The sequence below is a fragment of the Desulfovibrio biadhensis genome (assembly GCF_055388615.1).
The window spans coordinates 2,581,815-2,639,485 of the sequence record NZ_AP042477.1 but is presented as its reverse complement, the minus strand read 5'-3'; the positions used below and the strand labels follow the sequence as shown (position 1 = coordinate 2,639,485).

The window sequence follows — 57,671 nt, the reverse complement described above, 5'->3', positions numbered from 1 at the left end:
CGTTTCTGCTAAAATGGAATCCACTGTTGTTCCAGTTACACAGATATCAGCCACGTCGACCTGCTCATAGAAGGGAGATAACGGCGGATTCTCTGCATAGACGAGGTAGGGCGTTCCTGTTTGCTCATCAGCTTCCAATCTGGATGCAAGCCACGGATTGGCTGACAGGATTTGCTGGGCTCGCTCCTTCAGAAAGTCGACTGGCGGTTTTCCTTGAAAAATTGTAGCGATGGTAACGGGAGAATCATATAAATTATTCGCAATTTCAGTCTCCTGAAGGGCAATGGTCGTGATTTTTTCTTGCATTGTTCTTCCTTGATTTGATTGTATAATGATCTGTAATTTTGCAGTATTACGACACCATTATTGCTGACAACAAAAGGGCACAGTGTATTCGTTTTAAAAGTGAATACAATATTCTTTTTTGAGCGTCAAGAGGGTGAATTCATGGTTCAGATTCGTAAAGAGATCGTCCGAGACAAGATTGTTACCGCAGCAGAAGTCTTGTTTGCACAGACCGGATTCAGGAAAACAACGGTAGAAGCTATCGCCAAGAAAGCCGGTATCGCTACCGGAAATATTTATACATATTACCCAAACAAGAAGGCCCTATTTAGGGCCGTTATAACACCTGAGTTCGTTGAAGAATTTTCTCGGTTGACCCGAAACAGGATTGCGGAATTTGATCAGCCTCAAGGTATTGATTCCAACCTCTCATACTCGGAAGGAGAGGCTGGAAAATTGCTGCATTTCTGGATCGAAAACCGACATAAGGTTATTATCCTGTTGGCACGGTCAGAGGGGACCGAGTATGAGAGTTTTGGAAAGCAGTATGTGCGGGACATGACGGCTCAGGCTATCGCCCAAATGCGTAAACAGTATCCTCAAGTGGAAATCACGGCGCTGTTGCAGGTTATGCTGGAGAATGCACTGACTGATTCCGTCAGAGGGGTTGTTTCCATTCTGGAGCACTTTGAAGACGAATCGGCCATAATGGAAGCGTTTGATGCCGGTACGGCCTATCAGCTTGGAGGAATAGCCGCTCTTATCGAATGGGCAAACAGACGAAAGCGCGTGATCTGAGGCTCTTCCGTTATACGCAGACATACAGTGGCATTTGCATTGGCATGGCGTTCCCTGCACCCGTAAAAGCCCTTTGGTTCATTCGTTATTTTCTTCGGGTAGCCGGTCAAATATGGGCACATTCTCCAGTTCGGCATCCCAATTGGCCTTATTTGCGTAAAAAATATGGCCATCCAGCCTGACCGGTATGTCGTTGTCGAGGCTGCCCGCAGGAACGACAAGAAGTGCTCCATCCATTTGAATATTCGGAAGGGCTAAACCACAATTGGTGCAAAAGCGCTTGATATGTCCCGTTGAGTTGAGATTGAATGTCCGCACGCCCCCTTCACCGGAGAGCATCTCAACGTGGCTGTGGAGGAAAACAGATTTGCAGCGTGGGAGGAGCCGGTGTCTTTACGGCATCGTTCGCAATGACAAAGAAAAAACGCTCAAAATTTCCTTCTACTTCAAACCCAACCTTGCCGCACAAACACCCCCTGCATATTTCATTCTAACTCATCCTTCATGCACAGTGTTTTTTTTTCGGATCATTTCAGCCGAATTGCCACAGAGCAGGTTTCACATGTTCTTCGTTTGCCTGAGATGCTGTGAACTCTCCATCACAAAGACTGTTATTCAACTGTAAAAGTGAGGTCGCTAAAATGGGTTCTCCCATCTATAAAGGAAGTCCAGTATTTCGCAACGCGCTAGCTCTGGACCTACAACAATGAACAGCGCCCATGGACATTGGCGGCATCTCAGAGGTCTAGAAACTGAGAGCTGCCGCATAGCCTCTACTTTTCAGATCTTCTAAAAAATGGGAGGAGTACCGCCCCACCTGCCATTGTTGCGCCAAGGTGTGTGAACATCCTACAAGTCACGCAACATATTGACTTCTTTCTTCTTGAAGTTTACTGGTCAATAAACTTACAGGAGGGAAAATGCTCAAGAGATCATGCTTGGTTACTGTCAGTATCGCGTTTGTTGGCGCCCTGTTTTTTAGTTCTGTTGCGCAGGCCTGGGACCTTCCAGATACAATACGCATCAACAATCATATTCCCCCACGGGCATGGCAAAAGACGGGCGCAGTCCAACAGCGAAAGAACATTAGCATACAGCGTTACCAATTGTTTCGCCCTGACGGCAGTCCGCAGGACTTCTTCCGCTTTGTCGCTGTCTGGCCCAAAGGGGATAATTTCTGTGTAGAAGTGTTTGGACTCAATGCCGAGCCCGGCAATATTCCATCCGATTGCAGAAAAGCCATTCCTGACCATGGCGTCAAGTACGCCGTCAGCGGTATTTTGGGCGCCCCTCGCTCCCTGAAGTAACAAACGCCTTGCAATTACACCGGCCAGGTCTGACCACTCGCTTCCGGCCTTTTCGGCCTCATCGGCATCAAAAATCGAAAACGCTTTCTGAAATAAACTGACGGTCTTTATACAATAAATCGGCACCTTGCACGCGGCGAGGTGCCTTTTTTTGTTGGCAAATGCCCAGGGCAAGAGCGATCTGGCGCGTATTTATACTCAAGCTATGAAACAGCTTTCTTCTCTCATAAGACTCAAAATACCCCCCCACGCCCCTTCACTCCAATCCAAAAAATCAAAAAATCAGGCAGTTATGGAAGAATGACAAAAATATTGACAATGAAAATCATTTTCAATAAACAATGGTCACAATCGCACTGCATGTGACGCAACCATGTAAAAAGGAGTTACCCGTGTTTTATCCAAAAGACATCCTCGGCATGGTCGAGACAGAAGGAATGAACGTTTTTTTCAATAATCGCAAGGCTTACCATGTAAAACTGCACATGGTGCAGTTTTCTCACGATGGCATGGTGAAAATCGGTCAGTTCATCCAGGACGCAGCTCAGCGCTTTGGCTTGCACCCCATGCGCATCAAGGAGTTGATGGCGGACAAAATGTACGTGGCGCCCCCGAATCAAAGTCTGTACTTTTTGTTCACCATTCCGGAACTGGAAGCTGACGTGCATGTTGAGATTCCCAAAACATTTTGGCAGTATACTGACTTTGTGCGCGAGACCCCGACAGTGCGGTCCAGCGATGAAAGTGCTGCTTTTGGCTGGGCGGTTTAGCCTGCAATTGCGAGGAAACTGCGCGAGCACCCTCATGGATTGTATCTTTTCACAAAGCGCCCTGGCGCGGCTGCCCCGCCCCAAATTGTTGTGCGATTCGCTGGCGACATTAGTATGGTGTTTTGCACTCTCTTTTCTCAATTCTGACCACCTGGTCCCTGCCCTTTTCCATACGAGGATCTTCGCTACTTATTTTCCTACCTTGTACCCAAATCCCTAAGCCGCGCCATGGCAACGCTTTTTGATGCAATGACACAGCATTTGTATGATAACGACTTTCAACCTCAAAATCATATGGCTTACAAATCACTGCATTGCCCTCCGCCCAAATAAGAGGGGGCAATGCAGAACTCCCTGGCAAAGGATACGCTATCTGTAAATAGAGTTACACAAACCGCCTATCGCAGGTATAATGAGGAGTATCATGAGCAAAGCCTTGATCGTTTACGGTTCAACAACAGGGAACACAGAAACCGTCGCAGACATGATCGAATCTGTCTTAAAAGCCGGGGGCATGGATGTGGACACCAAGAATGCTGCCGACGTCACCGCGGACAACCTTGCCGACGGGTACGACGCCGTACTGCTGGGGGCATCCACATGGGGAGATGATTCCATCGAACTGCAGGAAGATTTCATCCCTCTTTTCGACGATCTGGACAAAGCCGGGATTTCCGGAAAAAAGGTTGCGGTTTTTGGATGTGGTGATTCTTCCTACGAATATTTCTGTGGCGCTGTGGACGCCATTGAAGAGAAATCCCAGCAGCTTGGCGCTGTTATTGTGGGCACACCCCTGAAAATCGACGGAGACCCTGAGGATACGGAAGTCAAGGAGTGGGCGCAGCAAGTGTTGCAGGACCTGACGTAATTTTTCCCTTTAGCGGCATTGCGCCGCGTTTTATCGGCACCCTGCCAAACGCCTGGAGTTGCATGCACGCTGCATACAGCTCCAGGCGCTTTATTATATACTGTCCACGGCGCACTCAGATTATAATTTTTTTCTAATGTTTTTCCATCTTTCGACTGGACGCTCCCCCTTGAGGCGGATAAACAATATTCACCTTTTAAATGTACCGCTTTTTACGCTCCTCTTGGACATCCAGAAAATGTGTGGGCAAGCATCGCCCTGCAGCGGCAATACGTATTGAAAAGGCGTATGTTATGCGAACTGTATCAGGGGCAATTTTGGGGTGAAACGCTTTCTTCCTACTTCCGTCAGGTTCAACCTGGTGCTTGTGGTATTGTTCGGCATTTTGCCCATGTTTGCCCTTATCCTGGCATCCGGCTTGGAGCGGCGTCAGGATGAGCTTTATCATGCAGAAAGCACGACAATGCGGCTGGCGGAATTTTTCGCCTTCACCCAGGAGAATGAAATTCGTCGCATCAAGGAGGCGCTGACCAATCTGGCGGCATCGCCCCCTGTGCAAACCATGGATATTCCGGCCTGCAACGCACTATTAAAACACTATCTTGGCGCCAATCCCAACTATGTGAATTTTGCACTGATTGCGCCGGACGGCGAAGCCTTGGCCTCGGCATTGGCCTTCAAAAGGCAGAACTTATCTGAGCGCAAGGAAATCATAGGCGTTTTGCAGACTCGTGCCTTTTCTGTCGGCGAATACTCCATCGGCAAGGTGAGCGGGGTGCCTATCCTGCCTGTTGCGCAACCGGTAAAAAATGAACACGGAACTATTATCGGTATTGTCCTGGCATCGTTACGATTACAGGATTATTCCCGGATTTTCGAACAATCCAAGCTCCCGCCTGATTCGTTTGTAGGGCTAGCGGACCACAAGGGAATCCGTCTCTATTATTATCCGGCTAAAGAAACCAACCCCGTGGGCACCCACATTGCCCCTGCAGCGTGGAAAACTGTTCAAGATATTAAGCACGGCGGCCTTTTCACCTCCAAAGGATCAGATGGCATTTCACGTGTATTTGCTGTACGCCGGCTGTCTTCCATGCCGGGCAGCCCCCCGTACCTGAATATATTTGTGGGTTTTCCAAAACAAATTGTGACTTCCAAGGCGGCTGCCATCACCGTACGTTACATGGGGTGGCTGCTGTTTTCCCTTTTGCTGTCCTCCTTCTTTGCCTGGTATGTGGGCAAGTTCGGTATTGTGGACAGACTGACCCGGCTGGTGTCCCTGGCCCGCAGACTGGGCGAGGGAGACATGTCGGCCCGTTCCGGCCTCACAGACGGGGGCGGCTCCCTCGGCAAGCTGGAATCGTCACTCGACGCCATGGCGGAATCCCTGGAGCGCGACATTCACCTCCGCGAAATAATGGAGGAAAACCTGCGGCGCTCAAGAAACGAAGCCGAAGCTGCCAATGAGGCGAAAAGCACGTTTCTCGCAAACATGAGCCATGAAATCCGCACGCCAATCAATGGCGTAATGGGCATGATGGTGTTGATGCAAAGCACGGAAATGACTGCCGAGCAGACGGAATACACCGAGATGTCCATCCAGGCCTGCCGCCGTCTGGTGCAACTCATCAGCGATATTCTGGACCTCTCGCGCATAGAGGCCGGCATGATGGAACTCAGGGAGACATCGTTTTCCCTGGAAGATTCCCTGGGGGACGTGGAGCAGTTATTCGGGTTTGCGGCCAGACAAAAGGGATTGGAATTGCGTTTTGAGATCGGCCAGGGCATTCCCCACAGACTTATAGGAGATCAAGGCCGTCTACAGCAAATCCTCAACAATTTCGTGGGGAACGCCCTCAAATTCACCAGCGCTGGAGAAATCGTTCTGACGGCCCAGCTCGCCCGCTCAAAACGTGATGACGAACAGAGAATCCTCTTCTCTGTCAAGGATATGGGGGTTGGCATCCCGTATGAAAAGGTCGACAAGCTCTTTAAACCTTTCACCCAGCTCGACGGCAGCTACACCCGTCAATTTCAAGGGGCGGGTCTGGGGCTCTCCATTGTCAAACGCCTGGTGCAACTCATGGATGGCACCCTCTGCGTGGAGAGTGAAACCGGCGTTGGTTCCACCTTCAACGTATGCCTCCCTTTCAAGATAGATAAGAGTGACACCGGAGAAACATCCGCCGCTCCTGACGTCAGGGCGCACATCCCCAAAGGGCTGCGGGTGCTGGTTGCGGAAGACGACAAGACAAGCGCCCTTGTCATAACCAGAATACTTGAGAAAGCGGGGTGCGCCCCACAAACTGTGGAGAATGGAGAAAAAGCTCTGCAGGCAGTCAAGTATGACGATTTCGCCATTGTTTTCATGGATGTGCAAATGCCGGAAATGGACGGTGTGGAGGCCACACACCGCATTCGCGCTGGTGAGGCAGGCGCTGCCAAGGTGGATATTCCCATCATCGCCCTGACGGCGTACGCCATGACGGGCGAGCAGGAAAGCTTCCTTGCGGCCGGAATGGATGCCTATATTGCCAAGCCGGTGGAGAAGGACGCCCTCATGCGCACCATACACGAAATACTGAACCGCCCCCGAAGATAAGTTCTCCAGGCTGTTACGCCTTGTGTGTCAGATATTCTGCAACAGCGCGAAAAACAGACTTCCCCCCCATCAATGCGCCGTCATAACCGCCCCCGGGATTGCCCCATGCACTGGCCAGAAACAGCCCAGGCACTCCGGTGGCATTTGGCAATCGGCTCATGAAGGAGTTGTCCACGGTCTGATTATAGCCGTAAATGGCGCCCCCAGTATTCAGGGTATAGCGCAGGTTTGTCAGCGGCGTGGCGCTATCCTGCATCACAATCATTTTGGAAAGGCCCGGTAGCGCGCGTTCCTCTGCCCTGGCGATAAGCAGATCGGTGAGCCGTTTCTTTTCCTTATGATAGGCGCCCTTGCGCCCCTCCAGGTAGTCTTTTTCATAAGGCTTCCAGTGTTCATGGCCGCTGAGCGAAACAAGACAGATGCTCGAACACCCTGGCGGCGAGAACCCTGGCACCAGGTTGTCGTAGACCATCATGGAGAAGCCGGCATGCTCATAATTGCAGTCCATGGCAGCAGCGTAACCGGCATCCATATCCGTGCCGGCAAAATAACTGGTCTCGGGATCCGGATGCTCTTTGGTGATATCCTTGTCCAGCCCCAGCCAGACAATGAAGCTGCCCGGACTCAACGAGTAGCTTTCCACTCTGGCGCTATCTTTTTGGGGGAGCGCCCCTTGCGGCAGTAGCGTTTCAAACAACTGGGGCGCGCTGGCGTTGCAGACAACAGCCCCGGCTGTGTACTCGTTACCTTCCCTGGTTTTTACGCCCACGGCCTTGCCATTTTCTACCATGACGGAGGTGACGCGGCTGGCATAGAGAATCTCGCCTCCTGCATTGGTGACGGAAGCGGCCAGCGCCTCAGAAAGGGAGCGGGAAGTTCCTTTGAGATACGCGCCCCCCTGCTCCAGATACTCTCCCGTGGGGATAAGGTAGTAAAACGCCGCCAATCTGGAAGGGGGCAGTCCGTAGTACCCGCAGCTCTGGGTAAGTACGGCCTTTGCCTTGGGCTCCTGGATATGCTCGTCTACCAGCTGGCCCACGGTTTTATCATGGATGTACCAAAGGTTGGGGAAGACTTCGGGAAATTTCGACTCTTCCAGGCCAGGGAGATCCTTTTCCAGGCGCTGCATCTCCTCAAGGGTATCCTTCCAAAGCGTGAAATACGCCTCCAGCCCGTTGGCCTCCTGTGGAAAAAGCTCCACCATCTGGCGCTTGAATCCCAGCACACCGGCCTTGGCGGGAATATCCACGGCAAAATCCGGAAAACGCGACGACCACGCATGGGGGTGCGGCGCCAGGGAAAGCTTGTCCCAGACATCCAGCTCCTTGAGCATGGCGCGCATATCAGGACTATCCATACAGCTGGAGTGCAGAGAGATTTCGCAGGTGAATTCCCGCCCCTGGGTCAGTCGCTTGAATGAATTAGCATAGCCCCCAGGGGCTGCGTACTGCTCCAGCAGCAGGGTCTTGAATCCATTTTTGGCCAGGAAAGCAGCGCAACTGAGACCACCAAGACCGGCGCCCACCACAATCACATCATAGGCGCCACCGTGCGCGGCCGCATGGGCATTACCGGAAAAACGCCAGCCCACAAGGCTTGAAGCTGTCGCCATGGCGCATAATTGCAGGAAAAATCTACGATCCATGCTTTCCCCCAGTTGGTGCGATTCGGATAACCGTAAGCGCCCGCTGTACGTTGCATAGTTATGGCATCATTGCCGTGGTCCTACCCCCCTGCATCCGATCTGTCAAAAGAACCTGGCCCACAACCATGACAGCGGCATGACGATAATCAGCGCGGGAATCATGTTCGCCACGGGAAATTGCTTGATGCCGCAAATGCGAAAGCCCGTCGCAAGCATGATGAGCCCACCGCAGGCGGAAAAATCGGCCAACATATCAGGAGTGGTCAATGGCAGTATCAACGATGCAGCCAGATAAAGGGTGGACTGGACGCAAAGTTGCGGTACGACCAGAATCCCCACAGTCAAGCCCATGGTTGAAGCAAAAATAGGGGCGGTAAAGAAATCCAGAATCGCCTTGACGATCAGCAACGTGGGATCGCCTGTCATGCCTTCCGTCATGGAGCCATACACGCCAGTGCCGCTGACGCAGAACAACACCAAAAGCGCCACGAATTTATCCAGGAATTCCTCCTGGGGCATATCTCCGGATGGTTTGGTCAGCTTTTCCACCAGTTTGCGGCTTTTGCTGGCAGCTTTCTGAATGAGGGTTTCGAGCTGGATAAGCTCGCCAAGAATGGCCCCCACCACCAAAGCAAGTATGACCGGGGCAAGAAATTTGACTTTGACGATCATGGCCACGCCCAATCCCATGGAGGCGCAACCAAAAACCATTGGCATCCGGAGCCGCAGGTTTGCACTGAGTTTGGGGCCAAGAAGTGCGCCGGCAACACTGCCGGCGAGCAACGCCCCAGCGTTGACAAGAGGACCTATCATTATTGTTTCCTTACAAAGAGGGCGCGACTGCGCCATGCAGATAGTTTCGAAAAAAGCGAGTCTGACCGGCCTGCTTGGCAGCAGTGGCCAAAGCTGATGCCACAGGCTCAATCTTCCGATGTGAACCCGAATTCAATCTTCGATTTGGTGAAAAAAACGCGTAGACGGGCTTCCCTGATGCGGACCATCAACTTTTCACATTCGGCCTCTGTAAGCGCCATGCCGACTTGCACCGGAGGATCTTCGAGATCAAACAGGCTTTCCGAATGAAACCTGCCGTCGTGGCCGAAGCCTTCCTTGCCGGAAAAAAGCGTTGCCCCACGCACCCCAAGCCGCTTGGCTTCCTCTACAATCCAACTCGCGAGGGGGGTGCCGTCATGTTCCCGATTCTGTTGTGTAAAAAACGTTACGAAATATCCTTCCACTGTCTTCTCCTGATTCAGGGCTCACCCTTTTTTTGATTCGTAAAACAGATCGCTACCCCGAAAGACAGGTGCGAACAATGATCTGGATCACTAAAGGAGAAAATATGCGGCTTAGAGAACGAAAAACGGACTGGTGGACAACTCTTCAAGTTGTTCCAAATTCAATATTCTGATGGAGCCGCGGGATTTTTCGAGCAGGCCGCCTTCCTGCAGGCGAGAAATGACCCGCGCCGCTGTCTCGCGGGATACGCCGGTCATTTCGGCAACGTCGTTATTGGTCAGTGGCAGCTCCGTGCCGACTCTTGCGGAAAGCATGACCAGGGAGTTCAGCACGCGCTTTTCGGCGCTTTCGTCAATGATATCCAATATCCGCGTATAGGCGCCATCCAGCAAGTTACCCATGGTTGTCAGGATACCGGCAACCACATCAGGATTATCCAGGACCCAGGCCTTGAAAACGTGGCATGGAATGGCAATCAAGACCGCTTTTTCCGCAACACGGGCCGAAAAAAAACGGACTCCGGACTTGAAGCAGGTAATGGCGTTGAGCGGTCTGCCCCGCAAGGCAATCATGAAGGTGAAAACTTTTCCTGAGGGTGATTCCTTGGCCAGCACGACGCGACCGCTTTCCACCAGATAGTAGTAGTCGGCAGGATCCCCGGCATCAAAAACATAATCCCCTTTCTCATACGCCACCCGCCGGGCGTTCTGGGCCAGGCGGTCAAGCGCTTCAGGCGAAGCGTGCCGCAGGTTCACATCCTCCTGCAACGTGCGGAGCAGTATTTCGGTTTCGTGCATGCCCCCTCCCTGCTGCTAAGGGAATAAAATGTCTGGGTAGCGCCCCTGACTATAAAAACCACCGATTAGCCCAAAAGGCAAATATCCCGCCGCGGTTGTCCTGTCTTTGCAGCAATCTGGCGCCCATGGGCGGTATTTCTCCAGCACCCCCTTCTTGGTTGTTCCAACGGAAGCAATCCAGCAATCGGGGGCAAATATGTATTATTTGGAGAACCATTTTCCGGTAAATTACATTTTACTCCATAACATTAGCAAGTTGCCGTCTTTTTCAACAACAAGCAACTCATCCAGACACAGTGAGCAGGCGAACAGGCTGTATAATTAAAAATATTCCGTCATTTTTCGGGTAGCAACGTTGACCATGAATTAAAATTCGTGATAACAAACACAGCATGTCTTTTTATGCACAACACAGTAACTGGAATACATTGTCTTTACTTTTCTTAACAAACTGAAAGAACCCATGCGGCAGTAAAACCGCACAAAATGACACTGGAGGATTTGCATGAGCGAACACGACAAAAAATCATCCCCCCCAACCACCAATGATGCGGGCATCCCTGTAGCCAGTGACGAATACTCACTCACAGTCGGCCCGGACGGCCCCGTACTGTTGCAGGACCATTACCTCATCGAGCAGATGGCGAACTTCAACCGGGAGCGTATTCCCGAACGGCAACCCCATGCAAAGGGGTCGGGCGCCTTTGGGTACTTTGAGGTAACAAAGGATGTGAGCGCCTACACCAAAGCCGTATGCTTTCAGCCCGGGGTCAAGACAGACACCCTGATACGTTTTTCCACCGTTGCGGGCGAACGCGGCAGCCCGGATACCTGGCGCGACCCCCGTGGCTTTGCCCTGAAATTCTACACAACCCAGGGCAACTACGACATGGTGGGCAACAACACGCCAGTGTTTTTCATCCGCGATCCCATGAAATTTCAACATTTCATCCGCTCTCAGAAACGCCGCGCCGACAGCGGTCTGCGCGACCACGACATGCAGTGGGACTTCTGGACCCTTTCCCCTGAATCCGCCCACCAGGTCACATGGCTGATGGGCGACAGGGGCATCCCCAAAACCTGGCGCCACATGAACGGATACTCCAGCCACACTTACATGTGGGCCAACGCCAAAGGGGAGCGGTTCTGGGTGAAGTACCACTTCAAAACCGATCAGGGCATCGAGTTCCTTACCCAGGAAGAGGCTGACCGCATCGCAGGCGAAGACGGCGACTACCATCGCCGCGACCTGTTCAACTCCATCAAGAATGGCGACTACCCCACCTGGACGCTGATGGTGCAGATCATGCCGTTCGAAGAAGCCGAAACCTACCGTTTCAACCCCTTTGACCTGACCAAGGTATGGCCGCACAGCGACTACCCGCTGCACGAAGTGGGGCGGCTGACTCTGAATCGCAACCCTACTGATTTCCACACAGAAATCGAACAGGCCGCCTTCGAGCCCAACAGCCTCATTCCCGGCATCGGGCCCAGCCCGGACAAAATGTTGCTGGGGCGCCTCTTCTCCTATGCGGATGCGCACCGTGCGCGCCTGGGCGTGAACTACAAGCACATTCCCGTTAACCGCCCCATCGTGCCTGTACACAGCTACAGCAAGGATGGCGCCATGCGGGTGGAGAATGTCAGCGACCCGGTTTACGCACCCAACTCCAAGGGCGGGCCAAAGGCTGATCCGGAACAGTATCCGCAGGTTGAGGTCTGGAACGCAAGCGGTGATTTCATCCGCGCCGCCTACACGCCGCGCAAGGATGATGACGACTTCATCCAGGCGAACACCATGGTGAACAAGGTGCTGGACGACGCAGCGCGGGACCGTCTGGTCTCCAACGTTGTCGGTCACCTGAAAAAAGGCGTAAGCGAACCAGTACTGGAGCGCGCCTTTCAATACTGGCGCAATATCGATGAAAAAATCGGTGAGCGCATCGAAAAAGGAGTCAAGGGCATGTAAGCCCAAGACTCCATTTGCAAGCAAAGGTCCGGGCTATGCCCGGACCTTTCAGAATGCTGACAAACCCTCGCCAATTGGCGAGGGTTTTCTTATACTATCTTCATGCTAAAGCCGCCCAAAAATCAGCAGGTGAAAATGGAGTTTGTTTCGATCAACGAACTTGTCCCCATGAATCATCTGCTTCGCAAAATTGCCAAGGTTATTGATTTCTCCTTTATTCATGAGCTCACCAAGGATTTGTATTGCGAGGGCAATGGCCGTCCGGCCATTGAACCGGTGGTGCTCTTCAAAATGCTATTCATCGGTTATCTGTTTGGCATCCGCAGCGAGCGTCAGCTTGTCAAGGAAATCCAGGTCAATGTTGCCTATCGCTGGTTCCTTGGCCTGGGATTGCAGGACAAAGTGCCCGATGCCAGCACCATCAGCCAAAACCGGCGGCGCAGATTTAACGACACCAGCGTTGCCCAGGACATTTTTGACGGTATAGTGTTCCAGGCCATGAAAAAGAGGCTTGTCGGCGGACACACGCTTTACACCGATTCCACCCACCTGAAAGCCAACGCCAACAAGCATAAATTTACGGAAAAGCTCGTTGCCCAAAGCACGAAGTCATACTTGGGCGAACTTGAAGACGCCGTGGAGGAAGACAGGCGCAGGCATGGAAAGAAACCGCTGAAGCAGGACAACCGCGAAGCGGGGTCCAAGCGGATCAAGCAGAGCACAACCGATCCGGACAGCGGGTACATGGTACGCGAGGGCAAGCCTAAGGGCTTCTTTTACTTGGATCATCGCACTGTGGACAGCCGACACAACATTATCACCGACAGTTACGTAACTCCGGCCTCGGTGCATGACAGCATGCCCTATCTCGATCGGCTGGACCGACAAATCAACCGCTTCGGCTTTGCTGTGAAGCACGTCGGCCTCGATGCAGGATATTTCACCTCACACATTTGCAAGACGCTGGAAGAAAAGCATATTTATGGTGTCATTGGCTATCGTCGTCCCACTCGTCGCAAAGGGATGCTCCCCAAACGCGCCTTTGAATACCTGCCGGACAAGGACTGCTATCTTTGCCCCGAAGGCCAGGAGCTTCACTACTCCACCACCAACCGCGAAGGATATCGTCTCTATGACTCGTTACCAAAGGTTTGCCGCCGCTGTCCGTTACTGAAAGAGTGCACAACAAACCGGAATTGCAAGAAAACAGTGACACGCCATGTGTGGCGGGAATACGTGGATACGGTGGATGCGCACCGGCTCACGGAATTCGGAAAAAGAATCTATGCTCGCCGGAAAGAGACCGTAGAGCGCAGCTTTGCCGACGCCAAACAACTGCACGGGCATCGCTATGCTCGGTTCTGCGGCCTGGCTAAGGTCCAGGTTCAAAGCCTGCTTTCCGCCACATGTCAAAACATGAAGAAAATGGCCTTGCTGCTGGCCCCTTTGGGGCTGTCATACAAATATTTGCAGCCCAAATGCCTGTACTTTCTTCCTCAGTCTCTCTGTCTCGTTCGATTGGGGCCGATCGAGCCAACATCCCAGCTGGCAGCGGCCTGAAAAGAAATCGGTTCATAAAAACAAACCCCACTTTGCAAAAAGCGGGGTTTGTCAATGAGCTGAGGTCCGGGCATAGCCCGGACCCAGAATGCTGACAAATCCTCGCCAATCGGCGAGGGTTTTCTTATACTATCTTCATGCTAAAGCCGCCCAAAAATCAGCAGGTGAAAATGGAGTTTGTTTCGATCAACGAACTTGTCCCCATGAATCATCTGCTTCGCAAAATTGCCAAGGTTATTGATTTCTCCTTTATTCATGAGCTCACCAAGGATTTGTATTGCGAGGGCAATGGCCGTCCGGCCATTGAACCGGTGGTGCTCTTCAAAATGCTATTCATCGGCTATCTGTTTGGCATCCGCAGCGAGCGTCAGCTTGTCAAGGAAATCCAGGTCAATGTTGCCTATCGCTGGTTCCTTGGCCTGGGATTGCAGGACAAAGTGCCCGATGCCAGCACCATCAGCCAAAACCGGCGGCGCAGATTTAACGACACCAGCGTTGCCCAGGACATTTTTGACGGTATAGTGTTCCAGGCCATGAAAAAGAGGCTTGTCGGCGGACACACGCTTTACACCGATTCCACCCACCTGAAAGCCAACGCCAACAAGCATAAATTTACGGAAAAGCTCGTTGCCCAAAGCACGAAGTCATACTTGGGCGAACTTGAAGACGCCGTGGAGGAAGACAGGCGCAGGCATGGAAAGAAACCGCTGAAGCAGGACAACCGCGAAGCGGGGTCCAAGCGGATCAAGCAGAGCACAACCGATCCGGACAGCGGGTACATGGTACGCGAGGGCAAGCCTAAGGGCTTCTTTTACTTGGATCATCGCACTGTGGACAGCCGACACAACATTATCACCGACAGTTACGTAACTCCGGCCTCGGTGCATGACAGCATGCCCTATCTCGATCGGCTGGACCGACAAATCAACCGCTTCGGCTTTGCTGTGAAGCACGTCGGCCTCGATGCAGGATATTTCACCTCACACATTTGCAAGACGCTGGAAGAAAAGCATATTTATGGTGTCATTGGCTATCGTCGTCCCACTCGTCGCAAAGGGATGCTCCCCAAACGCGCCTTTGAATACCTGCCGGACAAGGACTGCTATCTTTGCCCCGAAGGCCAGGAGCTTCACTACTCCACCACCAACCGCGAAGGATATCGTCTCTATGACTCGTTACCAAAGGTTTGCCGCCGCTGTCCGTTACTGAAAGAGTGCACAACAAACCGGAATTGCAAGAAAACAGTGACACGCCATGTGTGGCGGGAATACGTGGATACGGTGGATGCGCACCGGCTCACGGAATTCGGAAAAAGAATCTATGCTCGCCGGAAAGAGACCGTAGAGCGCAGCTTTGCCGACGCCAAACAACTGCACGGGCATCGCTATGCTCGGTTCTGCGGCCTGGCTAAGGTCCAGGTTCAAAGCCTGCTTTCCGCCACATGTCAAAACATGAAGAAAATGGCCTTGCTGCTGGCCCCTTTGGGGCTGTCATACAAATATTTGCAGCCCAAATGCCTGTACTTTCTTCCTCAGTCTCTCTGTCTCGTTCGATTGGGGCCGATCGAGCCAACATCCCAGCTGGCAGCGGCCTGAAAAGAAATCGGTTCATAAAAACAAACCCCACTTTGCAAAAAGCGGGGTTTGTCAATGAGCTGGGTCCGGGCATAGCCCGGACCTTTTTTAACAAGCGACAAAAGTTATTGCGTGGGAATAGTCAATTGCAACGGCATTTCGTGTCGTTCCGTATCCAGCATGGTGAACGACAGCATTATGTAAGAAAAAACCTTTTTTGCCACTATGTTGTGATCATCCACCCAAAACCATCTCCCCTGCCATTTTATGGCAGCGAATGCGCCCAGAGGTTTCTTGACCGATGACTGCACCATGACCCGGTCCAGCAAGCGTTTACCGTCCAGACGTGGGTGCCCCGGCATGGCGCATTGCGTTTCCACATCCGCCTCAGGCACATCCACGCGTTGCGACACAGCGCCTAAAATCTGCCCCAGTGAGCAGGTCTGTATAGCTATCACATCAGTAGCACCCTCATTAAATCCAAACACAACAGCGTAGGTCTGCAGGTCTGCATCCAGGCCCAGCAACTCTTTCAGGGTGGCTACCCGCGCCATGGTTTCAGGTGTTGCATCAGCACTTCCCAATGATACAGTCAATTGTTGGTCTTCCGACTCTTGCAGCGTTGTTCTGCCCACATGCAGGGCGCCGTCCATCTGCAACTCGGAAAGCAACGCCACAGCCCGCACATAGTCAGGGTCGGCAGGCACATAGCCGCGTGAAGTCAACCGTTCATTGCGGAGTCCGTTTATGCTTCTGACTCCAAGACTGAATAGGAAATTGACAGACGCGCCAGACTCGACACCCAACATGACATTGCTCAGTGGCATGGGCAGCATCACCCCTTTCAGGAATGGCGCACCTGTCAAAGGCTTGTATGTGATTGTCGGCCGGTCGGTGTAGCGCCCGCTCCCGCCAAATTCCAATGAGCCGATCTTCTCATACAGGTTGTTGCTGCCCCCGAAACTGAGACTGCTCTCCATGGAGTATGAAGCCACTATTTCTCCCACATCTGTGAAAAAAAGCGGCTCTGCATAACGCATTTTTACTATGTTCATAAGAATCTGTCGCTTCCAGGAAGTAGCCAGGGAGTTGTTATACGCAACCCTGTCACGCTCCATGGTTCGGGGGCCGTAGGCGGAACATCCCGAAAGCAACATCACACCAACAAGAACAATCATCGACAGATGCTTGCCGCAGAACATTACTGCACCTCGCCTGCAAACACTGCATCAAGCCAGTCAAACACAACCTGCCCAACCAGGCTTCTATTCTCCATAAGACAATGGTTTGTCGCGCCCTCGTCAGAAGGCGTCACCACCATTTTGGATTCCGGCGACTGGAAGCCCGCCATGGCATCCTGCTGCATTTTCTTGACAATATCGCTGCGCATTTCCCCTTCGCCCAGGATGATCAGCGCTGGCACCGTAATCTTGGCAGGGTCAAAGGTATACCCCTTGTTGGCATCGGCCAGGGCGTCCGGAGCGTCCTGCGGCACCCCCCAGCGCCAGCAGATGGCCTCAACCACGTTTCTATGAAAACTGCTCCAGTTTGCAATATCCTCCGCCGTGGCCGTCACGGCCGGCATGGTGGAGAAAAGGGGGTACGCATCCACAACAGCGGAACTCATGATTATGGCCTTGAGACGCTGGTCGTGCATGGCCGCCTGGGGCACAAAACCGCCCCCACCGCTGTAGCCGAAGGCGGCCAGTCGCGTCGTGTCCACTTCCGGCCGGTTCACGGCGTAATCCACCACCGCTTTCATGGGCACATTCATGTCGGGGCGGAATATCCTCCCGGCGTAGGGCTCCACACCCTGGCCAGGCAAGTCCACGGTCATGAAATTATAGCCGCGCTCTAATGCTTCGGGGGCGATGTAAAAGAACAGATCCTCTGCAAAGGTCTCGCCACCGCCAATCATCAACAGCGTTTTGTGGGGGCCCTCTCCAGGAGCAGCTTGAAAATAGCCAGGCAACATTGCCCCATCAAAGGGAATCTCGATATACTCAAGCGGGGGCGCCATCATCGCTCCCGCCTTCTGCATCAACTTGCGGCAGGCTTCGGCGCGCGCCTTCAGTTGCGGGTCCTCTGGCAGCATGGAGATCAGCGAGATGCGGTAATAATAGGCCGCCCGCAAAAACTGGCGCACTGCGCTTATCTTATGCCCCCCTGCCAGGGATTTTTCTCCCCTGGCTTCCACGCGCAGCGCAAGCTCGTACCATTCGCGCTGCCAGCTGGCGGCATCGCCATCCTCAATATGCGAAGCTGCATAAAACGCTTCTCCGGTCTCAACACCGCCATTACCAATGGCCCCAAGGATCAGGTTCCCGAAATGGAAATCCATATCCCCGTCCTTGAAATAATAGTTGAACGTGGTGGCGTGTGCGTCAAAGGATTTTTCTTCGCCCCCCTTGTCACTCTCAGCGGCCCATATGGCTACAGGCAGGCACAAGAGCAAGGCCCCAGCAAACAATACCGTCTGGCAGATGGATTTCATGTTTTTACCCTTGCTTATGGTTTGGCCTGTTCGTCCAGCCAGTTGAGGATGCGCTCACCTGAGGCCAGGGGCGCGCCAAGTTGGCAATGAAACTGTGCGCCGTGGGTGTCATCAAACTCAAGGTAGGTCTTTGTACCGTCCAGAGCCGCATAGAATATCCTGGCCTGTTCGGCTGATCCGGCCACCTGATCTTCGGTGGAGCCGACGACAAGCATTTCCGTATCGATCTTGTCGATTTCTCCTTCCATGGAGAAACGTTGCAGCCTGGTCAGCAATTCGCAGGGGGTATCCACCTGGAATGTCCAGAACATCTGGCTGATAAACTGATCGAGGTCGGGTTGTTCGTCCATGACAGCCTGCACAAGGCTGTTCACCGTATCGCAATCGCCGGCTTCCAGCGCCGTGGCGACCTCGTCCGAAAACTTGGTCATGGTGCCGTCAAAAACGCTGAACACGCCACCGTCTACAATGCCCCATTTGATACGTTTCTCGTACGCCAGCGCACGCGGCACCAGGTACCCCCCCATGGAGTAGCCGATGATGGCGATTCGATCAGGATCAACATCCGGCAGCGTAAGCGCATAATCAACCACGGGTGTCACGACCTTTTCCCAATCATATCTGAAGGGGCGCTTTTGCTTTATGATCATCTCGCCCTGCCCCGGCCCCTCGAACACCAGGCAGGTATAGCCGTGTGCAGCAGCCTGTTTGGCGATGATGCTGTAAAGATCCTCTGCCGTGCCGTCGAGCCCTGTCTGGATCAGCAACAAGGGGTGTTTACCCTCTGTGTTTTCGACGGATGCAGGTCTCACAACGTAGCCGGGAAGCGTCGTATCTTCATAAGGAATACGCACATGGCTGATGTGTCCTTTAGAGAGTTCCGCCGCTTTGAGAAAGGCATCGCGACCGTTTTGCCAGGCGGCTTCGCCACGAACATCCTGGCCATAAAGGTAAATGGAAGAGGCGCGAAAATAGTTTGTGGCGCGAAAATATCCCTGACGGGCGCTCAGTTCATGTCCCGCAGCGGCGTAATCCACGGCCGCAGTGCGAGCTGTTTTGGCAATGTCGGTCCACTCCCGGTACCAGCTTTCCTTGTCAAAATCCTTTATGTTGCCTGTGGCGGTCAGCATTTCCCCCAGATCACCCGCCCCTGAAGCAATGAGCCCGAAACGCCAAAGACTTTGAAACACAAACGCCGCATCATTGAACAAAAAACCGCCCATCTCCCGCTCATTCTGGGGGCGAGGGACCTTTTCCTCGTCAATGGGTTTGCCGCGATAGGTATCCCAACTGGTAATGCCACCCGCGATGTACACCTGTTCCGGGTTGGGGAAATGGGTATGGATGAAAAGCCATTTGCGATCCGCGCCGGCATGCTTCACCAGGGCGTCTGCTACGGCGTTGAGCATGCCCTTCACGTCTGCATCACTAAAAAACGAAGGCACGTACAAATCCACAAACACAGGGGCGCTGGTGCTTTTGCCCTCGTAGACTATGGTGTCGAATGTCTGCCAGAAATAGGTGATAAAGGAGATATCAATGCCCGTCACCTCGCTCACGTCCTTGCTCACCGCGTCGAGCACTGCATTCTTGTCGAAGTCCACAGGAGCCGAAGTGATTCTGACCATGGGGTCCTCAGGCGCAATACCGCCTGCCCTCAACGCCTGCCCTGGTAAAATGCTCCCCAAAAAAATAAGCACTACAGCCAACACAAAATACGACATCCGTAGGTGCAAATGCATGAGCAAATTCCTGTTGTTAGGAGTTTCCGCAACGGGCAGGCAAAAGACATCGCACGGGACCGGCCCACTATGACCAAAATCTTTCATAATTGATCTTTGAGCCCTGCGATGCTGCTTTTGTCAAAATAAAACCGTGTGAATTCCTGTGAATATTTCTGCAACAGCCTGTTTTATATATACTTTACAAAAACTGACACAGAAATGAACTTGCTATCCGGACAAAAAAGCAAATCAGGAGAGATCACGCAGTGAAGCATAGGCGAGGTGCAGTTCTTCGTAGGCGCGCCCCTTTTCTGCAACATTTGCCAATACAAATTCTGCAGTGGCGTGAATGTCGCGCCAGCGGGGTCTTTTAGGGAGGGTGTTGCTGCTCAGGTATTTATCCAGGGTTTGGGTGCGGCAATAGCCGTCTTTTTCCAGGTACACGTTCCAGATGCCGGATGCTTCCGCCAAAGTGATCTTGCTGTTGCCGGCCGTTGCGCACCAGCAATCCACAGCCTGGTTCATGACCTGGACGGCCAGGGCGCGGCGTGCATCCGCTTCAGGTCGTTTCGGTGTGGCCACCAGGTTTTCGCTCAGGCGATCCAGCAGGGTATCCAAGGCGGTCAAATCTTCCAGAACACTTTGCCGCTTCTCCGCGCTTCCTGTTTCCAACGAAAGCACGGATTCCTCAAGCTCGAGAACACGCCGGCGACTTTTGTGCAATTCCTGCAACAGTGCAAAAGAAGGTCGGGCCATTGCCCCGGCGTCGGCGTTTTCCCCTGCAGCGGCTGCATCCCGAACAACCAGCAGCGTCAGGGGCTCGTCCTCCAATTCCACGTCATTCACAAACACGCTTTTTTCCAATGCGCCACCGCCGGCCTTGGCCAGCAACACACAAGGAACGACATTGAGGTCTCCATCCTTCGCCACGGCCTCACCATCCAGCACATCCATGAGTAACGTAGCCGCCTTGCTCTCCGGCGCCTCCAGCAACGCATACAAGGGGCGCCCCAGCAATTGATGCGGGCCATACCCCGTAAGCTGTGAAAACGCCTTGTTACAGAAGCAGATTTCCTTGCCCGGGTTTACCGCCACCATGGCGTCGTCCAAGGAATCGAGCAGCCGTGACAAACGCAATTGCATGAACCGCAGGCGTTGCTCATTCTTTTTGCGCAAGGACAGCTCACCTTTCAGCGTCAGGTTCTCGACCATCACGCCATAGGCATTACGCAATTCAATCTGCGCCCCCACCCTGGCAACGAGCTCCTCCCGGGAAAAGGGCTTTGTCAGGTAATCATTGGCGCCGGCCGCAAACCCTTGCACCACGTCCTCCACCCTGTTGCGTACCGTGAGCATGACCACTGGCAGGGCCGATGCGCTGTATTTGGCGCGCACCCGTCGACAGACCTCAAAGCCGTCCACCCCCGGCATCATGACATCCAGCAGCACAACGTCTGGCAGGGCGTCGCCCTCCAACAGCTCAAGGGCTGCGTTGCCATTATTCGCAGTACAAAAGGTTATGCCCGCCAGTTGCAGACAGGAAGTCACCACATGCAGATTTACGGGTTCGTCATCCACAACCAGCACCTGGCAATGCCCTTCGCAATCTTGTGGCGTACAGTCATCAAGAGGCAAAGGCAGCCGCCCGGAAACTGGCGAATCCTGCAACAAGGCTGCAGCCCCTGGAGGGAGCGCCGACGCTTCTTGTATTGCCTCCTCAGCCGCCTCTGTATGCAAAGGTATGGTGAAGGTGAATACGCTGCCTTTTCCGGGCTGGGAGCTGACGGCAATCTCGCCGCCATGGAGCTCCACAAGATACCGTGTTATCGCAAGCCCAAGCCCAGTGCCCCCTGTACCTGCGCCGGACGTTTCGTTGTGCGCCTGTTCGTAGGGGGAAAATATTCTTTCCTGATCTTCAGGGGAGATGCCCACGCCAGTATCCTGCACAGTCACTGTGGCGAATGTATCGGAACACGTTGCTGTGACGGTGATGCTGCCCTGTCGCGTGAATTTTAGACTGTTTCCCAAAAGGTTGAACAGAATCTGCTCAAGTCGGTCACTATCCGCCAGTAGCAGTGGAAAATCAGCAGGGACACTGTTTTGCAGAACCACGTTCCTGTCTGCAGAGAGCTGACCGACAAGCGCCAGCACTCCGGCTGTCGCGTCCTGCAAGGAAACTGCCCCCTTGTGCAGCATGATGTCCTGGTGTTCCAGTCGCGACAGGTCACGTACGTCATTGACCAGGTTGGAAAGCCGTTTCCCGCTATGGGCGAGAATCTGCAGGTGCTCCCGGGCAGCGTTGGTGAGCTTGCCCCCTGCTCCGGCAAGCAGTGCTTCGGCTATGCCCACCATGCCGGCAAGGGGGGTTTTCAACTCATGTGTCGTATTCGCCAGAAAAGAATCTTTGAGGGCGTTGAGCTGGCACAGCCGCACGTTGGTGGTTTCCAGCTTGCGGGAAAGCTGTTCCACATTTTTGAAGGCCTGGGCAAAACGCGAGGACACGAAAAAGGAATACGTCAAAATAAAGAGAAGAATGCCAAAGAGACCAAAATCTGCGGAACCAATAAGGTTGCGGTCAAAAAGAACGTCGTCGAACTCCGCAAAGCACAGTCCCAGATAGCCAGGCACAAGCAAGAGAACGCCGTCTTCCTTATTAAAGGTATCCAGTATGAACATTGCGATCAGGTAGAGAAAAGCTCCCCTAGTCGCAAGAAAGTAGAAAAAGACTGGCGGATCATACGCATTGGCGGGAGTACCCAAAATATAGGCGATGAAGACAGCCCCAAGTGTCAGAAAAAAACCATTGACCCATTTGCCCCAGGGTTTGGGAAATAAACCGTGATAAAAAAGCACCATAAGGGGGGTAATCAGCCCATAAGGCAACAGGGCCATATTGATGAACCACTCCCAAGAAAACCGGGGGGCCAGGACATCCATGAGAAGTCCCGAACCCGGGCTGAACACCGTGGCCACGCACCACAACAGACAATAGAGGGCAAAATAGAGATAGGTCCTGACCCTACGCCGCATGTAAAAGAGCGCAAAATGGTATAAACTCAGGCACAACATGGCGCCCCCTACAAATGCGCCTGTTATCCAGAGAGTTCTGCACCTGCCTTGTATCTGTTCCGTTGTACCCAACGTAATGGCGCGGGACAGACCGCCAACAGTATTGTGGAAGTTGGAAACCTGGATGACTATGTCGAGGATATTCTCTAGGGAGCCAGTTTTAGTGGAAAAGGCTGCAATAACAGAATGTCGTTTCGGGCTCTCTGTGTCGGCATCCTGCCCCACAGCGCCCGTGCCGCCTACGAGGGCGCCGTTGACCCACACATTTGAGACAGACAGGGCGCCAATCACCTGGAGGGACAGCTTTTCAGGGGAATTTTCGGGCAACAGCACACGCAGGTGATAGGTGCCATAGCCTGTGGAAGAAAAGGAGCCGGTTTCCCCCTGCTGCAGATGCCATAGGGCGGGCACCATTACATAGCGCGGTTTTATCCGCGCCAGGTCCGGACCATGCTCTCCAGGAGTGTACAGGTGGCGCCAGTAAAAATCCCATTGCCCGTTTAGTGAGGCAGGCCCCTGGGAGGCAATATCCCAATGGGACAGATCGATAACACCTGCCACAGCAGAGGGAGCGTGATGCTGTTTGACACAACCACCCAACGTACAGAGAAGCAAAAGCATCGCTAGCAGCAACATCCGGATGCACAACGGAGAATCCCCACGCCTGCGTGGCTTCATTTCTGTCACTCCGATATGCCCCCCTACCTATTCACTAGATGTGCCTGAAAATGCACTAGAAACGGACTACTGTCCAGGCAAGCCAGCGGTTTTCGAGGGGCAAAACCGATATACGAAACCAGGTGGCGCTGTTGCAGAGCAATGGAAAAATTCAGTCAGCCCGCATAACCGGAAATCAGCGGGTGCCAAAGCACTCGCATAGCCGCACCGGTAAATAACCGTGGGCCTGCTAAAGAAGTGAGGATTCAAATAATCGTATAAATTAATGTGATACATATTTTTCAAGAATAAAGAGGCGTCACAAGTCAAACCGTATGGAAACATTTTCACTCCGGATAAAAAAACTATCCCCCAAAATAACACCCGCATACTTCTCAAAAAAGAATGACATTTTAGGTAATTATTTGTCACACAACACAACTGACACAACTCCATGGCGGCAGGTTACAACATGCAACCTCCTAACAAAATGGTATATATTTTCTTTTGCCAAATGCAAAAAACAATACAGAAACAGCCAATAAGTAAGATTTCCCTTCTGGACATTTTCTTTACTTTTGCTGAAATAATTCACATGTTCCCGTTTTACCAATGCCGTACTATTACTATTTAACCTATCGCTGCACATGCACAATTTCGATTGTGCGCTACATGCCAGGGTGTAGCGCGTTGATTCATTCAGGAGGCGAATTCGCCATACGTCAAAAGGCTTGCATACGGTAACGTTGGAAGCAGTAATAACAGGATGCAGCCAGTTGACCTGCCAATAAAACACGATGGAACATCGGACCACAAATCAAATGGAGAGCTTGTGTCTTCAAAAAACGGAAGCGCCATGTCCGGACATGGTGACACATTGAATCACCAAGAGAATCCATCCAGCAAAGCCGTAATCCTACTTGTCGAGGATGACTTCTTTTACCAGAGCGTCCTCTCCACAATGCTCGGCAACGCAGGGTATACCGTACTGCTTTCCTCCGAAGGCAAAAAAGCGCTCGAAATATTGCATGAAAAAGAAGTGCACCTGGTCATCATGGACCTGCAATTGCCAGGTATCGACGGCGTAGCCACCACCCAGGCCATACGTAACGGCGAGGCAGGGGGCAAGGCGTCCCAAACGCCCGTTATTGCATATACGGCAAGGGTGGACGCCACAAGCATCTCACAGCTCTACAAAATAGGCATCAGCGACTACATTGTAAAACCGGCGCGTGCTGATTTGTTGTTGGAATCAATAGAAAAGGTTTTGGAATTGACGAAATGAACACACCATGACGGAATGCTTTTCCTACAGCCTACCAAGCACCCGCACAGCGCACTTATTCCAATAACCTCTGAACACATTTTATATAGACAATCATACCTTACTGCAATCCCCACCATCAAGAGCCTCTCTGAAACTGTTATCTTGCGTCTCCAGCCCCACGGAATCACCAAAGTTGCATCCGCCCATCGTCTCCACCTCTTCACGAATCTGCTGCACCGCTTCCAGGTTATTCAAAAAAATATCCAGCAAAGTGGGATCAAAGTGCGCCCCACGTTCACTGACCATGATTCCCACCACGCGCTCCACCGGGAATGCCTCTTTATAAGGGCGCTTGGAACTCAATGCATCAAACACATCCACAATGGCCACGATGCGCCCTTCCAATGGGATAGCCTCTCCCTTGATCCCTGACGGGTAGCCATTGCCGTCAAAACGCTCGTGGTGGTTAAAAGCGATGCTGCGGGCCATACGCATCACCTTGGACACAGCCTTGTCCAGCAGTTCCGCGCCAATGATAGTATGGCGCTTCATGACCTCGAATTCCTCCGGGGTCAGCTTTCCGGGCTTCAGGAGTATCTTGTCTGGAATGCCTATCTTACCCACATCATGCATGGGCGCGGCCTGGCTGATAAGTCGGGTGAATTCATCATCTGCACCTGCCGCTTTGGCCAATAATCTTGTCATGCGCCCCAACCGCATGACGTGCGCGCCGGTTTCGTTGTCTCGGTATTCCACAGCCATGGCCAAACGCCGTACGGTATCCTGATAGGCTTCTTCTATTTCCTTTTTGCTCTGACGCAAAGCGGAAAGCGCGCTATGCAAATCCAACGCGTAACGCTTGGTCTGCTCATAGGCGGATAGCATTTCACAATCATTATTATGATGCGGACAACGTACGCCACCACTCATTGCCTACTCCCCCACCTTTACCTCAGCTCCGGCGCCAAAACGCAATTGCAGATAAAAATCATCCTGATCGCATATTGCGAGCATGGCTTCCGCATCCAAAATCATGGCAGTGGTAGAGCCTATGAAGGCGACACCGGAAAAGAGAGATTCGCCAAGAAAATGGTGCATAGCCGTGAACGTGCGCACAACCACCTGCCGTTCTCCCAACACATCATCCACAAGCAACACTATTTTGCGGCCGCTCGCCTCCACCACGATGCCGAGTCCTTTTTCCGGCGCCTTGTAACGTGGGGTAATATGTAAAAGACAATGCAGCCGGTAGAAGGGGAACGTCCCGGCCCGGGCGTGGATGACCTCTCCTTCTTCAGCCATAACGTGCACGCTGCCCGGATCGGGGTTGAAGACTTCCCGTACACAGCCGGACCGCAACACAAATCGCTGCTCGCCAATGGCGAGGAGCAATCCCTGCGTGATGCCTTCCAAAGAGGCACGGTCCGTTGGCATGCGGATGGTAAAACGTGTTCCCACTCCTTTTTCGCTGGAAATATCCAATTCTCCCTGCAGGGCCTGAATGGCCCTGGACACGACATCCATCCCCACGCCCCGGCCTGAAACATTGCTGACAACCTTGGCGGTGGAAAAACCGGGATGCAGTATCATTCCAAAAACTTCACTGTCTGTGAGCGTTTGCCCAGGCTTGACGAGGCCTCGCTCCAGTGCCTTTTCCAGAATGCGCTCCCTGTCCAGACCGCGTCCGTCATCCTCTACAATCAGTGTCAGCTCGCCGCCCCTTTCCGATGCAACCATGCGCACGGTGCCTGTGCGCTGTTTGCCTGCGGCTTCGCGTGCATCAGGCGTCTCCAGCCCATGATCGACGGCGTTGCGTATGATGTGCACCAAGGGATCAGCCAACTCGTCCACCAGGCTTTTGTCCGCCTCCACGTTTTCGCCCTCGGCCAGCAGCTGTGCTTCCTTGTCCGTTGCAGTGGCCACTTCCCGCACAAGCCTTGTCATACGAGTGAAGGTGGCGCGCATGCCCACGCGACGAATATCCAGCACATGCTTGCGCAAATCTTCAATTCTGCGGTCGTGCTCCTGCAATGTGGCCCCTGCCGCGCCATCGCTCGCTTCCAATTGTTGCGCGAGCATGGAACTGGAAATGACAAGCTCCTGCACCCCTTCCATGAGATCATCCAGCTTGCCGGTGCGCACTTTTAAAAACTGTTGCTCCCGCTGCTTCTGCTCCTGTACCGGAGCCGTCTTGGCCGCTTCCGCCTGGGGTTCCGGGCGGTCTTCGCCCTGCTCGAAGGGAGCGCCCTCTTCCGGCGCAGGCGGTGCTGGCGCATCGCGTTCTTCGTGAGCCGGTTCTGACGTTTCCGCGTCAAAGCAAAGCCCCCCTGCACACCCCGCCGTCAGGTAGAACAATTGCTTGACGGCTTCGAGCACGCCAAGTAGCGCATCCACGGTTTCATGGTTCGGCTGAATGCGCCCTTCTCGCAAGGCCTGCATGATTTTGCGGGCGTCCTCGCTATTGGGGAAGGCGTTCTCCACCCCCAATGCTTGCAGAATTCTTTGCAGCAGCGCGACGTCTTCCGGCGTCTCCTCCAGGGTCAGGATATCACTCTCGATCGTCTCCACCCCCTGGCTCAATTTGCTGAACAAACCATGCTCGTACACCTAGGAGGACTCCTTTCTGCTTTGCCAAAAGGCGTCCACAGCATCATGGGGGGTGATTCTCGCCGCAAATCCCCAACTATGAAATGTTCCCTGGCATGCCGCCCCCAGACAGGCCGCGTGGATATCCAACCTGTCAGCTTCAACCCAAAGCGCCCCCCATGTGGTGGAGTTGATGGTGCGCACCTGTGTCAAATCCAGCAGCACAGGCGAGCCGTCCGGCAATGCCCGCAATGCCTCCAACAAAGGCGCAGCCTGACGAGGGAGATGAATACGCGCGAATTGTGGCTGCAAGACCAGAACCCCTTCACGGGTTTCCGCTACTATCCCGGCATCGTCATTCGAGGCGCACACAGCGCTTTTTGATGTATTGCAACTCGAGGCTTTGGGGATGTTCCCATTTCGTATGGCAACGGCCAGTTCCTCATGCCCCGCGCCCTCCAGGGGCGTTCCTTCTCTGGCCCTTTCCAGAACATGGAACACCATGTCCACACAGCGCATCATGAATGCCGGATCCGCCTGCACCGCCCCTGACTGCATGCCTTTCAGCAGGTCCTCCACAGCATGGGCATAGGACGCTATTGCATCCAGCCCCAAAAAGGCGGCCGTTCCCTTGATGGTATGCAAGGGGCGCAACATCATATCCACACTGGTGGACAAATCTCCCTGCCTCGCCAGCTCCATCCCCTGGGCCACCTGGGGGGAAAAGGTCTCTTCCACATCCAGGAAAAACCCCTCGAGCAATTCGGGATCGAACATCGAAGTGTCCATGCCAGCTCCTTGTAGGCCGCCCTATGCCACGTTACCCGAAAGCAGGGGACAATTTACTGTCGCTCGGGCTGCCAACGCGCCTATACGCATGCCTCCTGCAGAGACTCTCCACCAACAGTTGTTACTGCGTTGCCGCTATTTTTCTTCTTCGTCGCAGAGCGCTTCGGAAAGCCCCCTGGCCAAAATGTCCATGGCGAGTTCGCAGCCCTCCAACACATTAATTTTGGCATAAGGGCCGCTTTGCCGCGGCAATCCCATCTGTTCTGCGTTGCGCAGCAAAACTTCCGAAACATTAAAAAGAACTATTCGCCGGACATATTCCTTTTCCGCATAGCCGAATAAAATCCCCCACCCCATGGAGCTCAACAGTCTGACTCGCTTGAAGTCAATATAGACCGCGATTTCCTTCTCCTCTCCGAGGGCTTCGAAAATCTCGGACAATCCGTTTGCAATGGTCACTTTCTGGGCGCCAAAACTGAGGTCGGTGACAAGAACATTGCCATCAGCAACGACATTGATATTGGCTGTTGCGTTTCTGGTCTCGACGTCCATTTTTCTCACTCCTTTAAACATTACAATGGTATTGCCCGACGCATTGAAAAAGACCAGATCAGTATTTTCCTTGATGATCCCCAGCCCACGCCCCCTGGAGCCCGTGCTTTCGCGCAATGACTCAAAACTTGGCGCAAAGCCTGCGCCCTGATCATTCACAATGGCCAAACAAAACCTGGGGGCGATAAGATAACGCACACGGGCCCGCTTTTCGTGCAGCAGACGATTGCCATGCTCCACTGCATTATTAAGCGCCTCCACCATGGCCAACAGCAGCAAGTCCCCCTCGGTTGCGGAAAAGCCGCCTAGTTTTTCCACATCCGCAGCAAATTTATTAAACACCGCCTGACGTTCTTCCGGCAGCGCCCCTATGTATGTTTCCCCGGTCCAGCTGAACCTCCGGCCGACACACCCTGCCTTGTCACACTTTTGAATCAGCACCAGGGTATAATCATCTTCCTGGAAGGCGCCCTGCTGAAAATCGTTCACAGCCAGAAGCACCGCTTCCGCCGCCGCCTTGAGCGTTGCCCTGGAATGGGAGATCAACACCTTTGCCAGACGCTCACGGCCAAAACACTCTCCATCCGAAGGGCGGGTGGCCTCTACAATGCCATCGGTAAACAGCACCAGCCGGTCCCCCTCTGCAAGTGGGTAGGTCTGTTGCGAAAAAACCGTTTCCGCCGCCAATCCCAAAGGCGGACCCGGCAATTCCAACTCCATGATTTTCCCCTTGCTGAAAAGCAAAGGGTAAGGCTGCCCTGCATTTGCAAGGCAACATCCTGAATCGCTGAAGACAGCATGTAATCCGGCAACGAAGACGCCCTGCAGATTGAGTGTCTTGATGTCCATATCCACCCGCCGCAAAAATGCTTTTGGCGATGCGGCCTGGCCTGCCGCGCCCTGGATAAAGCTTGCAATGCGCATGGAGAGCAAGGCCGCCGGCAAACCGTGGCCGCAAGCATCCGCCAGCAAAAAGGCAACCTGTCCATCACCCAGAGGGCGTGGAAAAAAGAAATCTCCGGAGATACTCGCCGGCGAGGTATTAACTATCGCGGCCTCATATCCGGCTTCAACCAACAGCGCTTCGGCAGAAGCAATGGGCGTGAGGAATCGTTCCTGAATGCGAGCGCCTGCAAAAAGATCTTCGGCGCGCTCCTTTTCCAACTGATACAGCCTGGCCAAATCCTTGGCATAAAGCATGGACTGCCTGTTCGCCAGGCTGCTGGAACGATCACCTTGATGCGGATCGCTCATTCCAGCTCCCGCTCAACACGCTGGATCAGTTCCAACGGGCTGAACGGCTTGGTAAAATAGCCATCCGCCCCCGCCTTGTAACCGGCTTCGATATCACTCTGCTGACTGTACGCGGTAAGCATGATCACCCGGCACTTCATGGTCTCAGGGTCCTGCTTTATGCGACGGGTGGCCTCCAGACCGTCTATGGTTCCGGGCATATGAATATCCATGAGAATCAGTTGCGGATGATACTCTTTTGCCAACTCGAGCGCTTCATCTGCATTTGCTGCTTCAAGAATCTTATAATCACCTATGGAAAGCGTAACACCGACCAATTCTCTGACTTCATCCTGATCTTCAACTATGAGAATTTTTTTGGTCATGCCTCGCTCCTTGCTGACGCCTGCGACGCTGTCTGAGTTTGCCCCACATGCTCAATCTGCTGCTGGTCAAAGGCACTTTTGGGCAGGCTGAAAGAAACGGTTGTCCCTTCTCCTTTTTTACTATTTATCCAGACTTCGCCTTTCTGCGCTTCCACAATATACCGTACAATACTCATGCCGAGTCCTGTTCCTTGAATTTTACCCCCCAATGTATTGGCACGGTAAAATTTATCGTAGATGCGCTCCAATTGATAATTGTCCATCCCCATCCCCTGATCCTGTATAGAAATCACAAGTCGCTTTCCCTGATTTTCGCAGGTGATGAGTATCTCACCACCTTCAGGAGAATACTTTACTGCATTGCTGAGAATATTTTCCAGCACCTGCTCAGTGCGACTTACATCCACCAATGCCAGGCTATCTTCATCAGGACACAATTCCGTTTTAAAAACATGTTCTTCACTGCGCTGCGAAAACACATCAACCCTGTTGCGGATAAGATCATTGAGGGGCACGACCGTTCTGTTGAATGAAAAGCCCTTGCCCGACTCAATGCGCGATATATCAAGAAGATCATTAACAATATCAGCCAACTGCATGGCCATGCGATTTGCCACCCCTGCGTAGCGCTGGATGGTGTCCATGTTCAGCCCTGTGCGTGTGGCTATCAGTTCGGTGTAGCCCTGGATGCTGGTCAGTGGAGTCCGCAATTCATGGGCGGCAGTAGAAATGAACTCTGTTTTCATGCGGTCTATGAGGCGTTCCCTGGTAACATCGCTCATGATGGTCACAACACCCTTCTGCATGCCCTGGCCATCCAGGATGGTCGAGGTATGCGCTCGTATCACCCGCTCTTCACCGTCCTCGTTGTAGACATCAAAGTCGAACTGATACTGCGTCCTGGTTTGCGCCACGCCGATACTGCGACAAAGCTTTTCCTGATAGCTGAAATCCTGAATCGCCAGCGAGACGCGACGTCCAACACTTTCGGCAAAGGTAATGCCAAGGATATCCTCGGCCTGGCTGTTCATAAGGACAATCTTGCTGTCGTTATCCGTAACAATCAGCCCTTCCCCTATGGAATTCAGGATGACATCCACCTTGTCTCTGGAATCCTTGACACGCATCAGCGCCCGCCGCAGCTCCCTGGTGCGTTCGGCGACACGCTCCTCGAGTTGCTGGTGGTGGCGCGCCAGCTCCATTTCGCCGGCGCGGCGCAAACTTATGTCCTCTATCATGGCGACAATATAGTCGTTTTCTTCGGCGCCCCCCCTTACAAACGAAAGACCGGCACGTGTTGGAAAACTGCTGCCATCTTTGCGCAAATTATCCTTTTCGATAAACAGCTGCCCCCCTCTGTTTTGCACGAGCTCAGAGAAAGCTGCTTTATAACGCTCCCTGTCGGAGTGCGCTGTCATATCAAAAGTGGTCAAGGGCTCTACTTCTTTCTGGGTATAGCCAAGCATATCCCTATAGACTTGATTTGCGGAGAGCATCCTGCCATCCTGCGCAAGGATACAGATGCCGACGGCAGCATTTTCAAACACGGCCCGAAAACGCCGTTCACTCAGACGCAATTCCGCTTCTGCCTGCTTTCTCTGCGTGATGTCCTGACTGAGCACCATTCCGGCGATGATGCCCCCCTTGTCGTCTTCTATGGGAAGGGTGCGGAGTTCAAAATCACGCCCCATAAAATTGAGCTCCTCCGTGCACTTTCTGCCTTCAAGCGCATTCCTGTAGCAGGGTTCCAACCGCCTGGCTTCTTCATGGGGGAGTATTTCGTAAATGTTTTTGTTTTTGAGACTTGCATCATCCAGCCCCAACTCCTCCAGGATGGCGCCATCCGACACAACATAATTAAGTTCATGGTCATACATATGCACGGCGCCGTTAGGAATGTTCTGGGTCAGCAGTCGATAGACCTGCTCACTTGCCGCAAGTTCTCTGCGGGTATTTCTTTCTTCCGTAACATCGCGCAGATGTTCAACAACCTTTGTTATCCTACCCCCCTGTTCAATGATAGGGCTGGCAGTAACTTCCAAAATCGTGCCAGTCTCCGGGCTCGTCCTTTCAAAGGTCAAAGGTTCCCCGCTTTCAAGAACATGCGGCAAGTGACAATCAGGGCACGGTATGCTCAACTCCCTGAATACTTGGTGGCATTTGGGTCCGGCCTGTCGCTCCTCCTCGCTCAGGTGCTCCAGCCCCCGCCAGTTCGACAGCAGAATATTGTAATTGCTATCTATGACGACGAGCAAATCCTGTATGGAGTTCATGGTGCTTTGCAACAACGCCTCGGAGTTCGCCAGTTCGCGCATTGTCCTGCGACTTTCGCTGATGTCCCGCATGCTGAGCAAAACTGCTGGCTGCTTGCTCCACTCCAGCGGGGTGCTTCGAACTTCCACAATACTCCGATCTCCAGAAATGAGATCCAGTTCACAGACATCGCCCCCCGCCACCATACCGAGATGGTATCCCTGCAGTTCCTCGGGTGATTTCCCCAGCATGTTGGCTGCGGTAGGGTTGGAAAAAAGAACGTTTCCATTTTCATCAATCACCACTATCCCCTCGGTATGCACCGTAACAATGCTCTCCAGCATCTCGCGACTGGCCTGCAAGGCCTTTTCCGCACTTTTGCGCCGCTCATACTCCTCTCGCAAAGTGATGTTCTGCAACTCCAGAGAGCGCTTTCGCATCACGCCCATCCATACCATCCAAAGCAGCAACAATACCCCCAGAGTCAGTACCGCGGTAATGACAAGAGCCGCCGTCAGCCCTGAAAATCCCGAGATACCCACCCCGGATACCAAGGCGGAGGTATTGAGCGTCAGGCCATTAAAGGCCTGCTCTTGGACCGGTAGAAAAGCCATGGCGCACCTGTTGGAGCGAGACTCAACCAGCGATGTGTAGAGAAGGTCTTCCACCAGGCGTCATTTTGAACTGTTCCGTATTGCCACCGGGCAAGAGCACACACCCCAGTTCCTGGGCCATCACTTCCAGAGGGCTGGTATCTCCGGTGATTTTGATAATTGCCAGCAACGTGTCCGCGCCAAGTTTTGCGCCGGAATCCCAAGGGTTGAGCTCGCGCATGAGTGTGGAGTAGGGCTTGCCCACAGCGCGGGCTATTTCCCTTGCATCCATGCGGCCTGAAATAACCATTGCCTGCACACACTGTGTAATCAACATGTTCATGCCTTCCTCCCTGGTTTTGTTTTTACATTCGCCACTACCAATCTGCTGTAAAACTATATATGCACAAGTACTGCGCCATTTTATAAATTCAGTTTCCCCCTAGAAACCACAATCTATATAATTCTGTACGTATAAAAATTTTTCCATGTTTTTAATTTTAAGCCTAGGAGCTTCAAGTTTTCTACGAGGGCTATCTAACTCTTCCTTTAAAAGCATATCTAGATAATCGTTATTCAAACAATTAAGATTTTCAATTTCGACAACATAGCCAACAAACTGCGATTTAGCATCATGAGTACACGACATTTTTATAATAGTACTTTTTACTGTCCTTACATAATTGTTTTTTATATTCGCAATTCTAAAACAATTTTTATATTCAGCTTCTCTTGCAACAAACTCCTTCCAGGAATACACAACGCCCTCTCTGTCTTTCCTGTGTATGCAGCGTATCCAGCCAAGGCCAAGCGCCTCATCCCGGGAAAGTCCTGTCAGTTGCTGCCAGGCTGCATTTACATAGGTGCACTCGCCGGAAGCATCCGCGATGAACAAGGCAATCGGTATATTATCTAGGACGGCATGCAGGTTACGCCGACGCGTTTCCAGCTCTTGAAGGAGCATTATTCGATCGGTAATATCCTCATCAGTACCGCTGACGGCAACGAGCCATCCTGCGGCGTCGCGTGACGCCACAGTCCGAGAACATATCCAACGGTACCCCCCGTTTTTGTGGCGTAACCTGTATTCGATTTTGAAGCGATCTTTACTGGGATCACGTACCAATTCCTCATGGGCCTGCATGACCTTGGCAACGTCATCCGGATGCACCCGAGTCACCCATTCAGAAATATCATCGACTATCTCATTGTCTGCATAGCCAAGGTTTTCTTTCCAGCGTCTGGAAATATACACCTTCCCGGTAACGCGGTCCCACTCCCAATACCCGTCGCCCCTGGCCGCCACAATCGCCTGCAGGTAATTACGCTGTTTTTCCATGGTGGAGGCAGCGTTACGCATGCGCGCAAGCTCTTGTTTGTAGGTATCTCTTTCCGCCCGCAAAGAGGTAGTGAGTGCTGCGAATTGATCGTCGAAATTGTCAAGACTGGAGAACACGGCAGTATTTCGGGTACTCATTTCACAGCAATTGCAGAAGCTGATGATTACCCGTTCCAACACCCCGGCGACACTTGAGACAGTATCGACAGCAGCACTGACAGGCTGCGGGCTGTTGTCTGGCCTGTATAGTTTAAAGGCGATTCCGCCGCAGGCTTTGCCCTGTAATGCCCTTTGCAGCCAGTCCCCGGCCTCCAATCTGCAATCGTCTGTCAAATATTCTAAAAACTGTTGACAAGAGGGAACTACAGCATCAGGCGCACACCCAAGGATAGCGTACAGCGATTGTGACCAGGAATGTTCCTTTGCTGTGACATCAAATATCCAGGTGCCCAAAAGGTATGGAGACTGAGGGGGAACCGCTGCAGAAAGTTCTTCATGCTTCGCTTTCTCAAAAGAATCTTCACTGTCATGCCTTTCTGCAACAAACAAAAAGAACTGCGCCGGGCTCACGCCAAGCTCCTTACTCAACGCATTGAGCAGGAGAAATGAAGGCGCGGAAAGTCCACGTTCCACACGCCCGTAGTGTTTTTCTGTGACCCCCACCCGCTCTGCCAACTCGTGCTGGGTCATGCCTCGCTTTTTCCTGTAATGTGCAAGGCGCTTTCCGAACATTCTGGCGAGCATTCGTCCTCCTTCGTCACCAGCTGTATCGCTTATCCCTCCTCGCCCAGTCTCCCCCCGGGCAGAGGGCATCCCCCTATGTATAGTCACCAATAGGTGATAGAATCACCTTTTGAAACAACTTAACATGCCCCCTTTCCGACCACGCTGATTGGCTTAATATTCAGTTTATCCCAACATAGTTTTTAAATTTCAGACATTATTGACAAAAAAAGTTTAGATTTTCTCTAGAGTATTGCCCTTCCCCTTGATGAAAAAATGTTTCAGACGCAACAAACAGGCAACCCACTTATTCTCTTAATTTTTATTCAAAATAGATTAAATCTGATAGCTGTTATTTGAACTGTCGATCAGAACGTTTTAGCACGTAATCAACCTACGTCCCTATTATTGTCTGGCAAGAACGTGTAAACGCCTCCTTTGAGGGCTGCATGATAAGTAGAAAGGCCTTACACTTGCTCCATTGTCGTTTATACCGCTATATATTCTCGTAGTGAGCAATAAAAATTTTATAGTAAAACAAATCCCGATCCATTCAAAAAAAATATGAGTCGGCGAATACGAACCAATAGTATTCATCAACTACCCAGCAAAACGCAAAAAAGCGTTTACAGCTTACCAGCTATTTTTAGGACTATACGAATCACTACCGTAATATCCGAAAAAATCAACCCATCTGAGGGGAATAATATCCCATGTCCACAACAACATAATCCATATTACTATCTATTCAACAATTTACACAAAATATTGTTTTTTATTTTTTGTGCGTACACCCCAATTTGTTGCTGCTCCTTCTCCCCCAAAGAAAACAGCGCTTCACATCTTCCTCCAGAATCTGCTATGATTCCAAGATATAATTTCATCGCAAATAAAGGAGTCACCCATGAACACAGTTTCACCTGAAGATAAGGGCGTTCAATCCGAACCCCCCGGGAACAAGCGTAAGCTCTTGATAACCATCAGCGAGCAGAAAGAGCATCTCCTGGGCCTGCAATTCGTTTCGCGTTTCTTACGAAAGCGCGATCTTCTGACTTTGGAGCTTTTTTACATGTTGCCGCTGCACAATGCCCCACAGTTGGGGTTGTATGGCACCCCGATGCACAAGAGCAAAATGGAGCCCTCCATTTACGAAATGCATCTCGAACGGGCGGCAGAAGCCATCAAGGAAGCACGGCAAAAACTGATCGGGTTCGGCTTTGCTGCAGATCAAATTGGCGAAAAATATGAACCACCCTCTCATAAAGACGACTGGAGCATCCTGGATGAAGTGAACAGGGGGCATTTCGACGCTGTGATAGTGGGCAATCGTGGCCGCAGCTGGCTGGAAAGCGCCCTGGGCGGGGATGTTGACCTTGGCGACGAACTGTTGCACGCATCCTGCGCAGCACCGTTATGGATATGCGCGAAACCTGTTGATAACGCAGCAAATGTTCTGCTTTGTCTCGATGGCTCAGACATGTCCTTCAGGATGACACAGCATGTGGGGCGCATGCTGCAAAATGAGCCCGCACACAACGTGACCCTGTTCCGCGTCAAACGCAGCAATCCGGCAAGCACCATGACGCCGGAGGAAATATTCGCGCAGGGCACCCAAATCCTTACGGAGACCGGTCTCTCCAACGACCGCATCAACTCATTGATAGTAGAAAACAGCGACGTGGTGCAGGCAATCATCGACGAAGCCGAAAAGAGCAACTATGCAGTCATAGCCGCAGGACGCAGCGGATCTGGCAAAGGCCTGCTGGAAAAGGTCTTCATGGGCTCCGTCACGGAAAAGATATTCAAAAAACTCAAGGAAAGGGCGCTCTGGGTGCAGTGCTGACCCCGCCTCCCCTGAAGAGAGACACATCATGCGGGCGTTGGCAGTAAGGATGCGCCGCCGGCGCCTGCATGAGATACGCTTTTTGTGTTGCCGCGCACACCAGACCGCGCGCTTGCGCTCGTTCCCTGCTCTTGCTATGCAAAACAACCATTCTGAATGCATTTTTTACAATATGACCAGTGACATGGAATTTCTATAAAAATGGATACGTGCATAACAACCGTCACATTCGAGCGCCCCATTTTCTTTTCCGTTGTGGTTCCCTGTTACAACGAAGAGAAGACCCTTGCGCCATGCATAGACAAGCTTCTTGAGATTCAGGATGATATGCTGTCTCTTGAAATCATCGTGGTGGACGATTGCTCTACGGACAAGAGTTTGCAGGTGGCGCGAGAGATCGCAGACAGGCACAAAGAAGTCATCGTCCTGCATCATGAAGTAAACAAAGGCAAAGGCGCTGCGCTGCGCACCGGTTTCACCCACGCGAAGGGCGAGTTCGTTGGCATTCAGGACGCCGACCTTGAATACAACCCCATGGAACTGCGTGAACTGCTGCAACCCCTCGTAGGAGGGCAGGCAGACGTTGTATACGGCTCGCGTTACCTCATCAGACACACGCGGCGAGTTCTGTATTTCTGGCACAGTATGATGAACCGCGGGCTGACATTCTTTTCTAACATATTCACCGACCTGGACCTGACGGACATGGAAACCTGCTACAAGCTTTTCCGTCGCGAGGTCATCCAGGCAGTCGATATACATGAAGACAGATTCGGCTTTGAGCCGGAGATCACGGCCAAGATTACGCAAATGGGGTGCCGCGTGTATGAAATGCCCATTTCATACTACGGGCGCACTTACGCAGAAGGGAAAAAGATCAACTGGAAGGATGGCGTCAGGGCGCTCTACTGCATCTTTCACTACAATGCCCACCAGTCGCCCCTGCCGTTGCAACTGCTGATCTACGCGCTCATCGGAGGCGTTGCCGCCGTATGCAACATCCTCAGCTTCATGATCCTGGAGCAGCTCACCGGCAGCATTGCAGGGGCAGCCATCACCGCCTACTTCCTGGCCGCCGCACTCAACTACCTACTGTGCATCGCCTTGTTATTCCGCCATCAGGCGCGCTGGAACACACCGGTGGAACTTCTTATCTACCTGCTGGTGGTCGCTCTCATCGGTGGGGTGGATGTCACCATCACCACACAACTGGCCCACGCCGGACTTCCGGCCTTCGTTGCCAAAGCGTTGGCATGCGCCATCGTCTTTCTGCTGAACTTTGCCGGCCGGAAATACCTGGTGTTTCCGGAAAGCAAATCATTTTTGGGCAGGCGCTGATCCGGCTTGCGGCGGGACATCCGCCCGCCAGACTGGAAGCGCCACCGACACCAGAGCCAGGAAGACAATGCTCGGCCATGCGTGCATCAGCAACCTGTTCAGCGAGGTGGACAAGTGCCACGTCAGCTCGCGAGGAGTGAGCACATAGACCGCGTAGTAGGCCAGAAACAGCGCTGCAATGCCCATCCAGCCCATAAGCAGCCCCCATCCCCAATCACGCGGTTTCCGCCAACGCGCCAGCAGCAGAAAAACCAACAGCAGCAGAGGGGCATATCCCCAACGCTGAAACAGGAACAGTTCCTTGGCAAAGGTTTGCAGCACCTCGCTGTGGCGGGCGAGGGTTGTCATTTTGTCCAGGATCTCATCCAGCGTTGTGGCCCTTGCCAGAGCATTTTCCGGCGCCCAGGCAAAACGAAAGTACAAGGTCGTCAGCACAAAGGGAGCGCACCCCACCAGAAACCGCCACAAACCTGTGATGATGGCGCGGGGTGATTGTCGGGTAAGGGCTCCGGCCATGACTATTACGCCCAGAATGACTATCCAGAAGACACTGCCCTCGTTTTTGGTCCAAACACCCAGACCGGCTGCCGCCCCTGCCATAAGCCACCCCCCGCAGCCTTTGCCCGCGGCGGCCAGCGCGATTACTGTTGCCAGCACGCACCCGGCCAGGGGGATGTCCGCGTATTGATAGGCGCCCAGGCGCAAGAAAAGCCAGGTGCCCAACAGCACGATGCCCGCCACAAGCCCGGCCTGTCGCCCCTTGAACTGGGAGACGCCGGAAAGCAGGAGCGTCAGCAGTGTGGCAGCCAGCAATACGCCGACCACAGCTGGCGTCATATAGTCGGGCCCTGGACCGTAGCTCCAGGTACGGGCTATGAGCCCGGGAACGAACAAGGGGTAGTCGCCATGGCCGCTGGTAAACAGTGAGGTGGCGAAGCATTCCGGCGCAGCCATAAGTTGTCTGGCGCGCATGTTCCATTGGCCGTAGGCATCCCACCCGCCACCTGGCAAAGCCTGAAACAGCAACACCTGCATATTTGCGGCGATCAAAAGAGTGGTGGTGAAGAGGCCCTCCAGAAGCCCTGTCATGCCGAACAAGCGAAATTTCCCCATGTCGGCGTCGGCATAGATACGCCACGTTGTCCCTGTAGACTTGGACAGTGTGCACGCCTCCAGGCGGGATTCCGGGGTCCTGCGTATTTTATTGGCGGCGATCAGCGCAATGAGCAGTGGCGCCTCCCAGATCAACGGGTGCCCGCCCATGCCCAATACGTGCCGCAACAGGAAGAAGAGCACTGACAGCCCGCCCCACCCAAGAAGCGAGCCCAGACTCAAGCGCAACAAGGCGCGCCCTGCTCTGACTTCCGGCCAGAGAAACCCGACGGCAAACCACCCGCATAACGGGCCCAAAAGCAGGGAGAGCGCTTCCCAGAGTGTCATGGCCTGTGCCGCCAGAGGCAAGCACGCTCGCCCTCGCCCCTTTTGCTGGGCGTCTCGTTCACCAGCAGCCATTCCTCACCGGCCACGGCAATGGGGATACCGCCTTCCACCAGATAAGCCAGTACAAGCTCGTGCCGTTTCCCCTCATTTGTGGCTCCGGGCAAGACCACGGCAGGCGCAAGCGCAAACTTGGCCACGGTCATGGCGGCCTCATATTGCACCCCTTCCAGGTCGCTAACGAAACCCAATGTATCACAAGGGCGAATGCCGACACCAATGGCGACACGAGACATTGCGTCCGCCATACTCACCAGTTCAAACCGGTCCACCCGCATCTCACCAAGTTCTGGGATGCGCAGGGCGTAGCAAAATAACGCGGCCAGCGGCAAAAGCACCAATACCAAATGTGCAAGCCATGTACGCAATGGTCTTCGTAAAGCCATTCCAGCCAGCTTCCTTTATGAAGGGCGCCACCTTCCACAATTACAGAGGTCTGGCCGGCCAGGCCTCAGGTCATGTAAAAAGCCATCGCCCCGTGACGTGTCGGCAGCGCGTCGATAGGTTCGCTTCTTTATCCACGATGCCGGGTGCACTGCATTGACGCTTTCCACAAACAGGCCGGACTATGTTGCAGCACACACGCCCTGTCAACCATGGAACGCCATGGCTTTTCTTGTATTTTCCGTGCTCTTCTGGCTGTAACAGGCAAGGATGGCAGGCGTATCCTACCATAATGGAGCGTGATTCGTTGCTACGCTACATTACCTATGAACAAAGCCAGATGCTGTGTGCGTGTGCGGCTGCGCTCAGAGAGCAAAAAACCCGCACGCGATGCAGCGGCTATGGTTTTTTCGAATTCTTCGCTGCTGACATGAAAGCGAGGTTCAGCAAGCAAAAACTTGCCGCCGGGTTTCAATGTGGCGGCCAGTCGCTGCAAAAAAGCCGGTGCGTCGGGTGTTTCATGAACCATGAACAACCCCAAGGCGACGTCAACCGTACCGGTGAGGTCTGCGTAAACGTCACACTGTTCACTGGCCAGGCGGCTTTCTATTCTTGAGGAGAGCCCTGCCTTGGCGGCCCTTTTTTGCAGCCCTTGCAACATGGCCTCCTGAATATCCACGGCAATGACGCGGCCAGAATCACCAACCAGCCTGGCCAGCGGCAGGGTGAAGTATCCCATGGCGCAACCAGGTTCCAAAACAGTCATCCCAGGCAACACCAATCCTTCCAGCATTGCATCAGGTCTGGCGATAAGTCTTCGCAAGGGACTCGCCAACAATCTTCCAATCCAGACAGGACAGACATGCGACATAGCACACTCCTTTTGTAAATACTTACTAAGTAAAATATGGCAATATTTCCATGAAACAAACTCTTCTTGCAGCGCCCCTTTACACCTCCCCGATTGTCAGGGGCGGGCCAATGCACCCTGTAAAAAACAATCGGTCAGTTGCTCGGCAAGTGCATGGGCATCCAAATCGAGCGACATCCCAAGATGCCCCAACTGCCTGTCAACGATGGCCATAAAAACCGTGTAATGAAAATACTTGGCCAAAAGCACGGGATTACCAGGGGCAAACACCCCCTGTTCCATCCGTGCTGCTATGTACTCCGCCAAAACAGCTTCCGAATGGCTAGTGCCCTCCCCCCCCTGCTGTTCTTTCTGGGAGGGCGCACCATGCGCCACCCCTTGCTGCTCCAACAATTGAAAAAGATGCAGGCGCGCTATCCTTGGGTCTTTTTCTGTATGCTCAAGCATATGCAAAGCCATAACTCTAAAGACCTCTCTGTCATCTCCCTTGGCCAAGGGCTCTTGCATATCGTTATGCAAAGGATGCCCATTATAGAGATGCCGCAACGCCTCCAAATAGAGAACCTTTTTATTGCTAAAATGCTGAAAAATAAGTGTTTCGCTGATACCTGCCCGGGTCGCTATTTCCCTTGTACGCGCCCCGCTGAACCCCTTTTCCGCAAACACATCCAAGGCGTGTTCGAGTATTTGCTCCTTACGGGCATCAGCCGTCATTCGCAGACCTACAGCCATGGCCACCTCCTAAGTGAGCACTTACTTAATTAACATTTTCAGGTCAAGCGCATTTTCCACCATATAATGGCACGAAAATCGCTAGGTATCTCTTGGTGTAAAACATTGGTTAATATTATTCTTACAAGCTTGCTTCCTATGGCATCTTCGTGCAAATAGGGACCAGTATTCCGGGGAATAGGTTTTGATGACTTATAGAGGGGAGTTTCGCAGCGATGATTATTGGCAAACTCATGACGGAAGCCGGCTTTGACAAATGGCTGACACCGCACAAGATTTCTGGCTACCAGCGCCCTTTTTCCATGGGCAAGATTTCACGGCTGGCCGTGATTCCCGTAAACGGCAAAACCATTACGTCGCTCAATGACAAGGTCTTGGCGCTTTCTTTCAATGATGCAGGCGACCTTCTCTACAACATGTTTTTTGACACCCTTGAGGAATTTCTCGAACTTCTGGAGGTCGAAATTACAGAACGTACCCGCCACGCAGCCAACCAATACACATCCGGCGTCCTTGGCTCCCTCAGAGGGATCCTCACTGGTATAACCTCACTGTTTCAACGCTGTCTGCACCCCATATTCCGATAGCCTCCCCTTATCGTCCGCCACCTTCACCTCGCCTCATATTTGTTGTAGCCTTTAGATAATCCCTTCGCGTTCACTTGTGCCCTTCAAGGTGCAGTCATTTCTGTTGCGTCTGAAACGCGGAAGGAATCCCGAATCAAGGAGGAGATATGTTCAAGATACTCGACGGGAGCGAAGGCGACGTTTTAGGTGTGGAGATCACCGGTGGATACACCAAGGCGGATGTGGAAGCCTTTAAGAAAGCCTTCAATGATACCCTTGGCGAGGGAATCGAACGCTGCAATATCCTGGTTAAAATCGATGAAATGGAGACTGGCGAGAGCGACTTGGGCGCTTTTTTTGAAGACGCCCGCTTTGCCCTGAAAAACATAGGCAAAATGCGACACATAGCCGTAGTTGGACAAAGCCCTATTATCAAAGCTCTGGTCGGAGCCGATGATTTTCTCTTTGGGGACAAAGAGAAGGAACTTGTCGAACGTTATTTTGACATCGAAGATCTGGAGCAAGCCTGGAAATTCGTGCGGAGCTGAGGCCCCATGCACTGGCTACCAGGAATAGATGACGCCTGAGCCCCAGACCCACTGGTTTGCAGAGCCGCGCTCCGTGACAACAGGGCTGTCTGCGGCCTGCCCCACAAGACGGCTGTACATGGCGCCGCCCCCTATGTGCCAGTTTTCGCTCAGGTGAAAGATGAGCCCGAAATAGCCGCGTACATCGCGCATGCCGTTACCAGGGTGGTAACTTTTCAGACCTGTGACGTTGGCGTCATCGCCGTCAACGCCAAAATAGGTTTCATTGAAGCCTTCGCTGGCCCAGGTGGTGGAAACGCCACCTGTTGCAGTGAGAAAGCGCACAATAGGGTACATGCCGTTTACACTGACCCCGGCTATCCAGCCGTTGTAAACGCCCCCTACGTCCCCTTCTGCATAGGCGCCAAAATCCACCCGCCTGAGCGGATTCTCTTCGTCAAAGATGGAGTAGTCCACAAAAGCGCCAAGTTCGACGGTATCATTGATGGTATCCATGCGGTTCACGATTCTGTCGTCCACATCATAGCGCCCGAAGCGGTACAGGGCCACGGGGCCTGCGCTCCAGTTCTCGTCATTAATGAGATTGACGCGCAACTCGTTGACAAGCAGCCGGACCCACATGTCCTCGTAAAAATAAATACGCGCGACCGGGGCTGCCCCAAAATAGTAATCTTTAGAGCCCATAAATTGCGGATAAAAGCCGACCCCGCCCCCCACTACATCTACGTGGGGCACCATCACATGAGGAAAAAAGACATCACTTGCGAGCGGCTTCCCTGGCCATGAAACTACGCCAAGCACTAAAAGCAAAAACAGTGCAGCCTGTCTCCCCAAAAAACTCAAAATGGCCATGCAATCGGCCTTGTAGCACGCCATCGCCCCTCCCTCTTCCTAATAACGACGGGTCATTTTCTGTACCGTTTTAATAGCCATATCAACAAAGTCTTGGCAACCCAAAACCCTATTCCAAGCGCCGCAAATCGGTTTCCCTTGCATCTTACGTTCATGCGGTCCATTGTAGGGGGGTATTCAGGGCGCGCTTCGCGTCCTGCCAAACTTTCAGGCAATCCATCTTGCCTGACGGAGCCCCATGGACGCCCCCCCATGTGTAGGGTGCGGTTGGTCGAGTCTGGCGGCTTGCCTTGCTGTGGTCACCATGGACGCCCCCCCATGTGTAGGGTGCGGTTGGTGCTGTCTTCGCGACCAGTGCGAGCTTTCCCACCGTCTACACGGTTATATGCCACGATGCCCTGAGCTTTTCTGGGATGACCTGCAAAAACGCTATCTCTGCCGCCTGGCGCTGCCAGACCAACCCGATGCGATGCGTCAGGCAGCCCAGGAAGAACTGTTTCTGGGGCAAGGATGTTGCGCCTGGCACAACCCCTGGCGCAACAACATCTGCAACCGGGACCACGAAAAAGGAAGATAACACTATAAGGGCGGGAAAAATGGAGAAAGCGCCCTCCTCCCTGACAGTATCCGTCAACAAGGAGGGCGATTAGAGTTATTTCTTGCGTATTGCGTCGCCAAGCGAAAACGCCTGGCCAATGGGGTCACCAATGCTGAAATAATGGCGTGACTCGGGACCATAGACCAAAAGCCCCACCTTCCCCATGTCGGGCTTGCCGGATTCGCCCAGGCAGTTCTCATCCACCTTCACATCCTTTATCTCGCCCACGAACTGCGTATGCAGCCCCAGTTCAAACGTATGGACCACAGCACACTCTATGACCATGGGGAACTCAGCCACATACGGGGCGTCCACAAATTCTGCTCGCTCCGCCGTGAGGCCGGCTTCCTTGAATTTGTCCACATCCCTGCCGGAGACCATGCCAAAATAGTCAGCCTGCTTGGCAAAAGCAGAGGTGGGTACGCTCACGGTATAGGCCTGCCGCGTGGAAATACAGTCATAGGAGTAGGTAGCCTTACGCAGGGAGACCGTCAGGCAGGCCGGTTTTGAGCAACAAATGCCCCCCCAGGCCACAGTCATCACATTGGGTTTACCGTCTGCATCATAGCTGCCGACGCACCAGACAGGGGTGGCGTAAGCCAAAGGCTTGGAGCCGAATGATCGCTTCATGCGTCTGTCCTTTCTCTTGCGGGTCGCATGCCTATCAACCCTTGTTTTTCATCTGTTTGCCCACATTCCAGCATGGGGCAACCTTATCCCCCAGCGACCAATAATGCACGCTTGAAAAGTCGAAGAGAAGCGGGTCAACCTTCTGTAAATCAATCTTACCGTCGTTGCAGGCTTCATCCGCAACCCAGGTCTCCACTATCTCGCCGACAAATATGTCATGATGGGGGAAATCAACTGTGCGTTCCAGCCTGCATGCCATGCAGACCGGAAAGCTTTCTATCAGAGGCGCATGTTGCAAGGCGCCATAAAACGCCTTGAACACGCTGCTTTTGTCAGTATTTTTGCCGGAGACGACGCCCACGTAATCAGTCTCCACAACATGGCTGGTAGACGGCAGACAAACACTGAATTCCCCCGTCTCCTTGATGCCCTGATTCGTGTAGTGCGCCTTGTTCACCCCTATGGAAATGTATTGCGGGGTGCCATGATTCATGATGCCCACATGAGCAATGGCCAGATAATTGGGCCGGCCATCCACATGAGCGCCCACAACCACAGTCAGCGATGGGTATAGCCCATTCACAGGTCCAAGATTACGCATTCGCCCCTCCTTGGGAAGATTACCAGGATTCCTGGTGGACGCGCTCCGCCTTAAAGCGGTTCTGATGCTTGAAATCCTGGGCAGGGTACCCCAGCGGCACAATAGCATGGGGGGCAATGCCCTCAGGAAGCCCTAAAATTTCCTTCACCTTGTCCATACGCTCCTGGATGGGGGCAACCCCCGTCCATACCGTGCCCAGCCCCAAACCGCGCGCAGCCAACAGCAGGTTCTGGATGGCAGCGGAACAATCCTGGACCCAGTAACCGGAGTATTTCTCAAGGGCCAATTCTGCACAAACAACGATGCCCACTGGCGCATGCTCCAGCATACCCACATAAGGGTGCGCCTGGGAGAGTTTTTTCCTGGTTTCCTGATCTCTAACCACCACAAAATGCCACGGCTGCGCATTCCCTGCGCTGGGCGCGGTCATGGCCGCCGCAAGTATCTTTTCCAGATCTTCCTGGCTCACCGGCTTGTCGGCGTCAAACTTCCGTATACTCCTTCGTGTGTGCATGGCCTCGAAAACATCCATATGCATTCTCTCCTGTTCAGGTTGCAGATTACGCTTTACACGGTCTTTCATTTCAACTACTGCCCCACAAATCAAGTACGCACTTTTATGACCTATAGTACCCAAAATGATACCACCCAGGTGATCCAGGAGGAACATCCATGTCTCATACCTGCAAAATGAAAACTTTGGGAGAGCGTACCTACTGCTGTTCCGTGGAACTGGCCCTGCAAGTCATAGGCGGCAAGTGGAAACCGGTCATCCTTTACCGGCTGAGCGCCGCAGAAACCATGCGTTTCAACGAATTGAAGCGCTCCATGCCCAACATCACCCAAAAAATGCTGACCCGCCAGCTTCGTGAACTCGAGAGTGATGGCCTGGTCCATCGGGAGGTATACGCCCAGGTCCCCCCCAAGGTGGAGTACTCCCTGACAACCTTTGGCAAAACCGTCATGCCCGTGCTTGAACAGCTCTGCCAATGGGGGCACTCATTTGAGAAACGCGCCGCGCAAGAGCAAAATCTCAAAGAGCAAGCCGCCTGATGTCGCACCCTTTGCTCTCCAAAACGTTCGAGGAAGACGCCTTTGAAACACTGCGGGCCTGTGGGCTGAAGCCACTGCGCCCCCGTTTTGATGTTCCCTTGCAAGGCAGCCCCCAGCGGTGTGCGGAAAGAATGGCCGTGCTCTGTTCTTCCACTGGTCCAGGCGGGGGGGCGCTATGGATTGTGGAACGACTGCGTCCCGGACAAAAAACTGGACGCCAGCGAATAGCCCAGACCCTGCATGCCTTGCATGAGCAAGGCTTTACGCAACTCCCCCCCTACCGTGTTTTCGCATTGGAAGGCCAGGCCAGCCATGTCCTGACCAGAAATGACCGGGCCTGGCAGGTTTCCCCTTTTCTGCACGGCTCGCCCCTGCCGCGGCCAGAATATCTGGAAAAGGGGGAAGCCGGTGAATCACTTGGCAACACCCTGGCCGCTTTGCAACAGACCGGCGCCTGCCTGCCAGGCGATCTGCTCGCCTCGCTGCCAGAGCTCAATTTTCAGGCATATTGCGCCACTCTCCTCTCCGAGATAGCCGCAAACCGCCCCCAGTTGGCGCGTATTATCTCTCCTCTGGCCGCGCACCTCGCACCCTTGTGGGAAAGCTGGACAGGCTTGCCCGTGGCCCTGGCCCATGGCGATTGCCATCCTTTGAATGTGATCTGGACCCGAAGCGCCCCAGGATTGAATGTTCTGGCGCTCATCGACTGGGAATTTTGCGGCATGCGCCCCCTGCTGCATGATCTGGCCAATTGCCTGGGGTGTGTGGGTGTGGAGCATCCGGACGGACTGACCGGTAACTTTGCAAAAGGACTGTTGCAAACGTATGCGAAAACGATTGCCGTGGATCCTTTGTCGCTACGCATGCTGCCAGATATGGTGCTGGCCCTGCGCTTTGGCTGGCTTGCAGAATGGCTGCGGGCACATGACGAAGAAATGATCGAGCTGGAAATCGATTATATGCGACTGCTGGTGCGCGATGGCCAGCATGTGTACGATCGCTGGACAGAATTTGCAGCACGCTAGTTTTACCGCGGGAGTTCACCTCCACACCATACAAAAGAGCTCCTGGCGCACGCACCAGGAGCTCTTAAGAAGCGATGTAGGATTCGCGTCCTAAAGAATTGCTGCGTACAAGGCGCGGATGTCTTCCTTGTTGGGAACGCGGGGGTTGAAGTTGCAGCTTCCGCTGGCGGCTGCGTCTTCAACGAGTTTGTCCAGATCGCCCTCGGTTATGCCGAAGTCAGACAACCTTCCCGGCAGACCTGTCTCCTGGAACATGGAATAGATGGCTTCCACGGCCAGCATGCCCGCATCGCGCAGGCTCAGGCCGTCGGTGTTCTCGCCCAGGGCCTCTGCCATGTTCGCAAACTTTTCGGGCGCTGCAGGCTGGTTGTATTCCATGACCACAGGCAGCAGTATGGCGTTGGCCTTGCCATGGGATACGCCGAAATGAGCGCCCAAAGGACGGGACATGGCGTGCACCAGCCCCACAGAGGCATTGCCAAAGGCAAAACCGGCTTCCATCTGCCCCAGCAGCATTTTCTCGCGCGCCTCAATGTTCTTGCCATTCAGGGTTGCCGGCACCAGGGCTTCGCCTATGAACTGAATGGCGGCAAGGGCGTGGATGTCGGTTACCGGTGTGGAAAGGGAGGAAAGATAGGCTTCCATGGCGTGGGTCAAGGCGTCCATGCCAGTGGCTGCCGTTACATCAGCGGGGGCGGAAACCGTCAGTTCGGCGTCCAGCACCGCCACTGTAGGAACAAGCACCGCCCCTTGCAAAAGCATCTTCACGGTGCGTTCCTTATCGGTAATCACGGTGAAGCGTGTGATTTCGCTGCCCGTGCCGGCAGTGGTGGGAATGGCGATGATGGCCGGTCCCTTGAGCTCCGGCTGCTTGAACTCGTAGTCCACAATACGCCCGGGGTTGGCAAGCATCATGGAAATGCCCTTGGCGGCGTCCATGGGACTGCCCCCTCCAAGCGCCACGATGACATCGCACCCCTTTTCCTTGGCCATTGCAACGCCGGCCTCCACACAGGCAACATCCGGATCGGAAGGCACCTGGTTAAACACCACGGCTTCCAGCCCTGCAGCGGTTATGGACGCCGTAACCTTGTCCAGAGCGCCGCTTTTTTTGGAGGAACTGCGCCCTGTTACGACAAGGGCGCTTTTGCCGAAACGTGCGGCTTCGGCACCAACCTGTTCAACACATCCGCGGCCGATGACCAGCCGGGAGGGAGATTGAAAATAGCTGTGACTCATTGATGCTCTCCGTTTTGCAGAATACCGCCATGCGGCGATGATGGAAACGCGCAGGCCCCGGCAAATCCCGCACAGGGACCTGCCGGAGCCATTTGTATTTTGTACTTATGCCGATACGGCCTCAGCCCATGATGACCTTTTCAGCCGCATCTATGCAAGACTCCACAATGGCCATGGCGTCGAGCAATTCTTCCTTGTTAATGATAATGGGCGGCGTGAGGAAAATGTAATTCCAACGCACGAAACAGGAAATACCTTTTTCATCGAAACGCTTTGAAATTTCCGCCATGGGACCGGGCGCGGCATTCCAAGGAGTCAACGGCTCGCGGCTTTCCTTGTCCTTGACCATCTCAATGACACCGAACAGCCCGATGGAGCGCACATCACCCACAAGGGGGTGCTTCTCCTTTATCGCAGCCAATTGCGCGGCAAAGTCCTCGCCAAGGGCGGCGGAATTTTCAATATGCCCTTCTTCTTCATAGGCATCGATGCAGGCCAGGGCCGCAGCACAGGAAACGGGGTGCCCCGAATAGGTCAGCCCACAGTAGAGCATCTTGTCATCGAAAAAGTCTGCAATCTTTTTGGTGACCGCCACAACGCCAAGGGGCACATAGCCGGAATTGACGCCCTTGGCCATGGTGATGATGTCGGGAACGATGTCGAAGTTTTGGAATCCAAACCACTTGCCGGTGCGGCCAAACCCGGTCATGACCTCGTCACAGATCATCAGGATGCCAAACTCGTCGCAAATTTCGCGAACACGCTCCATATAGCCAGGAGGAGGCGGAAAGATACCGTTGGTGCCCGTGATGGATTCCATGAACACCGCCGCCACGGTATCGGGATTTTCAAACAGGATGACCTCGCGCAAATGCTCGGCGCACTGCATGCCGCAACTCTCAGGCTTCTGCCCAAAGGTGCAGCGGTAGCAATAGGGGTCAAACACATGCACAACCCCTGGCATGGCCGGCTCCACAGGAGGGCGCCGCGGATCGCCGGTCAACGCGACAGCGCCATACGTTGCGCCATGGTAGGACCTGTAGCGCGAAATAATCTTGCTCTTTCCCGTATATGCACGGGCGATCTTGATGGCATTCTCGTTGGCATCCGCCCCACCCAGGGTGAAAAAACACTTGCCGTACGCATCCGGCAGCAGCCCGACGATACGCTTGGCCAGCTCGCCGCGCTTTGCTTCTGCAAATTGCGGCGCCACATAGGCCAGGGTGTCTGCCTGGTCCTTGATGGCCTGCACAACCTTGGGGTGCTGGTGTCCAATGTTCAGGTTCACCAACTGCGAGCCCATATCATAATAGCGTTTGCCGGTTTCGTCCCAGAAAAAGACGCCCTCCGCCTTGGTAACTACCTTGGGCGCCAGCTTGCCCTGCACGGACCATGAGTGCAGCACATACGCTCGATCGTTGTCATATGCCTCGGACATGACGTTCTCCTTCGATATCAAAAACTATAATTATTATATGTTCTTAAGACGAGAAGTTATAGGCAATCGCAGCATTTCCCGCTGTGGCCTTGATCATCATTTCGATGTTGCACCGGTCCACAGGGGTGTGGGCGTAGTGCTCTTCCATGGGGGAGTAGCCGATGGTGGGAATGTTCTTGATACCGGTCACGTAGCTGGCATCGGTACCAAAGTCCCATCGTCCCAGGGTGGGGGTCTGCCCTATCTTCTCCAGTGCCTGGATGCAGCACTTCATTTCCGGAGAGTCCGCCTCGATGGCCCAGGCAGGGAGGTATTTCTCGCACTCTTCGCTGATTCCCTTGTAGGAAGTCTCCACGGCGGTGCGTACGCGGGCATCGGCCTTGAAGTCTGCGTCATTGGCGCCGAGTTCTTTGATGATGCCTCTGATTTCCTCCAACGCGCCGTCACAGGTCTCGCCACGCACCATCCTGCGGTCCAGGGAAACCACGCACTTGTCCGGGGTGATGGAAAGTTCGCCCGGCGAGCAGGAAATTCGCGTCAGTGTGCAGGAAGCCTGCCCCAGGAATGGGTCATCCGGCAGTTTATCTGCGACTTCCTGAACCTTTTCCAGCAGGGGCAGCATCTTGTATACGGCATTGACGCCGCGCCAGGGCGCACTGCCATGGCTTGTGCGGCCATAGGTGGTCACTTCCAGTTCGGCGCGCCCCCTGTGCCCGTGGTAGAGGTTCAGGCTTGTGGCTTCTGAGCTGACCATGAGGTCGAAGGTAATGCCGCGCTTGGGAAAGGTAACATCCAGCAGGTGACGCATGCCGAACATTTCGGCCGGTTCTTCCTGCACCACTCCCGTAAAGATATAGTCGCCCTTGAGCTTTGCGCCGCTGCGCTTGAGGATGTGGCCAGCGTATATCTGCGTGGCGAGGCCGCACTTCACGTCCGAGGCTGCGCGCCCATGAATGAAACCGTTAGCCACCACGCCACCGTATGGGGGGTGCTCCCACAGGGTTTCTTCGCCGGGATCGACGTGGTCCAGGTGGGAATTGAACATGACCGACGGACCATCCCCTTCTCCCTTGATGATGCCCACAACATTGCCGATATCGTCGATGAAGACTTCGTCGTAATCAAGGTCCTGCATGGTTTTGGCGAGAAAGGTCGCTATTTCGCCCTCATTGCCGCTCATGCTGGGTATTTGAATCAACCTGCTTGCCAGGTCGATGACGTCCTCTCGCAGGTCCTCAGCGAGAGCGCTGAATTTAGAAAACATGTCTTTTCCTTTATTGAGTTTAGTCGTTTGAACGATTCGTGGCGGGGCAAGTTTGCAAGGGGTGCGCCTGCTCCGTCTCCTGCTCCTTGTGCTGCCGGTTTTGCAGGCGGTTCTTGACGGACTGCGCAATCCCCCAGATACCGCCGCGCGCAAACAGCACAAAAAGGACGAATACAATCCCCTGGATGATCAACCAGCGATCCCACAGACTGCTGGCCACTTCCGACGCAACCATGATCATGAAAGCGCCGATGAACGGCCCCACCAGGGTTCCCATGCCGCCGATCAGCACCATCATAACGATGTTGCCGGACGTCTCGAAATGCACGTTGTGAATGTGGGCAAAGTTGATGTGCATGCAGTACAGGCTGCCGGCCAGCCCCATGAACATGCCGCCGATGACGAAGACCGCAACCTTGTAAAGCCGCACATTGTAGCCAATCGCCTGCGCCCTGACTTCATTTTCCCTAATGCCCTTGAGCACGGCGCCAAAGGGCGACAGGGTTATTTGCCGGATAATCATGAAGCAGAGCAGAAAGACGATGGAAGCGAACACATAGAAGGAGAGTGAGGACTGGATGTCGATGCTGAACAAGCCGAAATCCAGATTCGGGCGCGGCACGCCGGTAAGACCATCGTCCCCTCCCGTCACGCTGCTCCATTGGTATGCGATGAAATAGATCAATTCGTTGAAGGCAAGCGTAAGCAATACGGAGTAGCTGCCTGAACGCGATGAAGCCAGCCAGCCGAAAAGCAGCGCAAGGGTGCCTGCCGCAGCCACGCCGCATGCCACGGCAATGAAAATATTCTGGGAAAGGTGGATCAAGGTAAGGGATGTGACGTAAACGCCTGTACCAAAGAACGAGGCCTGACAAAACATCATGACCCCCGTAAATCCCAGGCAGAGATCAAAGGCCACCGCAGCCAGGGCAAAGAGGACTATCTCCGTGCCCAGGGCGTAATACGGCAGAATGAGAGGCAATACGACCAGTGCTGCGGCAACGCCGATGGATATGGCGTGGTCGGAAAAAAGCGATGTCTGCGGGCCTGCCGGTTTGCGTGCGGCAATTGTAGTATTCATGTCAGTCCCTTATTCCCATGAGTCCACGCGGCCGGATGAGCAGGATGGCCGCCATGACGATAAAAACGATGATGACCGAAGCGCTGGGCATGACGAGTGTGATCAGGCTTTGGGAAAGCCCCACGATAAGCCCGCCGATAATGGCGCCAATGAAGCTGCCCATGCCGCCAATGACCACAACGGCAAAGCAGATTCCCAAAATAAGATCGCCCATGAAGGGTTCCACCCCCCGCATTGGCGCGGCCAGTACGCCCCCGAGTCCGGCAACGGCCTGGGCCAGCCCGAAGATCAGGGTAAAGACCAGGGAAACATTGATCCCCAGGCAACTGACCATATCGGCGTTCTCCGTACCGGCGCGCACAATGGAGCCGTAGCGGGTCTTCTCGATGAACAGCCACATTGCTGCAGCCAGCACTATCACCAGGAAAAATATGAAAACGCGGTAGACCGGGAAGAACAAGGAGCCGATCTTGATCACCCCAACAAGTGCTTCGGGCATGGAAAAGCTCTTACCCACAGGGCCATAGATGAGGATAAGCACTTCCCTGCCAATGAGGGCCAGGCCGAAGGTCATAAGTATCTGGTACAGGATATTCTGCCCGTAGAGGCGTCTGAGCAGGGTCCGCTCCAGCACCATGCCCACCACGGCGCAGGCAAGCGGCACCACCAGCAGCGCGCTCCAGAAATCACCCGTGACCTGGACATACGTGTAGGCGAAATACGCCCCAAGGGCATAAAACAGACCGTGGGAGAAGTTGATGATGTCCATCATCCCCCAAACAATGGTCAGCCCCATGGCAAGCATGACGTAGATCATGCCCAGCACCAGGCCGTTGAACACTTGCAGCACAATGAGGTTGGTCATTGGAAACTCCATAAAAAAGGGGCGCCCGCGCCGTATGCCGGCAAAACCGGACGCCCCAAGCGATTACGCCATGTTGCAGCCGTTCTCACCACAGGGCTGGAAGTTTACGGAACTGCCGATGATATCGCCGAAGTCCTCGGGATTCGCCATTTCAGAAGGCGCCTTGCAGCGCACGGAGTAGTACGGCTTGATGCACTGGTGGTCACAAGCGCGGTAGTATTCCTCACCGGTAAGACCGGCGTACTTGTAGTCCTCCAGCGCTGCGATAACAGCGGCAGGATCGTCGGTGCCCGCCTTGTCGATGGCTTCCAGCAAGGCCAGAGTGGAGGCATACGTCTGAGCCGATACATAGGGGGGCACTTCGTCGTATTTCTTTTTGAAGGTCTCCACAAAGTGCGCATTGGTCGGGGAATCGATCTTGTAAAAGTACTGCAGCCCCCAGATGACGCCCTCCAGGATCTCAGGGCCGATGGCCTTCATCTGCGTGATGCCGGAACCCCACGCGCAGGCAATCTTGGAAACCTGCTTGAGACCGAAGTTGTGCGCCTGCTTCAGGGCGTTGACGGTATCGCCGCCAAAGTTGAGAAACAGCACGCAGTCTGCGCCGGCCGACATGGCCTTTGTGATGTGCGAACTGAAGTCGGATTCACCCAGACTGTGGAAGGAATTGCCTTTGAGCTCCAGACCTTTGGCTTTGAGCACTTCCTCGGTGTTGCGCAGCAGGTCCTCGCCAAAAACGTACTTGGGCGTAATGGTATAAAAGGTTTTGGCCTTGTATTCGTCAATGATGCGGGGAACGACTTCGCGGATGGCGCCCCATGTGGGAACCTGCCAGCGAAATGTGGACTTGTTGCACTCCGAGCCCGTGATCTTGTCACTGCCGCCATGGCCAAGGAGCAACACGCCTTTTTTGCGGGTGTATTCAGAAACCGCAAGAATGGTGGAACTGCTGGGGGCGATGGTGACAAAATTGCACCCCAGGCGCTCTACCGCTTCCTGCGCCTTCCGCACGCCTTCCGCGGGGTTTGGGGTATCGCGCTCGATCAGTTCGATGGGGCGCCCCAGAACCTTGCCGCCATAATTCTCGATGGCCAACTGCATGCCGCGGGAGGTGTACATGCCAGAAGATGCATAGGCGCCTGACATTGTACAGCCAAGAAACAGCGTGACGGGCTTGTCAGAAGCCACAACGTTCTTGGGAAGCACCATGCCCCCCGTGGCAAGACATGCGGCTGCGGCCGCCGTGGTGCGGGAGATGAATTGCCTGCGGTTCATTTTATTCGACATTGTCCAGTTCCTCCTTAAATGACTGTGGTAGAATATGGGCTGCTATTTAAATACCGTGTCGTTTCTGGCGGCGCTTGACCGCCGTGGTGCCGACACCATCAGACGCCGAGATAGCGTTCCTTGAGTTCCGGGCGCGTCTTGAATTCCTCGCAACTGCCCTTGAAGACGGAAACGCCCTGCTGCAGGATGCAGTAATGATCCGTAACCACCATGGTTGCATTGACGTTCTGTTCAACCAATATGATGGTGACGCCTTCGTTCTTGATGAGTTGAATGGTTTCCAGAAGCATGGAAACGATAAGCGGCGCCAGGCCTTCCGTGGGCTCGTCCAAAAGCAGCAACAAGGGGTCGGTCATCAGCGCCCTCGCAATGGCCAGCATCTGCTGTTCACCACCGCTCAGTTCATTCCCCATGTTTTTACGGCGCTCTCCCAGGCGCGGAAACAACTCATAAATACGCTCCAGGGGCCAGGCGGAATCCTTTTTACCCGCGATGAGCAGATTCTCCTCCACGGAAAGTGCCGAGAAAATCTGCCGCTCTTCCGGCACGTAACCAATGCCGAGACGCGCCACTTGATAGGGCTTGAAGCCTGAAGACTCCACACCATTGAAGACAATGCGCCCCGGCTGGGGGCACACCAGCCCCATTATGGTGCGCAGGGTGGTCGTCTTGCCGGCGCCGTTTCGCCCCAGAAAGGTGAAGCACTCGCCCTTTTGTACGGAAAATGACAAGCCCTGAACGATGTGGCTCTTGCCGTAGTAGGAGTGGATCGCATCTACTTTGAGGATCGGAGATTGCTTTTCTACCATGTGGATTCTCCGAGATATGCCTTTTTCACTGTGTCGTTCTGCTGAATTTCTTCAGGGGAGCCCTCTGCTATGAGCTCTCCCATGTGCAGCACGCTGATGGTGTCTGAAATGGACATGACCACATTCATGTGGTGCTCGATGAGCACGATGGTGTAGGTCTCGGCCAGGCGATCGATGAGCTCGATCATACGCACGGTATCGTCCGGGCTCATGCCGCTTGTGGGTTCATCGAGCAACAGCAGATCAGGCTTGGTGGCGATGGCGATGGCCACGTCCAGCGAGCGCTGACTGCCATAGGAGATTGTGCCAGCAAGTTCATTCCGCAGCGAAATGATGCCCAGAAATTCCAGGATGCTGTCGGCGCGTTCGATAACGTCCCCGTAAGCAGAGGCGCGGCGGAACAGGGAGTGGCTTGTTCCTTGTTTAGCCTGGCACGCCAATTGGACGTTTTCCGCTACTGTCAGCTCAGGAAAAATGCTGGTAACCTGGAAGGAGCGCCCTATGCCGAGACGGCATCGTTCATGCACGCTGCGCCGGGAAACGTCCTCTCCATTGAAAACCACGCTGCCCGATGTAGGGGGAAACACCCCCGCCAGGAGGTTGAAAAGCGTGGTCTTGCCAGCACCGTTTGGCCCTATTATGGAGTGGATGGTTCCTTTGCGTACGTGCAGCGTCACGTTCTGTGTCGCTGTCAGGGCTCCAAATGATTTGTAAAGATTATGCGTCGTTAACACTCTGCACTCCAGTGACTGGATTTATTTTCAAGTCGTTTGAATTTCTTTCATTGCCATGGATATGCCATAATCCTGAAACGTCACAATTCTAAGCGATTAGGCCATACATGGCGCAGAAAATTTTCCCTAATTTTAACAAGATCGTCAAATTTTATGAATATATTTTGCATTTTTGTAAATTACTTATAAAACGCAGCAAATTTTCCCCTTTTTTGTCAGTGCCTGCCCGTTGCACGCAACACGCTTGTTTTTGTCGAGATTTGCGACTATTAAACCAGGATGAATAGGAGGGCACTCACTTGAACACAGGTACATCGACATTGGGGGTAAGCATACGCCACCGCCGTATGCTGAAGGGAATGCGACTTGCCGACTTGGCTCAAGCTGTGGGCTGCTCAGAAAGCATGCTTTCCAAAATCGAAAACGGGAAAGCAAACCCTTCTTTAAAGGCGCTGCATCGCATCGCTCGGGCATTAGATTTGAATGCAGGCGCCCTGTTCAATCAGGTGGAAAAGGAAGGCTTCATCAGCAGAGCCGGCGAGCGCCCTTTGCAGGAGTTCTCAAATGTTCGCAGCGGCCCGCACATCGCACTGGAAGCGCTTTCGCCGATTACACCAGACAGGTTGCTGCAGGCCAACATTCACATAATACAACCAGGCGGCCACACTGAAGGCGAATACGCCCATGAAGGCGAGGACCTAGGCTACGTGCTGGAAGGTGAGTTGGAACTCACACTGGACGGGGAAAAATACCTGCTCAAGCCCGGAGATTCGTTTCTGTTCCGCTCCGAGCTCAGCCACGGCTACAGCAACCCTGGCAAGACAGTCACCAAGGTCATTTGGATCAACACGCCACCCAGTTTTTGATCTCCATTTTTACAAAATTATATATACCAATAAAAATCAGGATACTGCGCCTGCTCTCTCCAGAGAAAAGAAACGCACAGCATCCTGCAACACTCAGACATCGCCCCCTGTAGAACGCACCAGCACGCCTTCCTCCACCATTTTATTTACGTTTTCACGCAGCCGGGCAAAACTGCGTATGAAGTCCGGCAAGGACATGACAAGGCGCTTGCGGAACACGGACTGCAGCTCGTCTTCATTCTGGCCCTGCATTAACGTCACAAAATCCAAGCGCACCACGCCATCATGCAGTGTGATGGACATAAGGCCGTCTGAGAATATCTGCTCAGCCATTTTCGCCCTCCTGCGCGTTGCTATTGGCGTTCTGCTGCTCGATTTTGTTATAGATATTTTCCATTTCCACATACATCTTCAAAAAAGCCTGAGCAGGCATCACCAATTCAGCAGCTGTCTCCACCAGATCAGGGGGCG

52 protein-coding genes and 1 pseudogene (2 of these 53 cut by a window edge) are annotated in these 57,671 nt (G+C 53.5%); 16 read left to right on the top strand and 37 right to left on the bottom strand.

Annotated features, from left to right (window positions below; all coding sequences use genetic code 11):
• Positions 1-306, bottom strand: partial view of a hypothetical protein gene (locus tag ACZ5EH_RS11560; protein WP_464274033.1) — the 5' end (the start) only. The gene continues 990 nt to the left of window position 1, outside the view; the window shows 306 of its 1,296 coding nt (coding positions 1-306); its start codon is at positions 304-306; its stop codon lies beyond the left edge, outside the window.
• 141 nt (positions 307-447) lie between these two features.
• Here ACZ5EH_RS11560 and ACZ5EH_RS11555 point away from each other — a divergent pair, with 141 nt between their 5' ends.
• Entirely contained in the window at positions 448-1,083 is a 636-nt protein-coding gene (locus ACZ5EH_RS11555; protein WP_464274032.1) for a TetR/AcrR family transcriptional regulator, read from the top strand.
• Between the two features lie 78 nt (positions 1,084-1,161).
• Here ACZ5EH_RS11555 and ACZ5EH_RS11550 read toward each other — a convergent pair.
• A pseudogene (locus ACZ5EH_RS11550) lies at positions 1,162-1,445 on the bottom strand (GFA family protein); the annotation flags it as partial.
• A gap of 570 nt (positions 1,446-2,015) precedes the next feature.
• Entirely contained in the window at positions 2,016-2,564 is a 549-nt protein-coding gene (locus ACZ5EH_RS11545; protein WP_464274031.1) for a hypothetical protein, read from the bottom strand.
• Between the two features lie 218 nt (positions 2,565-2,782).
• Between ACZ5EH_RS11545 and ACZ5EH_RS11540 the strand changes: the two genes are divergently transcribed.
• The 3 genes from ACZ5EH_RS11540 (at position 2,783) to ACZ5EH_RS11530 (ending at position 6,630) form a co-directional block, all read left to right on the top strand.
• Positions 2,783-3,160 carry a hypothetical protein gene (locus ACZ5EH_RS11540; RefSeq protein WP_464274030.1) on the top strand — a complete coding sequence of 126 codons (378 nt, stop codon included), beginning with the start codon at positions 2,783-2,785 and terminating at the stop codon, positions 3,158-3,160.
• Positions 3,161-3,584: 424 nt separating this feature from the next.
• Entirely contained in the window at positions 3,585-4,028 is a 444-nt protein-coding gene (locus tag ACZ5EH_RS11535; RefSeq protein ID WP_464274029.1) for a flavodoxin, read from the top strand.
• 322 nt (positions 4,029-4,350) lie between these two features.
• Complete coding sequence (locus tag ACZ5EH_RS11530; RefSeq protein ID WP_464274028.1) at positions 4,351-6,630, top strand: ATP-binding protein; 2,280 nt, start codon at positions 4,351-4,353, stop codon at positions 6,628-6,630.
• A gap of 13 nt (positions 6,631-6,643) precedes the next feature.
• Here ACZ5EH_RS11530 and ACZ5EH_RS11525 read toward each other — a convergent pair whose 3' ends face one another.
• From ACZ5EH_RS11525 to ACZ5EH_RS11510, 4 genes are all read right to left on the bottom strand, one after another.
• Positions 6,644-8,275 (bottom strand): phytoene desaturase family protein, encoded by a 1,632-nt coding sequence (locus ACZ5EH_RS11525; RefSeq protein ID WP_464274027.1) that lies wholly within the window; start codon positions 8,273-8,275, stop codon positions 6,644-6,646.
• 102 nt (positions 8,276-8,377) lie between these two features.
• The gene (locus tag ACZ5EH_RS11520; protein WP_464274026.1) at positions 8,378-9,088 is read right to left on the bottom strand and encodes a DUF554 domain-containing protein; all 711 of its coding nucleotides are present in this window, start codon (positions 9,086-9,088) and stop codon (positions 8,378-8,380) included.
• Between the two features lie 107 nt (positions 9,089-9,195).
• Complete coding sequence (locus tag ACZ5EH_RS11515) at positions 9,196-9,513, bottom strand: DUF190 domain-containing protein (RefSeq protein WP_464274025.1); 318 nt, start codon at positions 9,511-9,513, stop codon at positions 9,196-9,198.
• 111 nt (positions 9,514-9,624) lie between these two features.
• The gene (locus tag ACZ5EH_RS11510; RefSeq protein WP_464274024.1) at positions 9,625-10,311 is read right to left on the bottom strand and encodes a Crp/Fnr family transcriptional regulator; all 687 of its coding nucleotides are present in this window, start codon (positions 10,309-10,311) and stop codon (positions 9,625-9,627) included.
• A gap of 505 nt (positions 10,312-10,816) precedes the next feature.
• On the opposite strand from ACZ5EH_RS11510, the gene ACZ5EH_RS11505 reads away from it, so the two are divergent.
• From ACZ5EH_RS11505 to ACZ5EH_RS11495, 3 genes are all read left to right on the top strand, one after another.
• The gene (locus ACZ5EH_RS11505) at positions 10,817-12,280 is read left to right on the top strand and encodes a catalase (protein WP_464274023.1); all 1,464 of its coding nucleotides are present in this window, start codon (positions 10,817-10,819) and stop codon (positions 12,278-12,280) included.
• Between the two features lie 102 nt (positions 12,281-12,382).
• Complete coding sequence (locus ACZ5EH_RS11500; RefSeq protein ID WP_464274022.1) at positions 12,383-13,840, top strand: IS1182 family transposase; 1,458 nt, start codon at positions 12,383-12,385, stop codon at positions 13,838-13,840.
• A 137-nt stretch (positions 13,841-13,977) separates the two neighbouring features.
• Positions 13,978-15,435 carry an IS1182 family transposase gene (locus ACZ5EH_RS11495; protein WP_464274022.1) on the top strand — a complete coding sequence of 486 codons (1,458 nt, stop codon included), beginning with the start codon at positions 13,978-13,980 and terminating at the stop codon, positions 15,433-15,435.
• A 104-nt stretch (positions 15,436-15,539) separates the two neighbouring features.
• Here the strand turns inward: ACZ5EH_RS11495 and ACZ5EH_RS11490 are convergent, their stop codons facing one another.
• The 4 genes from ACZ5EH_RS11490 to ACZ5EH_RS11475 form a co-directional block, all read right to left on the bottom strand.
• Positions 15,540-16,592 carry a hypothetical protein gene (locus ACZ5EH_RS11490; protein ID WP_464274021.1) on the bottom strand — a complete coding sequence of 351 codons (1,053 nt, stop codon included), beginning with the start codon at positions 16,590-16,592 and terminating at the stop codon, positions 15,540-15,542.
• 23 nt (positions 16,593-16,615) lie between these two features.
• The gene (locus tag ACZ5EH_RS11485) at positions 16,616-17,908 is read right to left on the bottom strand and encodes an alpha/beta hydrolase family protein (RefSeq protein WP_464274020.1); all 1,293 of its coding nucleotides are present in this window, start codon (positions 17,906-17,908) and stop codon (positions 16,616-16,618) included.
• A gap of 14 nt (positions 17,909-17,922) precedes the next feature.
• Positions 17,923-19,650, bottom strand: coding sequence for an alpha/beta hydrolase family protein (locus ACZ5EH_RS11480; RefSeq protein WP_464274019.1), 1,728 nt, complete (start codon positions 19,648-19,650; stop codon positions 17,923-17,925).
• 231 nt (positions 19,651-19,881) lie between these two features.
• Positions 19,882-23,379: an ATP-binding protein gene (locus ACZ5EH_RS11475; protein ID WP_464274018.1), complete on the bottom strand. Its 3,498-nt coding sequence runs from the start codon at positions 23,377-23,379 to the stop codon at positions 19,882-19,884.
• 811 nt (positions 23,380-24,190) lie between these two features.
• Between ACZ5EH_RS11475 and ACZ5EH_RS11470 the strand changes: the two genes are divergently transcribed.
• A complete protein-coding gene (locus tag ACZ5EH_RS11470) occupies positions 24,191-24,643 on the top strand; it encodes a response regulator (protein ID WP_464274017.1) in 453 nt (150 codons plus the stop codon).
• 93 nt (positions 24,644-24,736) lie between these two features.
• Here ACZ5EH_RS11470 and ACZ5EH_RS11465 read toward each other — a convergent pair whose 3' ends face one another.
• The 8 genes from ACZ5EH_RS11465 to ACZ5EH_RS11430 form a co-directional block, all read right to left on the bottom strand.
• Entirely contained in the window at positions 24,737-25,555 is an 819-nt protein-coding gene (locus tag ACZ5EH_RS11465; RefSeq protein ID WP_464274016.1) for an HD-GYP domain-containing protein, read from the bottom strand.
• Positions 25,556-25,558: 3 nt separating this feature from the next.
• A complete protein-coding gene (locus tag ACZ5EH_RS11460; RefSeq protein ID WP_464274015.1) occupies positions 25,559-27,232 on the bottom strand; it encodes a chemotaxis protein CheA in 1,674 nt (557 codons plus the stop codon).
• Positions 27,233-28,000 (bottom strand): Hpt domain-containing protein, encoded by a 768-nt coding sequence (locus ACZ5EH_RS11455; RefSeq protein WP_464274014.1) that lies wholly within the window; start codon positions 27,998-28,000, stop codon positions 27,233-27,235.
• Between the two features lie 135 nt (positions 28,001-28,135).
• Positions 28,136-29,806, bottom strand: coding sequence for an ATP-binding SpoIIE family protein phosphatase (locus ACZ5EH_RS11450; protein ID WP_464274013.1), 1,671 nt, complete (start codon positions 29,804-29,806; stop codon positions 28,136-28,138).
• The gene (locus tag ACZ5EH_RS11445; protein WP_464274012.1) at positions 29,803-30,171 is read right to left on the bottom strand and encodes a response regulator; all 369 of its coding nucleotides are present in this window, start codon (positions 30,169-30,171) and stop codon (positions 29,803-29,805) included. Before ACZ5EH_RS11445 ends, ACZ5EH_RS11450 begins: the two co-directional genes overlap by 4 nt.
• Positions 30,168-33,038, bottom strand: coding sequence for a PAS domain-containing sensor histidine kinase (locus ACZ5EH_RS11440; protein ID WP_464274011.1), 2,871 nt, complete (start codon positions 33,036-33,038; stop codon positions 30,168-30,170). The genes ACZ5EH_RS11445 and ACZ5EH_RS11440 overlap by 4 nt, the downstream gene beginning before the upstream one ends.
• Positions 33,039-33,060: 22 nt before the next feature.
• Entirely contained in the window at positions 33,061-33,360 is a 300-nt protein-coding gene (locus ACZ5EH_RS11435) for a phage regulatory CII family protein (protein WP_464274010.1), read from the bottom strand.
• 99 nt (positions 33,361-33,459) lie between these two features.
• A complete protein-coding gene (locus ACZ5EH_RS11430; RefSeq protein ID WP_464274009.1) occupies positions 33,460-35,100 on the bottom strand; it encodes a PAS domain-containing protein in 1,641 nt (546 codons plus the stop codon).
• Between the two features lie 883 nt (positions 35,101-35,983).
• On the opposite strand from ACZ5EH_RS11430, the gene ACZ5EH_RS11425 reads away from it, so the two are divergent.
• Entirely contained in the window at positions 35,984-36,922 is a 939-nt protein-coding gene (locus ACZ5EH_RS11425; protein WP_464274008.1) for a universal stress protein, read from the top strand.
• 201 nt (positions 36,923-37,123) lie between these two features.
• Positions 37,124-38,260: a glycosyltransferase gene (locus ACZ5EH_RS11420; protein WP_464274007.1), complete on the top strand. Its 1,137-nt coding sequence runs from the start codon at positions 37,124-37,126 to the stop codon at positions 38,258-38,260.
• Here ACZ5EH_RS11420 and ACZ5EH_RS11415 read toward each other — a convergent pair.
• The 4 genes from ACZ5EH_RS11415 to ACZ5EH_RS11400 form a co-directional block, all read right to left on the bottom strand.
• Complete coding sequence (locus ACZ5EH_RS11415) at positions 38,240-39,700, bottom strand: hypothetical protein (RefSeq protein ID WP_464274006.1); 1,461 nt, start codon at positions 39,698-39,700, stop codon at positions 38,240-38,242. The genes ACZ5EH_RS11420 and ACZ5EH_RS11415 overlap by 21 nt on opposite strands.
• Positions 39,697-40,143, bottom strand: coding sequence for a hypothetical protein (locus tag ACZ5EH_RS11410; RefSeq protein WP_464274005.1), 447 nt, complete (start codon positions 40,141-40,143; stop codon positions 39,697-39,699). The genes ACZ5EH_RS11415 and ACZ5EH_RS11410 overlap by 4 nt, the downstream gene beginning before the upstream one ends.
• Before the next feature lie 308 nt (positions 40,144-40,451).
• The gene (locus ACZ5EH_RS11405; RefSeq protein ID WP_464274004.1) at positions 40,452-41,012 is read right to left on the bottom strand and encodes a class I SAM-dependent methyltransferase; all 561 of its coding nucleotides are present in this window, start codon (positions 41,010-41,012) and stop codon (positions 40,452-40,454) included.
• 96 nt (positions 41,013-41,108) lie between these two features.
• Positions 41,109-41,744: a TetR/AcrR family transcriptional regulator gene (locus ACZ5EH_RS11400; protein WP_464274003.1), complete on the bottom strand. Its 636-nt coding sequence runs from the start codon at positions 41,742-41,744 to the stop codon at positions 41,109-41,111.
• Between the two features lie 215 nt (positions 41,745-41,959).
• Between ACZ5EH_RS11400 and ACZ5EH_RS11395 the strand changes: the two genes are divergently transcribed.
• Together ACZ5EH_RS11395 and ACZ5EH_RS11390 are read left to right on the top strand one after the other, a co-directional pair.
• A complete protein-coding gene (locus ACZ5EH_RS11395; RefSeq protein WP_464274002.1) occupies positions 41,960-42,331 on the top strand; it encodes a hypothetical protein in 372 nt (123 codons plus the stop codon).
• A gap of 146 nt (positions 42,332-42,477) precedes the next feature.
• The gene (locus tag ACZ5EH_RS11390) at positions 42,478-42,858 is read left to right on the top strand and encodes a SpoIIAA family protein (RefSeq protein WP_464274001.1); all 381 of its coding nucleotides are present in this window, start codon (positions 42,478-42,480) and stop codon (positions 42,856-42,858) included.
• 15 nt (positions 42,859-42,873) lie between these two features.
• On the opposite strand, the gene ACZ5EH_RS11385 is transcribed toward ACZ5EH_RS11390, so the two are convergent.
• The gene (locus ACZ5EH_RS11385) at positions 42,874-43,734 is read right to left on the bottom strand and encodes a MipA/OmpV family protein (RefSeq protein WP_464274000.1); all 861 of its coding nucleotides are present in this window, start codon (positions 43,732-43,734) and stop codon (positions 42,874-42,876) included.
• Between the two features lie 214 nt (positions 43,735-43,948).
• Between ACZ5EH_RS11385 and ACZ5EH_RS11380 the strand changes: the two genes are divergently transcribed.
• Positions 43,949-44,287 carry a hypothetical protein gene (locus tag ACZ5EH_RS11380; protein WP_464273999.1) on the top strand — a complete coding sequence of 113 codons (339 nt, stop codon included), beginning with the start codon at positions 43,949-43,951 and terminating at the stop codon, positions 44,285-44,287.
• A gap of 75 nt (positions 44,288-44,362) precedes the next feature.
• Here ACZ5EH_RS11380 and ACZ5EH_RS11375 read toward each other — a convergent pair whose 3' ends face one another.
• The 3 genes from ACZ5EH_RS11375 to ACZ5EH_RS11365 are packed head-to-tail and all read right to left on the bottom strand — an operon-like array spanning position 44,363 to position 46,071.
• Positions 44,363-44,938, bottom strand: a complete 576-nt coding sequence (locus tag ACZ5EH_RS11375) for a flavin reductase family protein (protein WP_464273998.1) — start codon at positions 44,936-44,938, stop codon at positions 44,363-44,365.
• A 34-nt stretch (positions 44,939-44,972) separates the two neighbouring features.
• Complete coding sequence (locus tag ACZ5EH_RS11370) at positions 44,973-45,539, bottom strand: flavin reductase family protein (protein WP_464273997.1); 567 nt, start codon at positions 45,537-45,539, stop codon at positions 44,973-44,975.
• Between the two features lie 19 nt (positions 45,540-45,558).
• Positions 45,559-46,071: a nitroreductase family protein gene (locus ACZ5EH_RS11365; protein WP_464273996.1), complete on the bottom strand. Its 513-nt coding sequence runs from the start codon at positions 46,069-46,071 to the stop codon at positions 45,559-45,561.
• 140 nt (positions 46,072-46,211) lie between these two features.
• On the opposite strand from ACZ5EH_RS11365, the gene ACZ5EH_RS11360 reads away from it, so the two are divergent.
• Positions 46,212-46,592: a winged helix-turn-helix transcriptional regulator gene (locus ACZ5EH_RS11360; protein ID WP_464273995.1), complete on the top strand. Its 381-nt coding sequence runs from the start codon at positions 46,212-46,214 to the stop codon at positions 46,590-46,592.
• Entirely contained in the window at positions 46,592-47,617 is a 1,026-nt protein-coding gene (locus tag ACZ5EH_RS11355) for a phosphotransferase enzyme family protein (protein WP_464273994.1), read from the top strand. The genes ACZ5EH_RS11360 and ACZ5EH_RS11355 overlap by 1 nt, the downstream gene beginning before the upstream one ends.
• A 90-nt stretch (positions 47,618-47,707) precedes the next feature.
• On the opposite strand, the gene ACZ5EH_RS11350 is transcribed toward ACZ5EH_RS11355, so the two are convergent.
• The 8 genes from ACZ5EH_RS11350 to ACZ5EH_RS11315 form a co-directional block, all read right to left on the bottom strand.
• The gene (locus ACZ5EH_RS11350) at positions 47,708-48,856 is read right to left on the bottom strand and encodes an iron-containing alcohol dehydrogenase (protein ID WP_464278242.1); all 1,149 of its coding nucleotides are present in this window, start codon (positions 48,854-48,856) and stop codon (positions 47,708-47,710) included.
• A 121-nt stretch (positions 48,857-48,977) separates the two neighbouring features.
• Entirely contained in the window at positions 48,978-50,294 is a 1,317-nt protein-coding gene (locus tag ACZ5EH_RS11345; protein ID WP_464278241.1) for an aminotransferase class III-fold pyridoxal phosphate-dependent enzyme, read from the bottom strand.
• Positions 50,295-50,337: 43 nt separating this feature from the next.
• Positions 50,338-51,558, bottom strand: a complete 1,221-nt coding sequence (locus ACZ5EH_RS11340) for a YgeY family selenium metabolism-linked hydrolase (protein ID WP_464278240.1) — start codon at positions 51,556-51,558, stop codon at positions 50,338-50,340.
• A 19-nt stretch (positions 51,559-51,577) separates the two neighbouring features.
• Positions 51,578-52,639: a branched-chain amino acid ABC transporter permease gene (locus tag ACZ5EH_RS11335; RefSeq protein ID WP_464278239.1), complete on the bottom strand. Its 1,062-nt coding sequence runs from the start codon at positions 52,637-52,639 to the stop codon at positions 51,578-51,580.
• Between the two features lies 1 nt (position 52,640).
• A complete protein-coding gene (locus tag ACZ5EH_RS11330; protein WP_464278238.1) occupies positions 52,641-53,504 on the bottom strand; it encodes a branched-chain amino acid ABC transporter permease in 864 nt (287 codons plus the stop codon).
• Positions 53,505-53,567: 63 nt separating this feature from the next.
• Positions 53,568-54,791, bottom strand: a complete 1,224-nt coding sequence (locus tag ACZ5EH_RS11325; protein ID WP_464278237.1) for an ABC transporter substrate-binding protein — start codon at positions 54,789-54,791, stop codon at positions 53,568-53,570.
• 98 nt (positions 54,792-54,889) lie between these two features.
• On the bottom strand, positions 54,890-55,600 hold the full coding sequence (locus ACZ5EH_RS11320; protein ID WP_464278236.1) for an ABC transporter ATP-binding protein: 711 nt from the start codon (positions 55,598-55,600) through the stop codon (positions 54,890-54,892).
• A complete protein-coding gene (locus ACZ5EH_RS11315) occupies positions 55,594-56,334 on the bottom strand; it encodes an ABC transporter ATP-binding protein (RefSeq protein WP_464278235.1) in 741 nt (246 codons plus the stop codon). The genes ACZ5EH_RS11320 and ACZ5EH_RS11315 overlap by 7 nt, the downstream gene beginning before the upstream one ends.
• A gap of 299 nt (positions 56,335-56,633) precedes the next feature.
• Between ACZ5EH_RS11315 and ACZ5EH_RS11310 the strand changes: the two genes are divergently transcribed.
• Positions 56,634-57,200, top strand: a complete 567-nt coding sequence (locus tag ACZ5EH_RS11310; RefSeq protein ID WP_464278234.1) for a helix-turn-helix domain-containing protein — start codon at positions 56,634-56,636, stop codon at positions 57,198-57,200.
• A 93-nt stretch (positions 57,201-57,293) separates the two neighbouring features.
• On the opposite strand, the gene ACZ5EH_RS11305 is transcribed toward ACZ5EH_RS11310, so the two are convergent.
• On the bottom strand, positions 57,294-57,533 hold the full coding sequence (locus tag ACZ5EH_RS11305; protein ID WP_464278233.1) for a hypothetical protein: 240 nt from the start codon (positions 57,531-57,533) through the stop codon (positions 57,294-57,296).
• Positions 57,526-57,671 carry the 3' portion of a hypothetical protein gene (locus ACZ5EH_RS11300; protein ID WP_464278232.1) on the bottom strand. Its footprint extends 103 nt past the window's final position, so only the last 146 of its 249 coding nucleotides appear in the window; the start codon falls outside the window, past its right edge; it ends in the stop codon at positions 57,526-57,528. Before ACZ5EH_RS11300 ends, ACZ5EH_RS11305 begins: the two co-directional genes overlap by 8 nt.

Bases quoted from the DNA above. Each gene is read 5' to 3' on its own strand.
- ACZ5EH_RS11555 (WP_464274032.1), top strand. From the start codon at position 448: ATGGTTCAGATTCGTAAAGAGATCGTCCGAGACAAGATTGTTACCGCA.
- ACZ5EH_RS11535 (WP_464274029.1), top strand. From the start codon at position 3,585: ATGAGCAAAGCCTTGATCGTTTACGGTTCAACAACAGGGAACACAGAA.
- ACZ5EH_RS11525 (WP_464274027.1), bottom strand. From the start codon at position 8,275: ATGGATCGTAGATTTTTCCTGCAATTATGCGCCATGGCGACAGCTTCA.
- ACZ5EH_RS11520 (WP_464274026.1), bottom strand. From the start codon at position 9,088: ATGATAGGTCCTCTTGTCAACGCTGGGGCGTTGCTCGCCGGCAGTGTT.
- ACZ5EH_RS11510 (WP_464274024.1), bottom strand. From the start codon at position 10,311: ATGCACGAAACCGAAATACTGCTCCGCACGTTGCAGGAGGATGTGAAC.
- ACZ5EH_RS11505 (WP_464274023.1), top strand. From the start codon at position 10,817: ATGAGCGAACACGACAAAAAATCATCCCCCCCAACCACCAATGATGCG.
- ACZ5EH_RS11500 (WP_464274022.1), top strand. From the start codon at position 12,383: ATGCTAAAGCCGCCCAAAAATCAGCAGGTGAAAATGGAGTTTGTTTCG.
- ACZ5EH_RS11495 (WP_464274022.1), top strand. From the start codon at position 13,978: ATGCTAAAGCCGCCCAAAAATCAGCAGGTGAAAATGGAGTTTGTTTCG.
- ACZ5EH_RS11490 (WP_464274021.1), bottom strand. From the start codon at position 16,592: ATGATTGTTCTTGTTGGTGTGATGTTGCTTTCGGGATGTTCCGCCTAC.
- ACZ5EH_RS11485 (WP_464274020.1), bottom strand. From the start codon at position 17,908: ATGAAATCCATCTGCCAGACGGTATTGTTTGCTGGGGCCTTGCTCTTG.
- ACZ5EH_RS11480 (WP_464274019.1), bottom strand. From the start codon at position 19,650: ATGCATTTGCACCTACGGATGTCGTATTTTGTGTTGGCTGTAGTGCTT.
- ACZ5EH_RS11475 (WP_464274018.1), bottom strand. From the start codon at position 23,379: ATGAAGCCACGCAGGCGTGGGGATTCTCCGTTGTGCATCCGGATGTTG.
- ACZ5EH_RS11465 (WP_464274016.1), bottom strand. From the start codon at position 25,555: ATGAGTGGTGGCGTACGTTGTCCGCATCATAATAATGATTGTGAAATG.
- ACZ5EH_RS11455 (WP_464274014.1), bottom strand. From the start codon at position 28,000: ATGGACACTTCGATGTTCGATCCCGAATTGCTCGAGGGGTTTTTCCTG.
- ACZ5EH_RS11450 (WP_464274013.1), bottom strand. From the start codon at position 29,806: ATGAGCGATCCGCATCAAGGTGATCGTTCCAGCAGCCTGGCGAACAGG.
- ACZ5EH_RS11445 (WP_464274012.1), bottom strand. From the start codon at position 30,171: ATGACCAAAAAAATTCTCATAGTTGAAGATCAGGATGAAGTCAGAGAA.
- ACZ5EH_RS11440 (WP_464274011.1), bottom strand. From the start codon at position 33,038: ATGGCTTTTCTACCGGTCCAAGAGCAGGCCTTTAATGGCCTGACGCTC.
- ACZ5EH_RS11435 (WP_464274010.1), bottom strand. From the start codon at position 33,360: ATGAACATGTTGATTACACAGTGTGTGCAGGCAATGGTTATTTCAGGC.
- ACZ5EH_RS11430 (WP_464274009.1), bottom strand. From the start codon at position 35,100: ATGCTCGCCAGAATGTTCGGAAAGCGCCTTGCACATTACAGGAAAAAG.
- ACZ5EH_RS11425 (WP_464274008.1), top strand. From the start codon at position 35,984: ATGAACACAGTTTCACCTGAAGATAAGGGCGTTCAATCCGAACCCCCC.
- ACZ5EH_RS11420 (WP_464274007.1), top strand. From the start codon at position 37,124: ATGGATACGTGCATAACAACCGTCACATTCGAGCGCCCCATTTTCTTT.
- ACZ5EH_RS11415 (WP_464274006.1), bottom strand. From the start codon at position 39,700: ATGACACTCTGGGAAGCGCTCTCCCTGCTTTTGGGCCCGTTATGCGGG.
- ACZ5EH_RS11410 (WP_464274005.1), bottom strand. From the start codon at position 40,143: ATGGCTTTACGAAGACCATTGCGTACATGGCTTGCACATTTGGTATTG.
- ACZ5EH_RS11405 (WP_464274004.1), bottom strand. From the start codon at position 41,012: ATGTCGCATGTCTGTCCTGTCTGGATTGGAAGATTGTTGGCGAGTCCC.
- ACZ5EH_RS11400 (WP_464274003.1), bottom strand. From the start codon at position 41,744: ATGGCTGTAGGTCTGCGAATGACGGCTGATGCCCGTAAGGAGCAAATA.
- ACZ5EH_RS11395 (WP_464274002.1), top strand. From the start codon at position 41,960: ATGATTATTGGCAAACTCATGACGGAAGCCGGCTTTGACAAATGGCTG.
- ACZ5EH_RS11390 (WP_464274001.1), top strand. From the start codon at position 42,478: ATGTTCAAGATACTCGACGGGAGCGAAGGCGACGTTTTAGGTGTGGAG.
- ACZ5EH_RS11385 (WP_464274000.1), bottom strand. From the start codon at position 43,734: ATGGCGTGCTACAAGGCCGATTGCATGGCCATTTTGAGTTTTTTGGGG.
- ACZ5EH_RS11380 (WP_464273999.1), top strand. From the start codon at position 43,949: ATGGACGCCCCCCCATGTGTAGGGTGCGGTTGGTCGAGTCTGGCGGCT.
- ACZ5EH_RS11375 (WP_464273998.1), bottom strand. From the start codon at position 44,938: ATGAAGCGATCATTCGGCTCCAAGCCTTTGGCTTACGCCACCCCTGTC.
- ACZ5EH_RS11370 (WP_464273997.1), bottom strand. From the start codon at position 45,539: ATGCGTAATCTTGGACCTGTGAATGGGCTATACCCATCGCTGACTGTG.
- ACZ5EH_RS11365 (WP_464273996.1), bottom strand. From the start codon at position 46,071: ATGGATGTTTTCGAGGCCATGCACACACGAAGGAGTATACGGAAGTTT.
- ACZ5EH_RS11360 (WP_464273995.1), top strand. From the start codon at position 46,212: ATGTCTCATACCTGCAAAATGAAAACTTTGGGAGAGCGTACCTACTGC.
- ACZ5EH_RS11355 (WP_464273994.1), top strand. From the start codon at position 46,592: ATGTCGCACCCTTTGCTCTCCAAAACGTTCGAGGAAGACGCCTTTGAA.
- ACZ5EH_RS11350 (WP_464278242.1), bottom strand. From the start codon at position 48,856: ATGAGTCACAGCTATTTTCAATCTCCCTCCCGGCTGGTCATCGGCCGC.
- ACZ5EH_RS11345 (WP_464278241.1), bottom strand. From the start codon at position 50,294: ATGTCCGAGGCATATGACAACGATCGAGCGTATGTGCTGCACTCATGG.
- ACZ5EH_RS11340 (WP_464278240.1), bottom strand. From the start codon at position 51,558: ATGTTTTCTAAATTCAGCGCTCTCGCTGAGGACCTGCGAGAGGACGTC.
- ACZ5EH_RS11335 (WP_464278239.1), bottom strand. From the start codon at position 52,639: ATGAATACTACAATTGCCGCACGCAAACCGGCAGGCCCGCAGACATCG.
- ACZ5EH_RS11330 (WP_464278238.1), bottom strand. From the start codon at position 53,504: ATGACCAACCTCATTGTGCTGCAAGTGTTCAACGGCCTGGTGCTGGGC.
- ACZ5EH_RS11325 (WP_464278237.1), bottom strand. From the start codon at position 54,791: ATGTCGAATAAAATGAACCGCAGGCAATTCATCTCCCGCACCACGGCG.
- ACZ5EH_RS11320 (WP_464278236.1), bottom strand. From the start codon at position 55,600: ATGGTAGAAAAGCAATCTCCGATCCTCAAAGTAGATGCGATCCACTCC.
- ACZ5EH_RS11305 (WP_464278233.1), bottom strand. From the start codon at position 57,533: ATGGCTGAGCAGATATTCTCAGACGGCCTTATGTCCATCACACTGCAT.